This is a genomic window from Pseudomonas sp. NFACC51 (assembly GCF_900103575.1).
GTDB lineage: Bacteria > Pseudomonadota > Gammaproteobacteria > Pseudomonadales > Pseudomonadaceae > Aquipseudomonas > Aquipseudomonas fluorescens_Q.
In genome coordinates this window covers 79,216-136,886 of record NZ_FMXH01000002.1, presented here as the reverse complement: position 1 = coordinate 136,886, position 57,671 = coordinate 79,216, and the positions used below count along the sequence as shown (strand labels likewise).

Sequence of the window (57,671 nt, the reverse complement as noted above, 5' to 3'; positions counted from 1 at the left end):
GGTGAAGTGCCCGAGGGAGACTTTTAGCCATGCCGAGCCGAAAGCCTCGGACCGTTGCAGGGTCAGTGCCAGGGCCGGGTTGGGCCTGGACTGCCCGGCGAGCCACAGCTCCAGTGGTGACGAGAAAACACTTTGCAGCCCCTGGGCGCGAGCGCGAGCGGCCAGCTCGGCGGGCTGTTCGGTGGTGAGCAATTCTTCGCGCCATTCGATGCGCGAGGCGCCGGCGGCGGCCAGCAGATCGATGAAATGGCCTTGGCCTTGTTGCCGTACCAGGTCGGCGCCGTAGCTGGAAAGGCTGATGGAAACGGGTGGTTTGTTCATTGTTATTGCACCTCTGAAACCGGTTTCAGTTTTATTTAAAAAAAGGGGGGTGTGCTTCAGGTCCTCATCGCGAGCAAGCTCGCTCCCACACGGGATCTGTGGCGCACTGAAGATCCCTGTGGGAGCGAGCTTGCTCGCGATAGGGCCCTCACCATCACCGACCATTCCCAAGCGTCGACCCACGCTCAATCAGCCGCGCCGCAAAATCCAGGGTCCGCACCGGCCCGTTGTCACCGCGCAAGCGCTTGAGCAGGCATTCGAAAGCGCTGGCGCCGATCTCGGCGGTGGGTTGGGCCAGGGCGGTGATGCCGCTGCCCACCAACGGGTACCAATCCAGATCGTCGAGGGCGATCAGGCCTACGTCGTCGAACAAATGGCAACCCAGGTCGCGCAAGGCTTGAGTGGCGGCCAACGCAGCAATGCCGTTGGCGCAGAACAGTGCCTTGGGGCCAGCGCCCGGCTGGGCAAGGAAGGCCTCGATGCGGGCGGTCAACCGGTCACAGGTTTCCACCACGGCGCCGGTCAGGGCAGGGCGGCGCTCGATGCCGGCCTTGAAACTGTCGACCCGCTCGATCCGCGAGCTGGTGCCGTCGAAGGGCTCGCTGACCAGGAGCAGATCGCGGTAGCCCCGTTGTTCAAGGTGGTCGAGCGCCATCGCGACGGCGGCCGGGTTATCCAGTCCCACCAGGTCGCTTTCGAGCCGATCAACCTTGCGATCCACCAGCACCAGCGGCATCTCGCTGCGCAGTTCGAGCAGTTCCTCACGGTGATGCCCCAGGGTGTTCACGATCAGCCCTTCGATATTGTAGGCGCGCAACAACGCCAGGTGCTGGCGCTCCTGCTCGTCATCGCGATCGGTGTTACACACCACTAGGCTGTAGCCATGGCGACGGCAGGCGGTTTCCACGCCATGCATCACGGCAATTGAATAAGGGTTGCGGATATCGGCCACCAGCATGCCGATCAGGCGCGTGCGTCCGCGCTTGAGGCCACGGGCCATCTGGTTGGGACGATAGCCCAACTCATTGATTGCCTGCTCGATGCGCCGGGCGATGGCCTCGGAGAGCAGGGCGCGGTCCTCGCCAATGAAGCGCGAGACACTGGCCTTGGAGACCCCGGCGCGTTCGGCGACGTCAAGCATGGTCACGCGGCTGCGCTGGGCGGCGGAGAAAGAATTCACGGATAGAAACCTGCTTATTGGAATTATTTAGCGGCTCTGAAACCGGTTTCAGGAAACCTCAGAATCCAGTCGGTCGTCAAGGGCGTCTTGATACGAGAGCGACCGACGGTGATTCACCTCGTGGTAAGGAGCCGCAGCGTGGGTAGGATGTGGTGGGAAGGCTCACGCGAACCAGTGTGGCGAGGGAGCTTGCTCCCGCTGGGCTGCGCAGCAGTCGCCATTCGTGCTCGCGCGGTTTGGCTGTCAGATCGTGGTGTGTGGTTTTTGGGGCTGCTGCGCAGCCCAGCGGGAGCAAGCTCCCTCGCCACAAGAGCTGCCCGACTCCTATCCTGAATCCCTGGCGCTGCTGAGCTCAGAGCTGACTTATATAAGTCCCGGTGCCCCGGAGAATGTTCTGCAACGTCAGTTCCACTTCCGCCAGGTCCGCCGTATCGCTGTTATGAATGATTTCCAGCACATCATCGCCATTCAGGGCATCGGCGTCCGCTGCGGCGATTTCGATCTTCAGCAGGGTCGGGCTCAGGGTCACCTTCACGCCATCGAGTGTCGAAGGCTCGCCATCCAGAGTGATTTCCAGTGCGTCTTCGTCGGGGTAGCGGGACATCAGGAACATGTCGCCCTGGGCGCTATGGCAGCAGAGCATGGCCATGTTGTCTTCTTCTTCATCACACGGGTTGGCGATCAGAAGGGCGGTGGTCATTTGCATGGTGATGGCTCCTGGCTCGATGAGCCCTGCGGGGGAGTAAAAGGTGGATTTTGCCAGCCGGGAGGAATTTCTGCTGGATTACCGCTGCCAGACGCAGGATCCAGCGATGATTTCACGCCGCCAGGTGCCGTTTGGCCCTTGGGCTGCTAGGGTTGTTCGATGCGCACGGGCTGTTTAGCTAGCCGATGACCGAATATGTCGCAGCGCTGCAAGCAGGCAGGTTGTCGCACTCGTTAAGCTGCGCAACGGATGTGCACCTGCAAAGGCCATCCCACGGGTGTTTTTTGCAGGTGCCCATGACATGAAATTACATGGAAAAGGATGTGACCTGCGGGTCCTGTCCAGCTTCATCCACCTGTCATCCTGTTTCCTCTGCCCGAGAATCAGGAACGGGATGGCCGATAACCCCGCAAGGGGTTGCACGCGACGCTTTCATCAATAACAAGCCCAAGCGGAGTACCACAGATGGCGTTCTTCACCGCAGCCAGCAAGGCCGACTTCCAGCATCAACTGCAAGCGGCACTGGCGCAGCACATCAGTGAACAGGCACTGCCACAAGTGGCGCTGTTCGCTGAACAATTCTTCGGCATCATTTCCCTCGATGAACTTACCCAGCGCCGGTTGTCCGACCTCGCCGGCTGCACCCTGTCTGCCTGGCGCCTGCTTGAGCGCTTCGATCACGCGCAACCGCAGGTGCGCGTCTACAACCCCGATTACGAACGCCACGGTTGGCAGTCGACCCACACGGCCGTGGAAGTGCTGCACCACGACCTGCCATTCCTGGTGGACTCGGTCCGCACCGAGCTGAACCGTCGCGGCTACAGCATTCATACCCTGCAAACCACCGTGCTGAGCGTGCGTCGCGGCAGCAAGGGCGAGTTGCTGGAAATCCTGCCAAAAGGCACCCAGGGCGACGACATCCTGCAAGAGTCGTTGATGTACCTGGAAATCGACCGTTGCGCCAACGCCGCCGAACTCAACGTCCTGAGCAAGGAACTTGAGCAAGTGCTGGGCGAAGTGCGCGTGGCCGTGGCCGACTTCGAACCGATGAAAGCCAAGGTCCAGGAAATCCTCGACAGCCTGGACAGCAGCGCCTACGCCATCGACGCTGATGAAAAGAGCGAGATCAAGAGCTTCCTGGAATGGCTGGTGGGTAACCACTTCACCTTCCTGGGCTACGAAGAGTTCGTGGTTCGTGACGAGGCCGATGGTGGCCACATCGAGTACAACCCCGATTCGTTCCTGGGCCTGACCAAATTGCTGCGCGCCGGCCTGACCGCCGAAGACCTGCGCATCGAAGACTACGCCGTCAATTACCTGCGCGAACCGACGCCGCTGTCGTTCGCCAAGGCCGCGCACCCGAGCCGCGTACACCGTCCGGCCTATCCTGACTACGTGTCGATCCGTGAAATCGACGCCGACGGCAAGGTCATCAAGGAATGCCGCTTCATGGGCCTGTACACCTCTTCGGTGTATGGCGAGAGCGTGCGGGCCATCCCGTACATCCGCCGCAAGGTCGCGGAAATCGAGCGTCGCTCGGGCTTCCAGGCCAAGGCGCACCTGGGCAAGGAACTGGCCCAGGTGGTCGAAGTGCTGCCCCGTGACGACCTGTTCCAGACCCCGGTGGACGAGCTGTTCAGCACCGTCATGTCCATCGTGCAGATCCAGGAACGCAACAAGATCCGCGTGTTCCTGCGCAAAGACCCGTATGGCCGTTTCTGCTACTGCCTGGCCTACGTGCCACGTGACATCTATTCCACCGAAGTGCGCCAGAAGATCCAGCAAGTGCTGATGGATCGCCTGAAGGCCTCGGACTGCGAGTTCTGGACCTTCTTCTCCGAATCCGTACTGGCCCGTGTACAACTGATCCTGCGGGTGGACCCGAAGAACCGCATCGACATCGACCCGTTGCTGCTGGAAAAAGAAGTCGTGCAGGCCTGCCGCAGCTGGAAGGACGACTACGCCAGCCTGGTCGTCGAGAGCTTCGGTGAAGCCCAGGGCACCAACGTGCTGTCGGATTTCCCGAAAGGTTTCCCGGCCGGCTACCGCGAGCGCTTTGCTGCGCACTCGGCCGTGGTCGACATGCAGCACCTGCTGAGCCTGAGCGAAAAAAATCCGCTGGTCATGAGCTTCTACCAGCCGCTGGGCCAGGTCTCTGGCCAGCGTGAGCTGCACTGCAAGCTGTATCACGCCGATACGCCACTGGCGCTGTCCGACGTGCTGCCGATCCTGGAAAACCTCGGCCTGCGCGTGCTGGGTGAATTCCCGTACCGCCTGCGCCACACCAATGGCCGCGAGTTCTGGATCCATGACTTCGCGTTCACCGCCGCCGAAGGCCTGGACCTGGATATCCAGCAACTCAACGACACCTTGCAGGACGCCTTCGTCCACATCGTGCGTGGCGATGCGGAGAACGATGCGTTCAACCGCCTGGTGCTGACCGCCGGCCTGCCATGGCGCGACGTGGCGCTGCTGCGTGCCTATGCCCGTTACCTGAAGCAGATCCGCCTGGGCTTCGACCTGGGTTACATCGCCAGCACCCTGAACAACCACACCGACATCGCTCGCGAGTTGACCCGGTTGTTCAAGACCCGCTTCTACCTGGCGCGCAAACTCACCGGCGATGACCTGGAAGACAAGCAGTTGCGCCTGGAGCAAGCGATTCTCTCGGCCCTGGACGACGTCCAGGTGCTCAACGAAGACCGCATCCTGCGTCGCTACCTGGACCTGATCAAGGCCACCCTGCGGACCAACTTCTACCAGACCGACGCCAACGGCCAGAACAAGTCCTACTTCAGCTTCAAGTTCAACCCGCACCTGATCCCGGAACTGCCCAAGCCCGTACCGAAGTTCGAGATCTTCGTCTACTCGCCACGGGTCGAAGGCGTGCACCTGCGCTTCGGCAACGTGGCTCGCGGTGGCCTGCGCTGGTCCGACCGTGAAGAAGACTACCGCACCGAAGTGCTCGGCCTGGTAAAAGCCCAGCAAGTGAAGAACTCGGTGATCGTGCCGGTGGGCGCCAAGGGCGGTTTTCTGCCACGTCGCCTGCCGTTGGGCGGCAGCCGGGACGAGATCGCGGCCGAGGGCATCGCCTGCTACCGCATCTTCATCTCGGGCCTGTTGGACATCACCGACAACCTGAAGGACGGCGTGCTGGTACCGCCGGCCAACGTCGTGCGTCATGACGACGATGACCCGTACCTGGTGGTGGCGGCGGACAAGGGCACTGCGACCTTCTCCGACATCGCCAACGGTATCGCCATCGACTATGGCTTCTGGCTCGGCGATGCGTTCGCCTCCGGCGGTTCGGCTGGCTACGACCACAAGAAAATGGGCATCACCGCCAAGGGCGCGTGGGTCGGCGTGCAGCGCCACTTCCGCGAACGCGGCATCAATGTCCAGGAAGACAGCATCACCGTGGTGGGTGTCGGCGACATGGCCGGCGACGTGTTCGGCAACGGCTTGCTGATGTCGGACAAGCTGCAACTGGTCGCGGCCTTCAACCACCTGCACATCTTCATCGACCCGAACCCGGAGCCTGCCAGCAGCTTTGCCGAGCGCCAGCGCCTGTTCGATCTGCCGCGTTCGGCCTGGACCGACTACGACACCAGCATCATGTCCGAAGGCGGCGGTATCTTCTCGCGTAGCGCGAAGAGCATTGCCATCTCGCCACAGATGAAAGAACGCTTCGACATCAAGGCCGACAAACTGACCCCGACCGAACTGCTCAATGCCTTGCTCAAGGCACCGGTGGATCTGTTGTGGAACGGCGGTATCGGCACCTACGTCAAGGCCAGCACTGAAAGCCACGCCGATGTCGGCGACAAGGCCAACGACGCACTGCGCGTGAACGGCAACGAACTGCGCTGCAAGGTCGTGGGCGAGGGCGGCAACCTGGGCATGACCCAACTGGGTCGCGTCGAGTTCGGCCTCAATGGCGGCGGTTCCAACACCGACTTCATCGACAACGCCGGCGGCGTGGACTGCTCCGACCACGAAGTGAACATCAAGATCCTGCTCAACGAAGTGGTGCAGGCTGGCGACATGACCGACAAGCAACGCAACCAGTTGCTGGCGAGCATGACCGACGAAGTCGGTGGCCTGGTGTTGGGCAACAACTACAAGCAGACCCAGGCCCTGTCCCTGGCGGCCCGTCGCGCTTTCGTGCGGATCGCCGAGTACAAGCGCCTGATGAACGACCTGGAAGCCCGTGGCAAGCTGGATCGCGCCATCGAGTTCCTGCCGACCGAAGAACAGCTGGCCGAACGTGTCGCGGCGGGCCATGGCCTGACCCGTGCCGAACTGTCGGTGCTGATCTCCTACAGCAAGATCGACCTCAAGGAAGCGCTGCTCAACTCCCTGGTACCGGACGACGACTACCTGACCCGTGACATGGAGACGGCGTTCCCGCCGACACTGGTGAGCAAGTTCTCCGAGGCCATGCGTCGCCATCGCCTCAAGCGCGAGATCGTCAGCACCCAGATCGCCAACGACCTGGTCAACCACATGGGCATCACCTTCGTGCAACGGCTCAAGGAGTCGACGGGCATGAGCCCGGCGAACGTGGCGGGCGCTTATGTGATCGTGCGCGATATTTTCCATCTCCCGCACTGGTTCCGGCAGATCGAAGCCCTGGACCACCAGGTGTCCGCCGACGTGCAACTGGAGCTGATGGACGAGCTGATGCGCCTGGGTCGTCGCGCCACGCGCTGGTTCCTGCGCAGCCGCCGCAACGAGCAGAACGCTGCCCGTGACGTGGCGCACTTCGGTCCGCACCTGGCGGCGTTGGGCCTCAAGCTCGACGAACTGCTGGAAGGTCCGACCCGCGAAGGTTGGCAGACCCGCTACCAGGCCTACGTGGCCGCTGGTGTGCCGGAGCTGCTGGCGCGCATGGTTGCCGGCACGACGCACCTGTACACCTTGCTGCCGATCATCGAGGCGTCCGACGTCACCGGCCAGAACGCCGCCGATGTGGCCAAGGCCTACTTCGCCGTGGGCAGCGCCCTGGACATCACCTGGTACCTGCAACAGATCAGCGCACTGCCGGTGGAAAACAACTGGCAGGCACTGGCCCGTGAAGCGTTCCGTGATGATGTCGACTGGCAACAGCGGGCGATCACCATCTCGGTCCTGCAAGAGGGCGATGGCGCCCAGGACGTGGAAACTCGCCTGGCACTGTGGCTGGAGCAGCACCACGAAATGGTCGAGCGCTGGCGTGCCATGCTGGTGGACATCCGTGCTGCCAGCGGTACCGACTACGCCATGTACGCGGTCGCCAACCGCGAGCTGTTGGACGTGGCAATGAGCGGTCAGGCGGTCGTGACGGCCAACTGATTCGGCGTTGAATGAAAAAGCCCCGCATTGAGAGATGCGGGGCTTTTTTTGCTTTCAAGATTCACTGTGGACCCCTGTGGGAGCGGGCTTGCTCGCGAATGCGTCGGGTCAGCTTGCACAAGTGTTGGATGTGCCGCCGTCTTCGCGAGCAAGCCCGCTCCCACAGGGGATTGCATTGATCCGTTAGTTCTTCAGCGGTATCAATACCGCTTCATCCTCTCCCATCACCATGAACACCAGCAATTTCGCCGGTTGGCTCGTGCTGGCGTTTTTCGACACCAGGTGCTCGGAACCCGCCGCTTCATACCAGAATTCACCGGCCTTGTAGGTCTTCGCCGGTTCGCCCTTGACCTGGGAGGTGATGGCGCCTTCCAGCACATAGGCCATGGCCGTTCCTTCATGTTTGTGGGCAACGGACGACTGGCCGGGGGCGTAGTCGACCGTCAGCATCATGGTTTTTTTACCCGGCAGGTTCTTCAGCATCTTCTCCTGCAGTACGTTGACCTTTTCCGAAGGCGCGGTTTCGTGGGCATAGACCGGGGCCAGGGGCAGCAGACTGAGGGTGGCGATCAGGCAGAGGGTTTTCATTGCAATGACCTTCGTGGGTTTGAGTGAGTTCGCGCTGGCGCGGCGATGGATTCACCCTAAGCCCCACGGTGGTGCAAACAAACGTCCAATCTTTAAGAAGGCGGGTAGACCAATACCGTGATCCACCAAACTTGAAAGGTAACCCCCCCTGTAGGAGCTGCCGAAGGCTGCGATCTTTTGATCTTTCGATTGAGATCAATTGGATTGGACAAGATCGCAGCCTGGTTGCACTCGGCAGCTCCTACAGGCTCAGCGGGAGCAAGCGCCCTCGTCACAGGAGAAGTGTTCTATATGCCCCACGCATTTTGCCAGCCGTCAACTGTCAGGACTGACAGTTGACGGGGCCGGATTCATGGAGCAAAACGAAATCGCCCTTGCATCAGCAGTAGAGCATTGAATTTTCAACCCCGGTATTTGGCACAAGGGCTCTCAACCCATACAGGAGTTATCCAATGTCTACTGACTTGTCTCGTAACGCCGGAAGCCTTGATCCTACCTTTGGCTCTGGCGGAAAAGTGTTCCCTTCCAACTCCGCCGACCCTCTCATGCCCGGGAGCGTTTCGGGGCTTACCATCGCTCCCGACCACAAGGTGCTCATCGCCGGGAGATTCGGCCAGAACTACAGCATTATCCGCCTGAACCCAGACGGATCCGCCGACAGGGACTTTGGCGAATACGGTGTGATCACGGGCAGCTTCGCAGAGGGCTACGCCTCTGGCGGAGAGTCCATTTCACTGTTGGACAATGGTCAGATACTACTGACTGGCCTCTTTAAGGAAGATGATCAATATAGCCCCAGCCTGTCTGCGGCAGCACGTTTTTACAGCGATGGGCGTCTGGACACCAGGTTCGGTTTTAAAGGCCATGTCGTCATCCGGCTACCACTGGATCAATCCAATCCAGCCATTGCGGATAATGCAACCCGTGACGGTAGCGGACGCAGCAGTGTCAGTGCCACAGTCCTCCCTGATGGAAAAATCTGGATGACCAGCGTACACCGCTACAGTTTTATCGATAGTGTCGGCGTGCTGATGCGGCTTGAGTCGAACGGCAATCTGGATCTCAGCCTGAACAACGGTAAGGGCTTCGTCATCGTGCGATACCCTGAGTGTTCGACTGCAATCACCACACACCTGATCCAGCCAGATGGAAAAATCGTCGTCGCCGGGATAGCCATCGTTGGCGGACGCGAAGCTGCATTCACTGCACGTTATATGTCTGACGGAACGGCTGACCCAAGTTTTGGCAGTGCGGGATTTGTTCTCACTGAGATTGAAAGGCCGACTCAAATTCTGTCATTGGCGTTGCAAAAGAACGGGAATCTCGTCGCTGCAGGTTCGACAACCGTCGCTCCAACAGCTGGCTTTCTGCTAAGCCTCCGCCCAGATGGCAGGAATGATCCGCTGTTCAACCGAGGGGTGCCGTTGTTGACATTGATTGACGACAATCCGTACGGATCGCAATGGATCGGTGTTGCCACTGATGACAGCGGAAAAATTGTCGTAACGGGCGCTACTCTGGGGGGCGAAGAGGCCGACATCCTGCTTGCGCGATACCTGAGCGATGCCAGCTTGGACGGCAGTTTTGGCGATGGCACGGGAATTGTGCGAACCAAAATCGGCAGCAGTGTCGATCATCCTCAAGCCATTGCACTACAGGAGGACGGTCGTATTGTGGTCATCGGGATGTTCTTCTCGGAGAGCGGCTTCAGACCGGTCGTTCTTCGTTTCAAAAATTGAGTGCTGGCGTCCGGCTACGTAAAGGCAGGGGTGCCACAGTGCGTTTCAGACAATCGGGAAACTGTTGAAATCCACGCTGCGGGCCAGGCGACTATCGATCAGGCCGATGAAGCCCTGCACCTCGGGGCAGTTGAAATGGGCTTGCATCGCCGCTTCCGATTGCCAGCGAGCGCTGACGGTCCAGCGGTCACCGTCGTCCGGGCAACGGTCAACCATGTAGGCATCGCACCCAGGCTGCGCGCGCAGGGTTTCGACGATTTTCTGCAACTGGCGGCCCAGTTCTTCCGAGCGACCAGCGGCGGCTTGGACCTGTACGGTATTGATCACCTGGCGAGTCATGGTTCTGGCTCCTGAATCAAGTCGGACGGGATTTGGCTCGACATCAACGAGACCCCAGCAGGATAGGCCTGTAATGGCGAGGCTAAAACAGCCAATGAGCGGATAAATGCCCAGTCCAATGGCTCAAGTGACCTGCTGCAAAATGTCTCGCAAGCGGTCCAGGGCGATGTCAATGTCCAGGGTGTCAATGGCGCCGAAACCCAGGAACAGGCCGGGACGCACCGCAGCCTCATTGAAAAAGCCGTCAAGGCTGTACAGCCCGACTTCGGCTTTTCTCGCCAGCTCGATCACCAGCGCCAGGTCGATGGGCACCTTGCACAGCACTGCCAGGTGGAAGCCTGCGGTTGTGGGAACCGCCTCGAACCAGGGCGACAAATCCCCGCCCATGCGTGCCAGGATTCGCTCGCGGCGCCCGGCATACAGCGTGTGGCAACGGCGGATGTGCTTGAGCAGGCAGCCCTCGGCGATGAACTTCGCCAACGCCCACTGGGGCAGGGTGGAGGTGTGCTGGTCGGTGAGGCGCTTGGCCAGGATCACTGCTTCAAGAATCGCTGGCGGCAGGATCGCATAGCCGAGCCGCAGTTCCGGCAACAAGGTCTTGGAGAAGGTGCCCACGTACGCGACGATCCCGCGCTCATCCAGGCTCTGCAACGAATCGGCGGGCCGGCCTTCGTAGCGGAATTCGCTGTCGTAGTCGTCTTCGATGATGATCGCCCCCAGCTCATAGGCCCGCGCCAGCAGGGCGTTGCGGCGGGCCTGGCTCATGGGCATGCCCAAGGGAAACTGGTGGGAGGGCGTCACATAAATCAGCCGCGTGCCGTCGGGGATCAGGTCGACCCGCATGCCTTGCTCGTCCACCGGCACCCCGGCCACCGTGGCGCCCTGGGAGCCGAACAGCAAGCGCGCCGGTGGATAGCCCGGATCTTCCATGGCCACCAGGCTGCCGGGACGGGTCAGCACCCGCGAGATCAGGTCCAGGGCCTGTTGCGCGCCGTTGCAGACCACGACGTCTTCATCCTGGCAATTGACCCCGCGGGAAAACGCGATGTGCCGGGCAATGGCATTGCGCAGCGCCGGCAAGCCCTCGGGCTGGCTGTAGAAGCCCTTGGCACTGGCAATCTGACGCAGCGCGTGGGCGGTGCAACGCCGCCAGTCGTCCAGCGGAAACTGACCCTTGCCCGTGGCGCCGCCGATGAAGTCGTAGCGCAACGCACCTTCGAGGGTGGGATGGCGCATCAGGTCGGGCATGGTGCGCCAGGCTTCGACGACGTCGGCACCGGCCAGCTCGCGGTGGCTCTGCTTGCGCACGATCCTGGCCGGCCGTGCGTTGACGTAGGTGCCTTTGCCGATGATGCCGGTGAGCAGGTTTTCGTAGGTCAGTTGGGCGTAGGTGTCGGAGACGGTCTTGCGCGAGACGCCCAGTTGCTCGGCCAGCAGGCGGCTGGGCGGTAGCTGCGTGCCGGCCGCCAGGCGACCGCTTTCGATGGCGCTGCGCAATTGTTGATACAACTGGCCCGACAGGTCCTTGCGGCCGTTGATGACAACATGAAGTTCCATACCCGCAAGCTCCTGGGCGGTTGTTCGGTGGCCGGCGTCAAAGGCGCAAGATTACCCGCATTGTGCGACTGCATAGAAGTTGCGTGGGGAAAATCCTGTGCATTGGACTTGTCCCCGGTTTTTTCGCCGAATTGGACCTGTCATTGACCGGTCCCTGAGCTTACCGTGAAGGTCTCGAATGCCACGGAGCCCGCCATGAGCCCGCGTCTGGATTACTACACCGCATCCCCCGGGGCGATGCGAGCCATGATCGGCCTGGAAGCCCTGGCCAGCCGCCTGAGTATCGAACCGGCGCTGTTGCACTTGATCAAGATCCGCGCTTCACAACTCAATGGCTGTGCCTTCTGCACCGACATGCATTCGGTGGAGGCCCGACGCCAGGGCGAGACCGAGCGCCGGCTCTACGCGGTGGCGGTGTGGCGCGACAGCGGTTTTTTCACGGCCCGCGAACGCGCCGCCCTGGCCTGGACCGAGACGGTGACGCTGTTGGCTGAAAGCCAGGTGCCGGACGAAATCTATGCCCAGGCCCGGGCCTGTTTCAGCGAGGAGGAATTGGTGGACCTGACCCTGGCGATCAGCACCATCAACAGCTGGAACCGGCTGGCGGTGAGTTTTCGCCAGAGTCCCAGTGCTTGATTGCCAATCCTGAAGGAGACTGTGGCGAGCTGCTTTTGTGGCGAGGGGATTTATCCCCGTTGGGCTGCGTAGCGGCCCAAAAAACAAAGAACTCAATCTATCTGACATACCGAGCTGTCAGGCTTTAGGGCCGCTCGCGCCCCAACGGGGATAAATCCCCTCGCCACAAAAGCGGCGTCGTTACTTGAGCAGCGGCGAGGTCCCCGAGGTAGCCGGCGGCCGTTGGGGCTTGACCGAAGTGCCGAATGTATTGCCCATGCGCACCCCCGTGGCCGCCGGGGTAGCCAGGCCAATGCTGTTCGGAGCGCGCTCGTTGACCGGCACATTCATGGCGTCCTGGGCCTGTTGCGCCGCCTTCGCGGCCTGGGGGTCGTTGCCCATCTGCCGACTCAGGCAGTTGTAGTCTGGGGTCTTGTAACCGCCAACGGTTACCTCGATACAGGCCGGGGCTTCTTCACCCTGGGCCCCGGGCAGGGCCATGAACAGCCCGAGGCCTGCCATCATGTTCATCCACGGTTTCATCTGCGACCTCCTGGCCCGCCGCAGCGGACGGTGCGTTGTCAGGGCACCAGTCTAGTGCGGCCTGGAGGATTTGTATCGGTTGTCATACGACATTCATAAACACCCCTCAGGATGACGATTTTCAACGGATACGTCAGTCGTGCAGCAGGGCAGAGCCGGGGGCGGACGCGGACGTGGATTGACCAGGGCGCCCTTGGGGTGGCTGATGGTGTTGCTGTGTCTGCTGGCCGGGCCGATCCAGGCGGTCGGCCTGGTGGACCTGGACATCGCGCCCCAGGAACTGACCACGGCGCTGGAGCAGTTCAGCCGGGCGACGGGCATGGCGGTGCTGGTGGACCGTCAGTTGTCGAGCCAGCGTCATACGCTGGGTGTCCAGGGGCAGTTCACACCTTCCGAAGGGTTGAGGGTGTTGCTCAGCGGCACCGGACTGGCGGCGCACTATGCCCGGGCGGATGCGTTCACATTGCAGCCGGTGCGGGTCCGAGAGGTGCCGTTGCCTCCCGGCGTCACCCCAGGCTTGAGTGACAGCAACTACGCGGCAGCGATCCAGGCGGTCATCCAGCGCAATTTGTGTCGTTCACCGTTGACCCGCCCAGGCAGTTTCCGGGCGGTGCTGCAAGTGTGGATCGGCCGGGACGGCGTGGTCCAGCACAGTCGCCTGGTCAGTTCCACGGGCGACCTGATGCGGGACAAGGCCTTGGTCAACAGTTTGCAGAACCTCAGGATCGACCGCCCGGCGCCCAGCTCGTTGCGCCAGCCGGTGACCCTGCTTTTGTTACCCGACTTATCAGGAAGAAGCATGGAATGCATAGCAGGGGAAGGGGTGTCCGGGCGATGAAAGACTCCGGTCGCAGCCCGTTGGTGAGGTTGTTCCTCACCTCTTATGAGGATTTCAAGGTGCGCCTGCGCAGACGCCTGGGCTCCGAGGAACTGGCCAACGATGTGTTGCATGAAACCTACCTGCGGGTCGATCGCATGGTCGATACCCAGGAGATTGCCCAGCCCAACGCTTATTTGTATCGCATGGCCCTGAATATCGCCGCCGACCGCCGGCAGGCCGATGCGCGTTTGCTCACGGGCGATGAAATCGAGGAATTGCTGCAGGTCTCGGATGAAGCGCTGGATCCGGCCCGTGTGGTGGGTGGGCAGAAGGAGCTGCAGACCCTGCTCAAGGCCTTGTACGAACTGCCGGCGCGCCGCCGCAGGATCTTCATCGCCGCACGCCTGGAGGAAGCACCGCACCTGGAAATATCCCAGCGCTTCGGTATTTCCACGCGCATGGTGGAGAAGGAGATCAAGGCTGCGTTGGGGCACTGCGCCCAGCGCCTGGAAAGAAAAGTCATTCAGCGGTTCGGTCCCGGCGCGGGAAAACCGTCTTGAGAGTAGAGACCCGACCCTTTCGTGAGTGTGTGTGCGCTTGAACATCTTCAGCATCGCTTCCCCTGACGCCACGCCCCAGGCCCGATTGGCCGGCGAGGCCCGAGACTGGCTGATCCTGCTGACCTCGGGGCGCGCCACCGTGGCCGATGCCCGGGCCTTGCGCCTGTGGTGCGGGCAGAGCCCCGAACATGCCCAGGCCTTCGAACAGGCCAAGGCGTTGTGGCAGGGGCTGCAACCGGCCGCCGCAGCGTTGCAGGCGCCGCGGCATTTCGGCCGCCGGGCGTTGCTGGGTGGCGCCATCGCGGCATCGGCGGCCTTCCTGTTGATCCGCGCCACGGTGCCAGGCGGTGTTTCCGGGCTGGGAGCCGACTACGTCACCGACGTCGGCGAACAGCGCCGCGTGGAACTGGCCGAAGGCGTCAGCCTGGAGCTCAACACCCAGACCCGTCTCAGTCGCCGCGCGCTGGCCGATGGCGGACAAGGACTGGAATTGCTCAGCGGCGAGATTGAAGTGCAGGGACGCAGTGCCCAGGTGGTCAGCGTCCAGGCCGGCGCCGGTTGGATCAGCGCCGCCCAGGCACGCTTCAACATCCGCTACACCGACCAGAGCGTCTGCGCGACCTGCCTGGAGGGCGTGGTGCAGGTCGAGGTGCAAGGCCGGCGGTTCCGTCTGGAGCCGGGCATGCAGATGACTTACGAGCCTCACCAGGTGGGCGCGCCCAAGCGTGCCGATGTGTCGGCCGCCGTTGCCTGGCGTGAGCAGGTGCTGGTGTTCAACGACGCGACCCTGGCCAGCGTCATCGACGAAATCAACCGCTACCGTCCCGGCATGTTGCTGCTGCTCAACCGCGAACTGGGCCAGCGCAAGGTCCAGGCGCGGTTTCGCCTCGACCAGTTGGCGGGCGTGGCGCTGTTGATCCGCGATGCCTACGGCGCCAAATGCACCGAGTTGCCGGGTGGCGTGGTGGTGCTGAGCTGAGGCCTGCGGCGCCTGGCGGGCCTCATCGCGAGCAAGCTCGCTCCCACAAGGGTGTGCCCAAATCTTGAGGTCACCCGTTAACGCTGTGGGAGCGAGCTTGCTCGCGATGAGGCCGGTACATTCGACATCATCCTTGACAGACCCACCGCTATCGCGAGCTAATCCAGCGGCCCCAACACCTGTCGATACGTTTCGGCCCCCTGGGGTGTCTGGCGGGTCAGGCTGATTTCGATGCCCATTGGGTTTTCCTGGCGGTTGCCGCTGAGCTTGCGCCAGCCTTTTTCCTTGTCCCAGAACCGCAGTCCGGCATCGCTGACGTCACTGAGCACGGCCACGCCCGAGCCGGGTGCGGGCAGGGGGTAGCGACTGCGGGCCTGGCCTTGGGCGCGGTAAAGCGTGTCACCCTTGAGCCACCAGCGCACCCGTTGCAACTCGCCTTCCTGGGTCGCCGCCACGCGGATCACATCCAGGCGAAAGCCCCGACCTTCGGTGCTGCGCACGGTGAGGGCGGGCGGGGCGGTCGAGGGCTGGTCGTCGACGCCGGGTTTGACCGGTTCACTCAGCTCGATGCTGGCGCGCAGGGCCACGTCGCGCTCCAGTTGGTTCAACACCCGCAGCAGCGCTTCGGTCTGCTCGGTACTGGCCTGCAAATGGCTGTCGGCACGAGTCACGCTGTCCAGCCCGCGCCAGGCGATCAGGCTGACCACCGCCATCAGCAGGATCGCCACCATCACTTCCAGCAAGGTGAAGCCTGTCTGCCGGACACTCATTGGAGTTGCACCCGCCCCGCGGCACTGCGTTGCACCGTGAGGCTGTTCACGCCGTCCGACAAGCGGATCTGCAAGGGCTCGCCGAGCCACTCGGCATTCAGCACCACCCGTTGCCTGGGGTCCACGCGCACCTCCATCGACGGGCTCTGCCAGCGACGCGGATGCAGTTGCGGATCATCCTTGAAACGATCCAACCCGGTGCCTTGATCGGCGCGACGACTGAAACCAAACCCCTTGGCGTCCCAGCGCCAGGTAATCGGTCGCCCGTCGGTGCGGGCTTCGGTCTGGGCCAGTTGCAGCAGTTGCACCAGCCGCTCGCCGTCCTGGCGCAGCAACTTCAACGGATCCGGCTTGATGCTCAGGCTCACGGCGGCGCTGGCAATGCCGATGATCACCAGCACCACCATCAGTTCGATCAGGGTGAAACCGCGTTGCTTGCCGAGGTTCATGCGCGCTCCTTTGCGTGAAACCATCCTGCACGGTGAAGATGATAAGGATGTGAAATAAAACGGAGAGAATTGACGCGTAGGCTGGACGCTGGAACCCAAGAAAGGAGATTCAGGCCATGGCGTTCATCGAGCGTGTGTCCCCGGCGCAAATCGTCCAGGCCGTGGGTCTGTTGGCGGCGTTGGCCGGGGTGGCGGCCTGGTCTTCGCTGCTGCTCACGTCGGCCGAGTCGCGCACGCCGGATGTCGCCCCGCAACGCATGGCCGAACGTTCCGATAACCCGGCGCTGCAATGGTTCTCCAACCAGCCGGCAGCGGTGGACATCAAGGTCAGCGGTGTGATGGCCGGCACGCACACGCCCGTGGCGATCCTCAGTCTCAACGACGGACCGCCGCGCAGTTTCCTGGTCGGTGAAAGGGTGGCCCAAGGCGTACGGTTGGTGGCGATCGAGGCGCAGGCGGTGGTCATCGAACGTGGCAATGAGCAGACCCGGTTGGTCCTGGCTCGGTTGCCGGATCCGGTGAGTTTGCCGTCCCTGATACGCTCCGAAAACCAGCGCTGAACCTCTGTGGCGAGGGAGCTTGCTCCCGCTCGGTTGCGCAGCAACCGCAAGATTTTGGGGCCGCTTCGCGACCCAGCGGGAGCAAGCTCCCTCGCCACAGGGGGGGCTGCCTTTATTTTTCCCGGCTGACCAACGTCTCCAGCCGAGCCAACGGCGGTGCTTCGCGACTGCGATCCGACACGCTCAGTTCAACCCGCAGCAGCCGGCCGTTTTCCGCCGGGCGCAGGTTCTGTTCGCAACGCAACAGCAATCGCCCCTGGTCGCATTCGAACACTTTCGAGCCCTGGGCAAAACGACCTTCCAGACGCAACTGCGCCAGCTGGCTGCGGGCGGCCAGCAGGGCGATGGATTTGTCGCGCAGCAGGCCGTTGCTCTGGGTCATCACCGCCGCCACGCGCACAGCGGCCGACATGGCCACGGCGATGATCGCCAGGGCCACCAGCACTTCGATCAGGGTGAAGCCGGCTTGCGGAGCGAGGCGTGGCATGGCGCGGGCTCGGGGTGAGGGCAGCCTTGAAGATTAGCCGGCGTTCGTGACCAATTGACGACGCAAGCTCCTGAGCAATTTCAATATCACTGACATATTTTCTTGCAACACTGCGCCTCGAATCGAATCCAGCGAAGGACCGTCGAGATGCAGATCGCCCGTTACAACGCCCGTCCCCAAGGCCCTCGCGGGCAGCGGGGTTTCACCCTGATCGAAATCATGGTCGTGGTGGTAATCCTCGGCATCCTGGCGGCGATGGTGGTGCCCAAGGTGCTCGACCGTCCCGACCAGGCGCGGGCAACGGCGGCGAAACAGGACATTGGCGGCCTGATGCAAGCCCTGAAGCTGTATCGCCTGGACCACGGCAGTTACCCGAGCATGAACCAGGGCCTCAAAGTGCTGGTGGAGAAGCCGGCCGATGCGAAAAACAGCACCTGGCGCTCTTACCTGGAGCGCCTGCCCAACGACCCATGGGGCCGTCCTTATAACTACCTCAACCCGGGTGCCAACGGCGAAGTCGATATCTTCTCCCTTGGCGCCGACGGTCAGCCTGACGGCGACGGCGTGAATGCCGACATTGGCTCCTGGCAGTTGTAAGGGCCGTGATGCGAACGGATTCGCCCCTCGCGGCGAAGCAGCGCGGCATGGCGCTGATCAGTGCCTTGCTGATTGCTGCCGTGGTGGCGGTCATTGCCGGTGGCATGCTGACCCGCCAGACCCTGTTCACCCGCAGCCTGGAGGCCGAGCAGTTGCGTGTCCAGGGCTCGGCGCGGTTGCAGGGTGGCCTGCAACTGAGTCGCCAGTTGCTCTGGGATGCCAGGCAGCGCGATCCACTGACGCGCTTCGGCCAACCTTGGGCCAAACCTATCGTGATACCGGGTTCAGGCCAGATCGACACACCCTTCGAAGGCCAGTTGGAAGATGAGCAAGGCAAGTTCAACCTGCGCAACCTCGTCGCCAATGAGCGGGTGGACGAGGAACAAGTGCGCGCCTTCGAACGCCTGTGCCAGCAATTGGGCGTGGCCGCGACTGTCCGCACGCGTATCGTCGACAGGGTGGTCGAGGCCTATCCGCGCCTGTTGAGTCCGCAGCGGGTGGACCAGGCGCCAAAGGCCAATACCTTCAACAGCGGCCGCGAAACCTCGCCCCAGGCCGACAACACGCCGCTGGCCCCGACGCGCCCGATGCTGCGCACCTTGCAAGACTTGCGCAGCGTCAAAGGCGTCACCACACGGTTGCTGGACACACTGGCGCCGTACGTGACGATCCTGCCCACCAACACCTGGCTCAATGGCAACACCGCCAGCGCCCCGGTGCTGGCCGCCTACGTACCGGGGCTGTCGCTGCAACGGGCCGAGGCTCTGGTCAGGGAGCGCGATGGCGGCCACTGGTTTATCAATCGCGGGGATTTCGTCAATCGCCTGCGCATGCCGGAGTTGGACACGGCCAGCGTCAAGGTCGGCATCACCAGTGATTGGTTCCGCCTGCGGGGCCAGGCACGCAGTGGTCAGCGGCGGGTCGAGCTGGAGGCGTTGCTGCAACGTACCGAGGACCGCTTGCCCCAGGTGATCTGGTCGAGGGTGGGGGTATGACGCGCTTGCGCATCGCCCTGGCGCCGCTGGACAGCCTGGACCTCGACAGCCCGGTGGCGTTTGCCTGGCTTGATCGCCAAGGCCAGGTCCGTGAGCAAGGCCGCAGCAGCCTTCGGGCGCTGGGCCAGAGTGGTAAAAACCTTTCGGTGGAGTGTTTTCTTCATCCCCGCGACAGCGTATTGACCCGCCTGGAGTTGCCGCTGTTACCGGCGGCCAGGATCACCGCAGCGGTGACGTGCGCGGCCCAGGCCCTGATGCTCGGAGCCAGCGAACAGATGCAGGTGGCCCATGGCCCGCGTGGGGTCGGTGGGCAGGTGCAGATCGCCTGGCTGGACCGTGAATCCCTCGCCAATCTCGGGCGGCTTGTGCACCAGGCCGGCATGAAACTGCGTGGCCTCTACCCGGCGGCCTACGCCTTGCCGGTGCTGTCGGGGCCGGTGGCCTGTATCGAGGACGACCATCTGCTGGTGCGCCATGACCTGCAGCACGCCGTGGTGCAACCGTTGCAACAAGAGGCGTTGGACGAGTGGCTACTGGAAACGGGGCCCGGGGTGCATTGGGTGGGCGAGGCGCCGCCGCAACCTTCGATCGATGCCTTGGCCGAAACCCAACGCTGGATGGGCCCTGCGCCAGGCTGGGGGTTGCATGCCGGCCTTGCACGCAACGCCGTCGAGCGCGGTGGCTGGGGCCGGGCGGCGGCGATCTGCGCGACAGCACTGGCGGTGTGGGTGATTGGGCTGAACCTCTACGCCGCCCGTGAAGCAGCCCAGGGTCAACGGCTCAAGGCGCAGATGAGCCAGCGGGTGAAGCAGGCGTTTCCCGAGTTGCCGGTGATTCTCAACCCGCTGCAACAGGCGCGTCAGCAAATCGCTGCGCGCCAGAACGGTGCGGCGACCGACCCGGCCCAACGCTTTGCCAGCCTGGTGCAACAGGCGGGCAGTGCCATGCCGTTCATGAGCGGCAATGTCCAGGCGCTGGTGTTCGAGAACGGTGAGTTGCGCCTGAATGTCGTGGCCGAGGCGCAGAAAACCGCCGCCGAAGAGGATTGGAAAATCCCCCTGGTCCAGGCCGGCATCGACGTCGCCGCCATCGATCAGGGTTGGACCCTGCGTGTGGCACCGGCCGGCCAGGGCAGCCCCGACGAAAACCCGGACGCCGATGATGAATAAGCATTCTCTGGCATTGGTGTGGGGGCACTGGGCAACCTATCGCACGCGTTTGCGCACGTTCTGGCAGGGGCTGGCGGTGCGTGAGCAAGCCGCCGTGGCCCTGGCTGCGCTGGTGTTGGGCGGCTGTCTGGTCTGGCTCGCACTGATCCAGCCGCCGCTCAAGACTATCGCCTATTGGCAAGCCGAAACCCCGAAGCTGCGTTCACAGACCGAAGCCCTCGAAGTGCTGTTGCGCGACGTCGCGGGGCCCGCACCCGAGCAACCTCTTGAAACCGCCTTGCGCCAGAGCCTGGACGCCAGTGGCTTGAGCCAGCATTACCAATTGCAAGCGCCAGGCGCCGAGCGCCCCAACACCTGGCAGCTCACGTTCGACCAGGCCCCAGCGGAGGCGGTGATCAGTTGGTTGCTGGGCAACCCACGGCAATTCTCCCTGGAAGTGATCGAGGCCCGTTTGCAGCGCACCGCCCTTGCCAATCGCGACAACCACGACACCGACAATACCGCCGGCACACTGTCCGGAACCGTTCGCATGGATCAGGCGCAAGGCGCTAAGGAAGCTTCATGAAAGGGGCCAGATACCCACGTCATTGGCGCAAGGCTGCACCGCTGTTGTTGCTCGCGTTGAGTGCGTGCAACAGCACGCCGCCCGCGTCGCAGCCACCGTTGCTGGTGGACAGCGAGTTGGGCATTCCGTTGGGGAGTACCCAGCGCAGTGGTGATGCAGTGCTCGATCGTCAGCGGGCCCAGGACCTGCGTGAACATAAGCCCGCGGTGCGGCATCAGGTCGACCTCACCACCCGTGCTCGCGAGCCGCGCAACAATGCGCCGGCGCGTACGCCCTTGGGCGATCAACCGGTGACGCTGAATTTCGTCGAGGCGGATATCCAGGCGGTGGTGCGAGCCTTGTCCCGTTCCACCGGTCAACAGTTTATGGTGGACCCGCGGGTCAAGGGCAACCTGACGCTGGTGTCCGAAGGCCAGGTCCCGGCCCACCAAGCCTACGACATGCTGCTGGCCGCGCTGCGCATGCAAGGCTTCAGCGTGGTCGACGTCGGTGGCGTGGCCCAGGTGGTGCCGGAGGCCGATGCAAAACTGCTGGGTGGGCCGATCTACAGTGCCGACAAACCGGCCGGCAACGGCATGCTCACCCGCACCTTCCGCCTGCAATATGAGAACGCGGTGAATCTGATCCCGGTGCTGCGCCCGATCGTGTCGCCGAACAACCCGATCAATGCCTACCCGGGCAACAACACCATTGTCGTCACCGATTACGCCGAGAACCTGTCGCGGGTGGCGCAACTCATCGAAGGCATCGACACCCCGAGTGCCATCGACACCGACGTGGTGCCGATCCACAACGGCATCGCGGTCGACATCGCGCAAATGGTCTCTGATCTGCTGGAAACCCAGGGCGGCGACCAGACCCAGAAGATCAACGTGATCGGCGACCCGCGCTCCAATTCCATCATCATCCGCGCCGGCAGCCCCGAGCGCACGGAGCTGGCGCGCAACTTGATCTACAAGCTCGATAACACCCAGAACAACCCGAGCAACCTGCATGTGGTGTACCTGCGCAATGCCCAGGCCGGCAAACTGGCCCAGGCCCTGCGCGGCTTGCTCACCGGGGAGAGTGAAGGCGAGAGCAGCGACAACTCGCGCTCGGTGCTCAGTGGCATGGGCGCCAGTACCAACGGACAGAGTGGGCAGGGCAGCAGTGGCGATGGCACCAGCGGCACCACCAGCGGCAATGCTTCGACCAGCGGCAACGGCTACGGCCAAGGCAGCAACGGCACGACTTCCGCTTCGACGAAAAACGAACAGAACACCGCTTTCAGCGCCGGCGGCGTGACCATCCAGGCCGACGCCACCACCAACACCTTGCTGATCTCCGCGCCGGACCCGCTGTACCGCAACCTGCGGGAAGTCATCGACCTGTTGGACCAGCGGCGCGCCCAAGTGGTGATCGAGAGCCTGATCGTCGAAGTCGGCGAGGACGACGCCAGCGAATTCGGCGTGCAATGGCAGACCGGCAACCTCGGTGGCAGTGGGGTGATCGGCGGGGTCAACCTCGGCGGCACCGGGCTCAACCTCAACGGCAAGACCAGCATCGATGTCTTGCCCCAGGGCCTGAACCTGGGGGTGGTGAACGGCACGGTGGACATTCCGGGTATCGGCAAGATTCTCGATCTCAAGGTCCTGGCCCGGGCCTTGAAGAGCAAGGGTGGCACCAATGTGCTGTCGACGCCGAACCTGCTGACCCTGGACAACGAAGCGGCGAGCATTTTCGTCGGCCAGACCATTCCCTTCGTCAGCGGCAGCTATGTCACCGGCGGCGGTGGTACCAGCAACAACCCGTTCCAGACCGTGACCCGCGAGGAGGTGGGTTTGAAGCTCAATGTCCGGCCGCAGATTTCCGAAGGCGGGACGGTCAAGCTCGACATCTATCAGGAAGTCAGCAGCGTCGACAATCGTGCTTCGAGCACCACCGGCATCGTCACCAACAAGCGCGCCATCGACACCAGCATCCTGCTGGACGATGGGCAGATCATGGTCCTCGGCGGGTTGCTGCAGGATGGCTACAGCCAGAGCAATGACGCGGTACCGTGGTTGTCGACCATTCCGGGGATCGGTGCGCTGTTTCGCAACGAACGGCGGCAGATCACCAAGACCAACCTGATGGTGTTCCTGCGGCCCTACATCATCCGCGACACGGCGGCGGGACGCGGCATTACCCTCAACCGCTACGACTTCATGCGTCGCGCCCAAGGCCTGCTGCAACCAGACCGTAGCTGGGCAATGCCGGACATGCAGGCCCCGCAGTTGCCGGCCTCGGCGAGGGCGATTCCGGGGACGGCGCCTGCCGGGGTGCAGATGCCCAGGGCGGTGATCAAGGCGGTGCCTGTGATGGAGCCGATTGGACAATGAATTCCGTGGCGAGGGAGCTTGCTCCCGCTGGGTTGCGAAGCGACCCCAAAAAGATTGCATGCTATTTGCCTGCCACACCGAGGTGCCTGGTTTTGGGGCTGCTGCGCAGCCCAGCGGGAGCAAGCTCCCTCGCCACAGTGGTGGGTGGGTCAGTCGTAGAGGAAGTGTGCCCATGAACACCCTCCCATACGCCTGGGCCAAGGCCCAGCGCCTGGTACTGCGTCAGTCCGCAGAGGGGGCGGTGCTGATGGTGTGCCCGTCCACGCCGGGTTGGTCCATCAGCGAGGTGCGCCGTCAGTTCGGCGACGTGCGGCTGGAGCGGGTGCGCGACGAGGAGCTCGATGGGCTGCTCAACAGTGCTTATGCCGACACGGGCAGTGCTGCCGCCGTCGTGGGCGCGGCGGAAAACGAAGTGGACCTCGACCGGTTGATGCAGGACATCCCCGAGATCACCGACCTGCTGGACACCCAGGACGGCGCGCCGGTGATCCGCATGATCAACGCCTTGCTGACCCAGGCCGCACGAGACGAGGCCAGCGACATCCACATCGAACCCTACGAGAGCCATTCGGTGGTGCGCTACCGCGTCGACGGCACCCTGCGCGATGTGGTTTCGCCGCGCAAGGCCCTGCACGGCGCGTTGGTGTCGCGGATCAAGATCATGGCCCAGCTCGACATCGCCGAAAAACGCCTGCCCCAGGACGGACGCATCGCCCTGCGCGTGGCTGGGCGCCCGATCGATATCCGCGTCTCGACGGTGCCCACCGGCCACGGCGAACGGGTGGTGATGCGGCTGTTGGACAAGCAGGCCGGACGCCTGCAACTGGAAACGTTAGGCATGGACCCGGACGTGCTGGGCAAGCTCGATCACCTGATCCGTCAGCCCCACGGCATCGTCCTGGTCACCGGTCCCACCGGTAGCGGCAAGACCACCAGCCTCTATGCCGCCCTGGCCCGGCTGGACGCCAGCGTCCACAACATCCTCACGGTGGAAGACCCGGTGGAATACGATCTGCCGGGCATCAGCCAGATCCAGGTCAACGCCAAGATCGACATGACCTTCGCCCTGGCGTTGCGGGCGATCCTGCGCCAGGACCCGGACATCATCATGATCGGCGAAATCCGCGACCTGGAAACCGCGCAAATCGCCGTGCAGGCCTCCCTCACCGGTCACCTGGTGTTGGCGACGCTGCACACCAACGACGCGGTGTCGGCCATCAACCGCTTGATCGACATGGGCGTCGAGCCGTTCCTGCTGGCCTCGTCGATGCTCGGCGTGCTGGCCCAGCGACTGGTGCGCAGGCTCTGCCCGCAGTGCAAGCAACCGGATCCGGCCACGCCCGGCACCTGGCGCCCGGTGGGTTGCCCGAGCTGCAACCAGACCGGCTACAGCGGGCGCACCGGGATCCATGAACTGTTCTGCATTGACGATGACATCCGCACGCTGATCCACCAGGGGGCAGGGGAGCAGGCACTGCGCGCCGCTGCCCGCCGAGCCGGGATGTTCAGCATGCGCGAGGATGGCGAGCGCTGGGTGCGCAGTGGCACCACGGCCCCTGAAGAAATCCTGCGCGTGACACGGGACGCCTGATGAATCGCTACCGTTTCGAGGCCGCCGACGCCCAGGGCAAGATCGAATCCGGACATTTGGAAGCCGACAGCCAGGGGGCAGCCTTCAACCTGTTGCGCAGCCGTGGGCTGACGGCATTGCAGGTGCAGGTCGAGCGCAACACGCCACCGGCCAACGGCGGAGGCTTGTTCAGCGCCAAGCTCTCGGACAACGACCTGGCCTGGGCCACCCGCCAACTGGCGAGCCTGCTGGGCGCCAGCCTGCCGTTGGAGGCCGCATTGAGCGCTACGGTGGAGCAGGCCGAGCGCAAGCACATCGCCCAGACCTTAAGCGCGGTGCGCGCCGATGTGCGCAGCGGCATGCGCCTGGCCGAAGCCCTGGCGGCACGCCCCCGGGATTTTCCGGAAATCTATCGGGCGTTGATTGCCGCCGGTGAAGAGTCCGGCGACCTGGCCCAGGTGATGGAGCGATTGGCGGACTACATCGAAGAGCGTAACAACTTGCGGGGCAAGATCCTCACGGCGTTCATCTACCCTGGGGTGGTGGGGCTGGTGTCGATCGCCATCGTGATTTTCCTCCTCAGCTACGTGGTGCCCCAGGTGGTCAGCGCGTTCTCCCAGGCCCGGCAAGACCTGCCCGCGCTGACCGTGGCGATGCTCACTGCCAGTGATTTCATTCGTGCCTGGGGCTGGTTGTGTTTTGGCGTGCTGGCCGGTGGCTTCTGGAGTTGGCGTATGTACTTGCGCAAACCGGCGGCGCGGCTGAGTTGGCACGCGCGGGTGTTGCGCCTGCCGCTGATCGGGCGTTTTGTACTGGGCCTCAACACTGCGCGGTTTGCCTCGACCCTGGCAATTCTCGGCGGAGCAGGGGTGCCGTTGCTGCGAGCCCTCGAGGCCGCGCGCCAGACGCTGTCCAACGACCGTCTGAGCCTGAGCGTCAGCGAGGCCACGGCCAAGGTTCGCGAAGGCGTCAACCTGGCGGCGGCGCTGCGGGTGGAAAAGGTCTTCCCGCCGGTGCTGATCCACCTGATCGCCAGCGGCGAGAAAACCGGCTGCCTGCCGCCGATGCTCGAACGCGCCGCACAAACCCTGTCCCGCGACATCGAACGCCGGGCCATGGGCATGACCGCGCTGCTGGAGCCGCTGATGATCGTGGTCATGGGCGCGGTGGTGCTGGTGATCGTCATGGCGGTGTTGCTGCCGATTATCGAGATCAATCAGTTGGTTCAATAGCCCACCGCGCACAAAACCGTGGCGAGGGAGCTTGCTCCCGCTGGGCTGCGCAGCAGACCCAAAACCTGACTTTCCAGTACAACAGACAGATCGCAGTCAGCCGGTTTGGGGTCGCTTCGCAACCCAGCGGGAGCAAGCTCCCTCGCCACAAAAGCAGCCCGTTGTTTGGCAGTGACGCGACACCTCCCGAGCCTCACCCTCGCCAAACTCGGGTTCCTCGTTCTGTCATCTTCCGTCGCCCGGCAACCGTCCACCGCCCCCTCCACGGCCAACCCTCGCCATCCCCCTGGAAAATCCGCCTGAACCCACGGCGCAGAGCCCTCGAACACCCGAGGAAAAAACCTGAAAAACAGCCCTCGGCTCCCGAGGTTTTTTCCTTTATCTGTCACCGGAAACTGCGAATTTCTAACCCATGGCCTCACCCCATCGCCACCGGCACAGGACCGAGCGCCATGACGGCAAGCACGCGTCACCCAACCTTCGTACGAACACGATGAAAGGAGATTCTTCATGTTTAAGCGCAACGTTCTCGCGGTATCCCTGACCCTCGCCGGCCTCTGCGTCGCTCAGGCCGCCATGGCTGATGTCAACGGCGGTGGTGCTACCTTGCCTCAGCCGCTCTATCAGACTTCCGGCGTACTGCCTGCCGGTTTTGCCCCCTACATCGGCGTGGGCAGCGGTGCTGGCAAGGCTGCTTTCCTGACCAACGACTACACCAAGTTCGTGCCTGGCGACACCAGCGGCAAGAAAGTGCACTGGGCTGGTAGCGACTCCAAGCTCAGCGCCACTGAACTGAGCACCTACGTCAGTGCCCACGGTGCCGCCTGGGGTCCATTGATCCAGGTGCCTTCGGTCGCCACTTCGGTTGCCATTCCGTTCAACAAGACTGGCACCGCCAACGTCGACCTGAGCGTCAACCAACTGTGCGGCGTGTTCTCCGGCCGTCTGACCGACTGGAGCCAGATCACTGGTTCGGGCCGTACTGGCGCAATCACCGTGGTTTACCGTTCAGAAAGCAGCGGCACCACCGAGCTGTTCACCCGCTTCCTGAATGCCAAGTGCGCTGAAACCGGCACCTTCAGTGTCACCACCACCTTCGCCTCCAGCTACAGCGGTGGCCTGCCAGCTGGTGCCGTTTCCGCCTCCGGCAGTGCTAACGTGATGACTGCACTGAACGCTGCGCAGGGTCGTATCACCTATATGAGCCCGGATTACGCCGCTACTACCCTGGCCGGTCTGGACGACGCCACCAAGGTCGCTCGTGTTGGCGGTCTTTCCCCTGCACCAGCCAACGTGTCGGCAGCTATCAATGCCGTTACGGTTCCTGCTGTTGCCGACCGGTCAAAACCAAACGCCTGGGTGCCTATTTTCACTTCCCAAAAAGTGATCGATGAAACCATTCCGGCTGACCCTAGCTTGCGCCTCTACCCAACCACCGGCTACCCAATCCTGGGTTTCACCAACGTGATCTTCAGCCAGTGCTACGCCGATGCGACCCAGACCACTCAGGTTCGCAACTTCTTCAGCCGTCACTACGGTTCGTTGACCAACAACGACTCGGCCATCACCGCCAACCGTTTCGTGCCACTGCCTTCGGCTTGGAAAACTGCCATTCGTGATTCCTTCGTCACGGCTTCCAGCGGTCTGAGCATCGGCAACACCAGTGTCTGCAACGCCATCGGTCGTCCGTTGTAAGCCCAGGCTTGAACGACCTGCAACAGCCGGTCAGCAACGGTGAAAGCCGTTGCTGACTTTTTGCGTCATACCCGCGCCAACACAGCCACATGAAATTTTCATGACATCCGTTCGGTCCCGAGCGGCTGTAACCGCCTATCCCCTATAACCAACGCTGGCAGCTTGATAGCACTGCGTTACGCCCCCTTAGAGCGAACCCGAAAGGATGAGTAGGATGCTGCGCTGCAAACCCCAGACGAACCTGAATGCTCCACGTCGCGATGGCGAGTTGTCGATGTTGCGGCTCAAGCCGCTGGCCCAGGCCATTGCCCTGCTGATGGTGGCTGGCAATGCCCAGGCGGCGACCGCGTTCAGTTCGGCCTGGTTTGCCGCCAAGGGCGCGTCCCCTGCCGGTGGCGCGGCACGGCCCACGACGGCGTTGCCAGGCATGCCGCCGCCCTTGGCCCAACAGCAACGGGCCAATGCGCAGTTGCAGCGTTCGTTGACCAACCTCAACAACACCGTGGCCGCCATCGCGGCCCAGCAGGCGGCGCAAGCGGCAGGAAGGCAGGCCGCGTTCGGGCAAATCCAGACCGTGCCCGACGGCTTGGGCGAGGGCGGGCTCAAGGTCGATAACAGCCTGACCCAGGGCTGGCTCAACGCCAAGGGACCGCAGCAGACCCAGGCCGGCGGCAAGACCACGGTGAAGATCGAGCAGACCGCCGACAAGGCGATTCTCAACTGGGAAACCTTCAACGTCGGGCGCAACACCACCGTGGATTTCCAGCAGCAGTCGGACTGGGCCGTGCTCAACCGGGTCAACGATCCGCAGGCGCGACCGAGCCAGATCCAGGGCCAGATCAAGGGCAACGGCACGGTGATGCTGGTGAACCGCAATGGCATCATTTTCAGCGGCAGCAGCCAGGTCAACGTGCGCAACCTGGCGGCGGTGGCGGCCAACATCAGCGATGAGCAATTCAGCAAGCGCGGCTTGTACGTCGATGCCACTGGCACCCAGCCGACCTTCACCGACGCGGCGGGCAAGGTCGAAGTGCAGCAGGGCGCACTGATCGAAACCCATCGTGCCGCCACCTCCACGGCGGGGGGCGGCTATGCCTTGCTGCTGGGTAGCGAAGTGGAGAACGCCGGCTCCATCATCACCGCCAAGGGCCAGACCACCCTGGCGGCAGGCGACAGCTTCTACATCCGGCGCGGCCAGGGCACCAGCGGCAACCTGCGTTCCACCACCCGTGGCAACGAGGTCGCGACATCCCTCAAACCGGGCAGCAGCGCCGGCACGGTGATCAACAGCGGCCTGATCCAGGCCAGCACCGGCGACATCACCTTCACCGGACACCGGGTCGAGCAGAACGGCGTGGCCGTCGCCACCAGTTCAGTGGACACCCGCGGCACCGTGCACCTGCTCAACGCCTTCAGCGACAGCACTGGCAGCGTGACCCTGGGGCTGGGCAGCGCCACGGCGGTGTTGCTCGACGCCGCCGGCGGCAGTGCCCTGGACAGTCAGCGCAATGCCGGACCGGCCGGCCTGGATGGCACGCCGAACAACCTGATCACCGGCCAGTTCAACAACCTCAGCAGCGTGGTCGACCGCACCGATCAGTCGCGGGTCGAGATCGTCAGTGGCGGTAGCGTTGACTTCCAGAACGGCTCCATCACCCTGGCCACCGGCGGCCAGGTCGCGGTCAGCGCCGCCGGGCGCAGCCTGGTGCGCGATGGCGCGGTGATCGACGTATCCGGCGCCATTGGCGTCAAGGTGGCGATGGAGTCCAACTCCATCAAGGTCAACGTGCAGGGCAATGAACAGCGCGACGCACCGGTCAACCGCGAGGACGGCAAGCTGACCAACAACGATGTCTGGGTGGATGTGCGCGACTTGATCTACGTGCCGGCGGGCACCAATGGTTACGCCACCGACCGTTGGTACACGGCGGGTGGGCTGTTGGAAGTCGGCGGTTACTTGGGGACCCGGGGCCACAGCGCCGGTGAATGGGCTGCTCAAGGCGGCACCCTGACGTTCACTGGCAACGACGTGGTGACCCAGCAGGCAGCGCAACTGAACCTGTCTGGCGGTACCCTGGATGTGCAGAGCGGCTACTTGCGGCAGTCCTGGCTCAAGGGCGCTGATGGGCGTTTGCATGAATTGTCCAAGGCGCCGGGGGACATTCTCTACACCGGTATCTACAAGGGCTACGAAGACCACAGCCAGCGTTGGGGCCAGACCGATTACTACTACAACCCGCTGATTGCCCCACGCGAGCGTTTTGAAGCCGGCTACACCGTCGGCCGCGATGCCGGCAAGCTGGTGGTGTCGACCCGCAACGCGGTGCTGGAAGGCCAAATCGTTGGTGAGGTCTACCAGGGTGAACGCCAGACTCAGGCGCCGAATCTCAACCTCGACGGTTACCAGCAATCGCAAAATGCCGTGGCCCGACGGGCGCAGTTGTGGGTGGGCAGCTACACGCCGATCTATGACAAGACTGCAGGCGTGATCAACAGCGGTTTGAACCCCACCTTCGATCAGGTCACCGTCGGCAAGGTGACCGACAAGATTGCCGCGGGCCAGGACCTGACCTCGGTGGTCGACACCGATCGGCAAGGCAAGCTGGTGCTGGATAACGAACTGCTCAATGGCTTTCAGCTCGGCGCGGTCAAGGTGGCGGCGGCAGAAGGTATCAAAGTCGATGGCACGCTTAAAGTGGCCGATGGCGGCGACATCACGCTTTATGCACCACAGGTGGAAGTCAACGCCAACCTGACGGCTCGCAGCGGTCGCATTGCCTTGGGTAACGTTCTTAAGCAGGTCAGAACCGATAACTTCCAGATGGGAGACGTCGTGCTTTCGCCCGCCACCGGTCAGCGTGCCGGGGTCACGTTGGGCGAGGGCGTGATGCTGAACACCGCTGGGCGGTGGAGCAATTTGCTGCTTGACGGCAACGACCGCCAAGGCCTGCCGTTCCTCAACGGCGGCACGGTGTCCGTGCGCAGCAGTGGCGACATTGACGTTCGTCAGGGCAGTCGGATTGACGTCAGTTCCGGTGCTGCGGTCATGGCCGATGGCAAGACCCGCGGCGGCAAGGGCGGTGACCTGACCCTGACCGCCAGTACCGGCGCATCGTCCGATAACGGCGCCTTGAACCTTGACGGTGAACTGCGCGGCACCGGCGTGAATGGCGGCGGGACCTTGACGCTGGCGGCCCATAAAGTGCTGATCGGCGACAGCGGCTCGCCGCTTGAACCGGGCACCCTGCAACTGGGCGGAGACTTTTTTGACAAAGGCTTCTCGGCCTATGACATCACCGGTAACGAAGGTCTGACCGTGGCCGACGGGGCCCAGGTCGATGTGACGATGCCGGTGTACCGCTTTGGCGAGCAGGCGTTGAACACCGGCAGCGGCGCGGAGCCGGCCGATGCGTTGCAGCGCTGGACGCCGGAGCTGTACCAGGAAGATGCGATCAAAGGTGTCATGACCCAGCGTCGCGGCGCGAGCCTGAGTCTCACTGCCGGTACCGCGAACTCCAGCGCCGCCGACATGGCCAGCACGGTGTTGAACCTGGGCAAGGGCAGCGTGGTCAGCGTCGATCCGGGCCAGGGCATCGATGTGCGCAGCATCGGTCAACTGACCGCCAACGGTACCCTTAATGCGTGGGGTGGGCGGGTCAGCCTCACCGGGTTGAGTGTCATCGGTGCGGAGGGTGAAGCCGTCAACGCTCAGGGCCACGGTCGCTCCATCTGGCTGGGCGAGCAGGCTCTGATCGATGTCTCCAGCCGGGCCGTGACCGCCCAGGATATGCGCGGTCAGACCTATGGCCTGGTACGTGATGGCGGGCAGATTGTCATCGGCGGCCAGATCGACGCCGAGAAAGGTTCGGCTTCCGCATCCGAACTGTTTGTGGTGGTGCGCGAGGGCGCGCGTCTGCAAGCGGATGGCAGCCAGGCCGTGCTGGATATTCCCGGACAGGGGCGCACCTCGGTGGCGAGCAATGGCGGCAGCATTTCCCTGGCGTCGGCCAATGGTTTGTACCTGGATGGCGCATTCAGCGCCCATTCGGGCGGGACAGGGGCGGCGGGCGGCAAGTTGTCGGTGGCATTGGAAACGCCTTACTACGTGAAGAACGCCGCCAGCGACCGAGCGATGAAGGTGCGTGAGTTGGTGTTGGGACAGACCGCGCCTGCGAGCTTGCTGGAGGGTAATGCCGAGACAGCGGCGGACTCGTTGGTTTACGGCCACGGGCGCTTGGGTGTTGATCAGGTCCAGTCGGGAGGTTTCGACAGCCTGGCGCTGTTGAGCAATGGACTGTTGAGCATCGATGGTGACGTGTCGCTGTCCCTTGGCCAAAGCCTGAGCCTGTATGCCCGCAACTTTGTCACGAGTGCAGCCGCGCCAAATACCCGGGCTCAACTCAATGCTTCCCATGTACTGCTGTCGGGCCCCGCGGCCAACCTTCCAAACAAGGATAACTACGTCCGACCGGTGGTCGACGGCGGCGTATCATTGCAGACGAACAAGGCCGTGTTTTCTGTCAACGCAGACCTGTTGGATGTGCAGGGTAACGTGACGTTCAGCAGCAAGGGGACCGTGCGGCAGGCCGACGGCAGCACCGTCGAGTTGGAGCGCACAGGTTTTGACCGGGTTCAGTTAAGCAGTCGGGGAGATGTGCGATTCCTGGCCGGGTTCTCGAACGAAGGGTTGCCTTTAGGTTTCACAACTCAACTGGTGACGCCTGCGGACATGGTCCTGCAGGCCGCCCAACTGTATCCAGCGACCGGCGTAGGCGCTCGTGTTTTGGCAGGGTATGGCTGGGGGCGCGATCCCGTTAACAACATCCCTCTCTACGATCCGACGCGCAGTCTGGTTATCGGCCGTACCACCCAGGTCGTCCCCCAGGTGCCTTATTCGGTGTTCGGTCGCTTGCAATTGGGCAGTGCGAAGATCGAACAAGGGGGTGTCGTACGGGCTCCGCTTGGGCTGCTTGAAGTCGGTACAAATGATAGCTCGGCGGGCATATCTGCCCGGCTGGACTTGTTGCCGGACAGTTTGACCTCCGTCAGCGGCCTAGGGCTGATCCTGCCTTATGGCGGTACTGTCGATGGGCAGAGTTACCAGTACGCAGGCAAAAAAGTCGTTCTGCTGGGGCAAGGCGCAGTGCCCTCCGACAATGGTGACCTCAATGTCGGCGTGATTCTGGGGGGGCAGTCGGTGGTTGCTCAGGAAGGCTCGGTACTCGACCTCTCGGGGGGGGGTGACTTGCTCGGCGCCGGGTTTATCTCTGGCCGAGGGGGTTCCACCGACGCGCGTTTCAATCCGCTGGTACAAATCGGCGCGAACGGCGGTTTTACCTTGCCGGGCCTATCCAGCAACCCGGTCTATGCCATCGTGCCGGGCAACCAGAGCCAATATGCACCAGTCGCCCCCGAAGGCGGCGCAGTGGACCCCAGGGTAGGCCAGCAAATTACCATTGGTGCTGGCGTTCCGGGATTGGCCGCGGGCACCTATACCTTGATGCCCTCCACCTACGCCTTGTTGCCGGGGGCGTTCCGGGTCGAAGTCAATGGCCTGGCGGGGCAGGGGGTGGCAACGGCTGCGCAACAGATGCGCAACGGCTCCTGGACCACCGCTGGGGTACTGTCGGTGGCTAATACCGGGCAGCGCAACAGTTTGTCCAGTCAGGTCATTCTGACGTCGGGAAATGTGCTTCGCCGCTACTCGCAATACAACGAAACCAGCTACGCCCAGTTTGCCGTGGCCGACGCCGGACGCCTGGGTGTCCCCAGGGCTTTATTGCCAGTGGATGCCAAGACTTTGAAGCTGAACCTGGCCAGGGGCGCTGGGGATCAGGCGTTCTCCTTCAAGGGTATTGGCAAGTTCGCGCCTCAGACGGGTGGATACGGCGGTACCGTTGCAGTGGTGGGTGGCACCGGTAGCGCACTGGAGGTAGTTGCCGACGGGCGCGGGGCCACGGCCGGTTTCGAAGGTGTGACCCTCAATGCCGCAAGCCTCAATGCATTGAACGCCTCGCGCCAAGTGATCGGCGGCCAGTTTTCAATTCTTTATGGCCAAGGAGGTAACTACGTCACGCCACAAAGGGTCTCCCGCAGTGTGACTTTGCGTGAAGGCGCGACTCTGGCGGCACCGGAGGTTTTCCTGCTGGCCGACGGGGGCGAGCTGTTGGTGGAACAAGGCGCCGCCATCAACACCCTCGGGCAAGGCAAGGCGGCGTACGATGCCCGTGATGGCTTTATCTATAACCTCAATGTGAGGAACCAGAATTACAATTTGCTGGCGGCTTCCAACGGCTTGCTCAACGTGCTGGCTCCGCAATCGGGCTCCACGGGTTCGGTCAGTATCGGCGGTTGCAGCCTGACACCGTGCACAGGCGTGACGAAGATTCACTCTGAAGGCAGTATCGTCGCCGCCTCGGGCAGCAGCCTGGAACTGGACGACCAAGTGCGCTATGGCACCCGTCACCTGACGCTGGCCCTGAGCAACATCAACGTTGGCACCGCCCAGGCCCTGAGCGCTGCGGCAACGCACCAGGTCTTGCCGGCGGGGCTGACCCTGAGCCAGACCGTGCTCGATCGCCTGTTGCGCGGGGACACCGAGTACGGTGCTCCGGCCCTGGAAACCCTCGAACTGTCGGCCAGTCAGGCGCTGAATTTTTACGGTACCGTCAGTCTCGACACCTATGACCCGACAACAGGCAAGTCGCGCCTGAATAATCTGATGCTCAGCACCCCTGCCATCTATGGTGCCGGTAGCGCCAACGATGTGGCGACCATTCGCACCACCAACCTGATCTGGAACGGCGCTGTCGGCGCGCCGGGTCCGGTGATTGCCGGTGGGGCCGGTACCGGTGCCGGTCGCCTGGACATCCAGGCCCAGCGCATCGAATTCGGCTACGGTGACTTCGCCCAGCCCAGCTCGGTCACCACCCTGGACCGCCTGGCCCTGGGATTCGCCAACGTCAACCTCAGCGCCAGCGAACGCCTGACCGCCAATCACAAGGGCAGCCTGGCGGTGTATCAAAGCCAGGGCGCCTATGACGCAAAAACAGGCTACGTCTACAGCGGCGGCAACCTGAATATCCTCACGCCGTTGCTCACGGGTGAAGCCGGATCGGTCAACCGCATTACTGCAGGCGGCGTGGTCAATGTAACGGGCACAACCGCTAAGCCTGGCGCTGTCTCCGGGCTAGGGGGCGAGCTGTCCCTCAAGGGCGCGAGCCTCAACCTCGCCAGCGCAGTGGTGCTGCCCAGCGGCAAGCTCACCCTCAGCGCGACGGATGACCTGACCCTGACGGATGCGGCGCAGATCGACCTGGCTGGGCGCGCAGTCACTTTCAACGATGTGACGCGTTACAGCGCCGGTGGTGAGGTGATCCTGCAAAGCCGCAACGGCAACATCCGCCAGGCGGATGGTTCAAGCATCGACCTCTCGGCCCGTAACAACCAGGCTGGCCGGCTCAGTGCCGTGGCCCTGGACGAGGCCGCCGGGATCGTTGATTTGCAGGGTCGGATTCTCGGCAGCAGCACGGGCGAATATGACGCCGGCGGCACCGCCATGCCGTACCTGGCCGGCGGTGTAGAAGTCCAGGCTCAGCGCCTGGGCGGCAACGGCAGCCTCAGCGAGCAGTTCGCGGCCTTGAACCAACGATTGGATGATGGACAGGTGTTCGGTTCCCGTGGCTTCCAGCTCAAACAGGGCGACCTGGTGATCGGCAACGAACTCAAGGCCTCGACCATCAGCGTGTCGGTCGACAATGGAAACCTGTTGGTCAATGGCAAGGTAGACGCCAGCGGCGAACGGGTCGGCAGCATCCGGCTCGCCGCCGGGCGGTCCCTGACCCTGGGCAGCAGCGCGGTGCTCGATGCCCACGGCAATCGCCTGCGTGTAGACAGCTACGGCAAGATCATCGACTCACCGAACCGCGCCATGGTCGACCTCACCTCCCGGGGCGGCGTGCTGACATTGGCCGACGGCGCGCGCATCGATTTGCGCCATGGCACCGCGGCGCCTGCGGGGCAGCATGATGGCCGCGCTCGCGGCACCCTGGAACTCAATGCCCGGCGCGCCGGCCCGGATGCCACCCACGGTGACATCGCCATCGACGCCAGCGGCAACCTGGATATCCAGGGCGCGCGGTCCATCGCCGTCAATGGTATGTGGCAATACAACGACGCAGCTTTTGGCAGCGATCCGGCGGCCAGTGGCCGTCCTTATCAGGTCATCGACCAGGCCTACCTGGATGGCAAGCATCAGGACAGCCTCGCCTTCATCAACGCGGCGCTGGCCAACAGCGATTTGATGCAACGTAGACTCGCCGGCCTGAACAACGCCCGTTACGCCGATGCGTTCCACCTGCGGCCCGGCGTCGAGATCGTCAGTGCGACGGCCGACGGTGACCTGGTGGTGCAGGGCGACCTGGACCTGTCCGGTTATCGCTACGCCAGTGTCAACCCGCACACTCGGCAAACCGCCGTGTACGGCTCCGGTGAGGCCGGCGCGCTGACCCTGCGCGCCGGGGGCGACCTGAGCATCTACGGCAGCATCAACGACGGATTCTCTCCGCCGCCCGCCACTCAGGATGACAAAGGCTGGGTGTTGCTGCCCGGCATCGATTTCACCGGTGGCGACATCGTCGTCCCCGGTGCCGGCGTGACCCTGGCCGACGGTACGGCGTTCCCTGCGGGAACCACGCTCAACTACGACTTACCCATCAAAAACGTGACCCTGGCGGCCGGCACCCGGTTGCCAGTGGCGGCGATCCTGGAACAACCCTTGGAACTGCCGGCCGGCACGGTATTGGCGGCTGCGGTGCACGACGCCTCCGGCAACCTGCTGTTTGCCGCCGGCACTTTGCTGAGCCGGGCCCAGACCCTCGAAGCCGGCTCGCAGTTGGGCGCTGGCAGCGTGTTGAGCGGCGCCACCGCTTTGCTCGGTTTCACCTGGCCCAAGGGCGTGGCGCTGCCCAACGTGGCCGACGCGGGCAATGTCCAGAGCAATATTCTCAAGCTGGACGGCAGCCTGGCGCTGAACCGTGGTTCGCTGATCCCCTCGGGCACCGATGTGAAGTTGCCGGATGGCGTCGAGTCGATCCAGCTACGTCCGGAAATCGCCGGCAGCAATGGCCGCATATGGGCTATCGCCCCGATGCTCGCCGAGGGTTCGCAATCCTGGTCGCTGCGGCTGGTGGCCGGGGCCGATACGACGGCGGCGGACAGCAGGATCGTCCAGCCCGATCCGGTACAAGGCGACTTGCGTCTTGCCGATAGTCACTACGGCATGTTTGGCAAATCCGTGCCGGCCAAGGGCACCTATCAGTGGACTCAACTAGGGGTCGATGAGCTGGCGGGCGCGGGGTTCACGGTAGAGCTTGGCCAAACCGTTGACCTGGACATCGTGAGCAATTTTGGCTACGACTCGGTTGACGCCTTCTGTGCGGATTTCGCCGGTATTTGCGCGCTTCAAGCTTCTTACAGATGGACCAAGGCCGCGGAGGAGGAATTGGCAGGTTCCGGCTTTGAGGTCAAGGCCGGCGAGCTGATCAGCCAGGCCGCTGCGCAGTTTTTCCAGTTTGATTCGGTTCAGTCACTCTGCGACGCGGCGCCGAGTGTCTGTGCTCCCGCAGATGTGGAGTATCAAGCGGTTGCCGGCAGTGTCCGTCCGAGCGTCATCCGCACCGGCACCGGCGACCTGGAGCTGCTCAGCGGTGGCAACCTGCGCATGGATTCGTTGTTCGGCATTTACACCGCCGGCACCTCGTCGGCACCGACGTTCCCAGGCGATCCCTACAACCAGCCCAAGGCCCTGGGTGCCAACGGCAAGGTGCTCACCGACGAGGATGGCAGTAACGAAAAGCTGGTCGATGGCGGCGCTGAAAGTCTCTATCGCGCCTGGTATCCGGACGCGGGCGGTAACCTGTTGCTTAAGGTCGGCGGTGACCTCAGTGGCAACCTGACGGCGCCTGTCAACTCTAGCGGGCGACCGAACCCTACCGACATGGGCCAGGATTCGGCCAATGTAGGCAATTGGCTCTGGCGCCAAGGCAATGGTGATTCAGCGAGCAGCCAGCCGACCGCCTGGTGGATCAACTTCGGTAGTCATACCGCGTCGACGGTGTCGGGTGGCGCTGATCAAATGGCCGCTTTCACCGGGTTCGGGACTTTGGGTGGCGGTGATCTGGATGTACAGGTGAAGGGTGACGCGGGGGTGTTGAACCGGCTCGCCGGTAACGACTTCAACTCAAACATCAACCCTCGTAGCCAGGGGCTGCTGTTGGCGGTGGGCAGCACCGGACGTGTGGGCTCTGATGGCAGCCTGCAATTGACCGGCGGTGGCGATCTCAACCTGCGTGTGGGTGGTGTTTTGAATCCCGAGAGCTCGTTCACCATGGGGCATCTCAACGGCGCGGTCATCAATTTGCGAGGACACGCCCAAATCGATGGTGGTGCCATTGGTCGTATCGACCTGCTCTACGGCAACAGTGCCCCAGTGCAATCCCCTGGAGAAACACGGGCCTACGACTCCTTCAAGTCCACACGAGGAGCTGCAACCGGTGGACTGACCCTCATGCCTGGTGATGCTACCTTCGATCTGCGTACGTTGGGCGACTTGGTCGTGATGGACGTTGCCGACCCAGGCCGGGCGCCGATGATGAGCGTGTCGCCCTTCAAAAATGGTGCGACTAACGGCTCGGGCGTGAGCTGGTTTTCGTTGTGGACGGCTAATACTGCGATTGATCTCTGGTCATCGGGGGGCAATCTGACGCCGCTGATGTCTGGGGGCGAGACGGACTTGGCGGTAGTCTACCCATCGATTCTGCGGGCCGTTGCGGCCAGTGGCAGTCTTTACTACGGCCAGGCCAAGGTCGCAGGCTCCGGTAACTCCAGTAACGGCTATCGCTCAGCCTTGCTGCTTGCCCCCGGCATCAACAGCGAGTTGCAGTTCCTCGCGGGTGACTCCATCTATGGCGGTGACCTGACGGTCAGTCGCTCTGGTGCCTCGTCCACGGCCATGGCCACACCATTTCGGCCGGCCTTCATGGGGCTTGTCGGTAACACTGTGGTGGTCAGTAATCTCTCCGTCGATGCCAATCGTGTCTCTATAGGCGCAAATACATTGCCGTTGTTTGCTTTTGACAGCAGCAGCGCGTCCGACGAATGGGCGAGCAACACCGATCCTGCCCGTTTCTATGCGCTCAAGGGCGACTTGCTGGCCGTCAATAGCGGGCGGACGATGACGTTCACCACCCCGAATGACAGCCGATTCGGCCAGACTTATTACGAAGGAACCGGGTCGGTGTGGATGATGGCCGGGCGGGACATCGTCAGTAGCGGAACACCGCTGAGTGGCGGCCAGGGTGGTGAGTTTGTCACGGGGCAGTACACCAGCGCCGGCAACCTCTTCATCCACAACAACCCCACCGACATCTCCATCGTGTCAGCCGGGCGCGACATCCTCTACAGCAACTTCAACGTCGCCGGTCCCGGCCTGCTGGAAATCACCGCCGGGCGCAATATCCTGATGGACGACAAGGTCAGCATCACCAGCCTCGGCGCCGTGGTGCCGGGAGATTCGCGCCCTGGCGCGAGCCTGGTGCTGCAAGCTGGCGCGGGCCTCAACGGCGCGGATTACGAGCGCTTCGTCAAGGCCTACCTGGACCCGGCGAACCAGGCCCTGGCCGGTGTGCCGCTGGCGAACCAGGACGGCAAGGTCGCCAAGACCTATGAAACCGAATTGGTGGATTGGCTGGAGAAGCGCTTCGGTTTCAGCGGCGACACCGAGCAGGCCCGCAGCTACTTCGCGGCACTGCCGGCCGAGCAGCAGCGGGTGTTTGCCCGCGACGTGTACTTCGCCGAGCTCAAGGCCGGCGGGCGTGAGTACAACGAAGTGGGCGGCGTGCGCCAGGGCAGCTATCTGCGGGGCCGTGAGGCTATCGACTTGTTGTTCCCGACCAAGGACGTGGCGGGCAATCCGATCACCTACAAGGGCGACATCACGATGTTCGGCGGGGCGGGGGTGCACACCGATTTCGGCGGCAGTATCCAGATGCTGACCCCGGGCGGCGGCCAGACTTTCGGCATCGAGGGCAACGCGCCGCCGTCCACCGCAGGCGTCATCACCCAGGGTGAGGGCGATATCCAGTTGTATGCGCAGAACAGCATTCTGCTGGGGCAGAGCCGGATCATGACCACCTTTGGCGGCTCGATCCTTGGCTGGTCGGCCAAGGGCGATATCAACGCCGGTCGCGGTTCGAAGACCACCGTGGTGTATACGCCGCCCAAGCGCCTGTACGACACCTGGGGTAACGTGACGCTGTCGCCGGCGGTGCCGAGTACCGGTGCTGGTATTGCCACGCTCAACCCGATTGCCGAAGTGGCGCCGGGGGATATCGACCTGATTGCGCCGCTGGGCACCATCGATGCGGGCGAGGCGGGAATCCGGGTGTCGGGTAACGTCAACATCGCGGCGTTGACCGTGGTGAACGCGGCCAACATCCAGACCCAGGGCAAATCCACCGGCGTGCCGCTGGCGGCCTCGGTGAACACCGGGGCCATCACCTCGGCCAGTTCGGCGGCGTCTTCGGCGACGCAGGCGGCGGAAGACGTGGCCCGTCAGCAACAGAATGCGGCGCGGCAGAACCAGGCGTCGGTGTTTACCGTCCAGGTGGTGAGTTTTGGCTCCGAGCAACTGGCCCCGTCCCGCGACGGCGCCAGCCGCGAAGCGCCTCGGGCCTACGACCCGGCCAGCCCGGTGCAGGTCCTGGGTGCGGGGCCTTTGGACGAACAGAACCGCCAGCGGCTGACTGAGGAAGAGCGGGGGCGGTTGAGTTTGTAAGGGGGGCAGGGAGGTTGGCTGTGCCGGCGTCATCGCGAGCAAGCTCGCTCCCACAGGTGATCTTGGGTGTTCATGAGTCTTGTGTTCACCACGGGCCCACTATTGTGGGAGTGGGCTTGCTCGCGATAGCGGTGGGAAGTGGGTTACAGCCACCGCGGGGTGGTGAAGAACGAGGCCATTTCCGAGCGGGCCAGGGCGGCGCCGAAGTAGGGGCCTTGGACATGGTCGCAGGCCACGTTGCGCAGTTGGCTGAATTGCCGGGCGTTTTCGATGCCTTCGGCGGTGACCATGAGCCCTACGCTGCGGCTCAATCGGATCATCGCCAGGACGCCCTCCTTGTCATCCTCCAGGCCCAGCTGCGTCAGGATGTTGCGATCGAAGCGGATGCCATCGAACGGCTGGTCCAGTACCTCGCGCAGGGAGGCAATGCTGGTGCCGAATTTGTCGATGTTGATCCGCACGCCGAGGTCCTTGAGCGCATGGAGGGTGCTGGCGACGGTCTTGTGGTCGGCCAGCAGAACCCCTTCGGCCACTTCCAGGGTCAGCCGGTGAGGCGCCAGGCCGCTTGCTTGGAGGGCCTCTTGTACCTGGTCGAGCAGGAAGCTGCTGTTGAACCAGCGGGGTGAAACCGCGATGGAGACGTTGACGGCGCTCGGCCAGGTGGCGGCCTCTTCACAGACGTTGATCAGCATCCAGGTACCCAGCTCTTCCAGTTGGCCCGAGGTTTCGGCCACCGGTATGAAGTCGGCCCCACCCAGTTCACCTTTCTCGGGGTGGTGCCAGAAGGTCTGGGCTTCGAAACCGTGCAATTGCTCGGCGCTCACGTCGAAGCGAGGCAAGTAGCGCAGTTCCAGTTGATCCCGTTGCATGGCGTCGCGCAGTTGCTGTTCGTATTGCCGCCGGTCGCGGGCCAGGTTGCCCATGGCTTCCACATACACGCGCCAGGTGTTGCGGCCGGCGGCCTTGGCCGCATACAAGGCGATGTCGGCGTGGCGCAACAGTTCATCGGCACGTTCGTCTCCGGGTTGCGACCAGGCAACGCCGATGCTGACCCCCAGGTACAGGGTATTGCCGTCCAGGTGCATGGGCCGTTGCATGCAATCGATCAGCCGTTCACAGAGTTGATCGAGATCGTCGGCATCGCCCGGGTCGGGCATGACAATGACAAACTCATCACCGCCCAGACGTGCCACCAGATCAGTTCCGCGCACGTTTTGCTGGAGGATATGCGCCACCTCCTTGAGCACTTTATCGCCCACGGCATGCCCCAGGGAGTCGTTGACCGGCTTGAATCGGTCCATGTCCAGGTTCAGCAGCACCAGGGGCGGACGATCGGCTCGGTCCAGGTGCTCGCGCAGGCAATCGAACAAGCGGTTGCGGTTGGCCAGCCCGGTCAGTGGATCATGCAGGGACAGGTGCTTGATCTGGGCCAGAGCCCGCAATTCGTCGGTGATATCGGTGGCGGTGCCGCGAAAACCCAGGGTGCCCGCTTCGATGGCCCGCACCGAGAGTTTGCAGGTACGGATGCGCTGGTTGCGCGCGGTGTACTCGCACAGCAGCGGCGCCGAGGAGTCGCTGTTGGCACCGCCGAGCAGCCATTGGGCAATCGAGATCGAGCCGCCATGGGGGTGAAGCAGACGGTGCAGGGGTTTGCCCAGCCACTGCGTGGGACTGAAGCCGGTCACTTGTTCGAAGCGTTCCGACAGATAGGTCAGGGTCCCGGTCGAATCGACCTCCCACAACCAATCGGATGACACTTCGGCAATGTCGCGGAAACGTTCTTCACTGCGTTCCAGCGCCTTGCGATGGGCCAGCAGGCTGGCGTACTGGCGTTCCTGGGCGCGGAGCATGGCCAAGGCATGGCGCAGAACGGCCAGGGCCAGAATCCCCAGCACGAATAACGCCACGGCCAGCAACGGCAGGAGGATTTTGCGCAGATCCTGGCCCGGGGTCTGCGGCCGCCAGGCCAAGGCTTCCAGGGTCAGGTTGTCGAGCAGCAGCTGGGCGGTATCGGCGGGGCCCGGTGTCCTGGCGATATGGGCATCGGGCAGGGCGAAGTCCCGCGCCAGGTTTTCCAGGGCGCCGGGATCAAGGACCTTGACGAAAAGCATCAGGCTGGGCGGGCCGGGGATTTCGGGCACGCTGCTGTCCGTGCCGATGGTGATGGCGGACGCGGCGACAAACGCAGGGGCGTCCTCGTGATGGAGCATCTCGACGACCACTTCGTCGTGATTTTGCGCAGCGGCGGCTTTTTTCAACAGCGCTCGCAAGTCGCCGGTCAGCCAGGTGTCGGCATTGACCTCACTCATCTGGCCGTCGATCACCGAATAGACGGTCTGGCCGGTCGGCGAAATGACAAACACGGCCTGGTAGCCATAGAGCGAATACACGCTGCTGCCGACGTTTTCCTGGTCGTAGGCCCATTCCTTGTCGACGCTGACATGCAGGTGCCGGTAGGCATCGCTCCACTTGGAATAATCGCTCAGGTCCCGTCCGATACCTTTGCGGATCCCCTCGACGGCCTGCTGGGCGAAAAACAGGCTCTGTTCACGGGCGCGGCGGTCCTGGACGCCGGTGATGTTGAGCAGCACGGCGATCGCCAGTGCGGACATGACAAACAGCAGGAGCATGATGGCCGGAAAAGTGCGACGGGTGAAACTTCGGGTTGGCGAACCCGGGGAAAGGACAGTTGAGTCATTGCCAGCAATTTCAATCATAAAAATAAGTCATCAGCCAAAAAGCGATTTCACCCGCACCTGTCTTATATCGGCTGGTGAGCTGATTTACTTAGTCGTGATCACACAGGAACCGGCGGATATGGGGGCTTGCGTCAGGTGCGGGCCTTGAAGCGCAACGTCCATTCGAGGGCGAAGTCCCGCTGGCGCAGGTAACTGACCCCGGCGGCGGCCAGCAGGGTCATGAATGCGGCCAGCGCCGCCAGGGCCATGTCTTTTTGTGAGTCCCATGGGTCCTGTTGGGCGCCGACAAAGGCCTTGGCGGTATCGCCCCCGATGTAGGCGCCGCCCAGCCATTCGATGATTTCGTAAATCGCCGACGACGCAAGAATCAGGCTCCAGGCCAGGAAGTACCCCCTGAACCCCGTTGCTGGCGTAACCCGTAGCAAGGCCTCGCGCAGCGGATAGGCCAGCAGCAGGCCGTAGCTGAAATGCACCAGCCGGTCGAACTGGTTGCGCTGGAAACCCATGAATTGATCAAGCGACTGGCCTCCCGTCAGGGTCTGCCACCACTGGTTGTAAGGCACCTTGGCATAGGTGTAATGGGCGCCGATTTCATGGATGCAAAGGAAGACGAACAACAGCGTGGCGGACAGTCGGGAAAAGCTGAATCGCCGATGAACGGTCACCAGGACCACCAATAAGGCTATGACCAGCAGGTTCTCCGCCAGCCAGTCGCTGCGTTTTATCGGCGCAATGGCCAGCCACCCCCACACCACGCAGAACGCCAGGAGCAGGGACCGTTCATAGCGACGATGCAGCGCAACGGTTGGCATCGCGTCGTGCCTCACTCTTTATCCGTGCGCTGGCCCGGCAGCAGGGCGCCCAAGACCTGCTTGGCGGTCTCCACCACGATGCCTCGCTCGTTCGGGTCGCCCTGGAGCAGGGTCGAGGCAAACTTTTTCGCCTGTTCCAGCTTGATGTGCGGCGGCAGCGGTGGCACATCGGGGTCGGTGCGAAACTCGATCAGCACCGGACGACCCGCCGCCAGCGCGGTTTCCCAGGCCGTGGCCACGTCGTCCTCGTGCAGCACCAGGATGCCCTTCAAGCCAATGGATTCGGCGAACAGGTGATAGGGCACGTCGGGGATGTCCTGGGAGGCGGCGAATTTCGGATCGCCCTCCATGACCCGCTGTTCCCAGGTGACCTGGTTCAAATCCCGATTATTGAACACCGCGCAGATCCAGGTGCCATTGGCCCAGGTACGCCAGTATTTGGCGACGGTGATCAGCTCGGCCATGTTGTTCATCTGCATGGCGCCATCGCCCACCAGGGCGATCACCGGCCGCTCCGGATGGCAGAACTTCGCCGCGATGGCGTAGGGCACGGCCGCGCCCATTGACGCCAGGCCACCGGACAGCGAACACATCATGCCGCGCCGGATCTTGAGGTCCCGGGCGTACCAGTTGGCGCAGGAGCCGGAATCGCAGGTGATGATGGCGCGCTCCGGCAGCCGGGGCGACAGTTCGAAGGTGACTCGCTGCGGATTGATCGGCTTGGCAGAGACCAGGGCGCGTTTTTCCAGGGTCCGCTCCCAGCGTTCGCGCCAATGCTCGATCTTCTTGCGCCAGGCGCGGTCGGGTTTTTCTTCGATCAGCGGCAGCAGGGCGCGCAGGGTGTCGACGCTGTCGCCGTGCAGGCTGATCTCCATGGGATAGCGCAGGCTTAGCATGTCCGCCTGAATGTCGATCTGCACGCCCCGGGCCTGGCCTTCAGGGGGCAGGAACTCGGCGTAGGGAAAGCCGGAGCCGATCATCAGCAACGTGTCGCAGCCGGCCATCAGGTTGTCGCTGGGCTCAGTGCCGAGCAGGCCGATGGTGCCCGTGACCCAGGGCAGATCATCCGGTACGGCGGCCTTGCCCAACAGCGCCTTGGCCACGCCGGCGCCGAGTTTCTCGGCAATGGCGATCACTTCGTCGGTGGCGTGCAGCGCTCCGGCACCGACCAGGATGGCGACTTTCTTGCCGGCATTGAGGACCTCGGCGGCCTTGCGCAGGTCCTCTTCGTAGGGGACGACGCTGGGCTTGCGGTAACCGACGCCGGAGTGAACCGTACCGTGCTCGTGGCGTGGCGCGGTGTATTCCATGTCCTGGAGATCGTTTGGCAGGATCAATGCCGTGACCCGGCGCTCGCCCACTGCCGTACGTACGGCGCGGTCCAGCAGGTGGCGCACCTGGGCGGGCACACTGGCTTGCTGCACGAATGCTCCGGCCACGTCCTTGAACAGGCTGACCAGGTCCAGTTCCTGCTGGTAATGCCCGCCCAGTGCGGCGCGCGCCTGCTGGCCGCTGATGGCGAGCACTGGCATGTGGTCCATCCGGGCGTCGTAGAGGCCGGTCACCAAGTGGGATGCACCGGGCCCGGAAGTGGCGATGCAGACGCCCAGTTCACCGGTGAACTTGGCGTGGGCGCAGGCCATGAATGCGGCCATTTCCTCGTGGCGGGCCTGGATGAAGCGGATTTTTCCCTGGGCGCGGTTCAAGGCGCCAAAGACGCCGTTGATGCCATCGCCCGGATAGCCATAGATACGGCGAACCCCCCATTCGTAAAGACGTTCCACCAGAAAATCACCGACGGTCATGCTCATGCCTGTCCCTCGTTTCAGGCTGCGGTCGCTTGGCGCGACGTACAGCGGTTGACGTTCATACAGGACTTGACCGGCGTATGCCGTCCAAGGTTTCGATTTTTTCAAGGGCGCGGACCTGTGGTCAGGGGCGGCTTGTATAGGATCGACTTCCCTGGGCTCAAGCCGCGTGTCGCGGCCGTTGGCGTCGCTGGGTGGCCTGAGCCAGCTTGCCCACCAGGCGGATGGCGGTGGCGGAGCAGATCAGGCCGAAGGGCAGCGCATACCAGGCGCTCATGGGGACCACTATCGCGAGCAAGCTCGCTCCCACAGGGGCTGTGTCAGCTTGCGAATGCCAGGCGCAACTCGGCGCACAAGCCGCCGCCGTCGCGGTTGCTCAGGGTCAGTGAGCCGCCCATGGCGATCGCCAATTGCTGGGCGATGGCCAAGCCCAGGCCGGTGCCGCCGGTTTCCCGGTTGCGTGAACTTTCCACCCGATAGAACGGCTTGAGCACTTCGGCCAGTTCCTGCTCGTTGATCCCGGGGCCGCGGTCCAGAACCTGAATCGCCAATTGTCCGTTGTCGGCGAGCTGCACATGGATCTGCGCCGAGCCACCGAACTTCAGGGCGTTGTCCACCAGATTGACCAGCACCCGCCGCAGGGCATGGGGACGGGTGTCGATGACGGCGGCGTTTTTCCCGGTCAATTGCACGTCCTTGCCCGTGTCCTGGTAGTCGAACGCCAGGCTGTCGAGGAACGCATCCAGGCTGATCCGGCAACTGGCTTCGGTGGCGCCGTGGATGCTGCGGGCATAGGCCACACCTTCACGCACCAGGTGCTCCATTTCGTTCAAGTCGCTCCACAGCTTGTCTTTCTCGATCCCCTCGTCCATGAATTCAGCGCGCAGCTTCATACGCGTGATGGGGGTCTGCAAGTCGTGGGAAATCGCCGCCAGCAACTGCATGCGCTCCTTGAGGTAGGCAGCGATGCGGTCCTGCATGGCGTTGAACGCTTTGGCGGCATGCACCACTTCGGTCGGGCCTTTCTCGTCCAGGCGCACGCTGTGGGCGTTAGGATCGAGGGTTTCCACCGCCTCGGCCAGTCGGGTCAATGGGCCGACGGCGAGGCGCACGGCCAGCCAGGTGCAGCCGATCAAAAGCGCCAACTGCCCCAGCAACACCATCGGCAGCCAGGGGGAGAGGGGCGTCATTGCCGGGCGTACGTCGATGGTCAGCGGATTTCCGTCCCCCAGGCGCAGGTGCGCCTGATAGTGCATTTTCGGTCCGGGAATCTGTTTGAAGGTCAGGCCATAGGCCTGGCCGATGGCTTCCTGGATCGAACTGACCGAGATCGGCGCGTCGGCAAGGTCCATCGGTTGCCCGGGCTGGCCTTCGTCGAGCAGGTAGCCATAGTTGCGCCGGGCGAGTTTCGGCAGCCAGGCCGGGCGTTCGGCGGCAGGCAGACGGTCAAGAATGGCGACGGAGGTCGAGACGTCGGTTTCCAGGTTGCCGAGCATGGTCGACTTGGCGCTCTGGTAGCGCTCGTAATACTGGACGCCGAAGGACAGCCCCTGGGCCAGGATCAGGCCGACCAGGAAGATCAGCGACAGCCTCGAGGCCAGCGTACGCGGCCAGCGCAACGACAGGCTCATACCGAGGCCTCGAGGATCTCCACCGGCAGCGAGAACACGTAGCCTTCGCTGCGCACGGTCTTGATGTAGGCCGGCTCTCGCGCGTCGTCCAGCAGGCGCTGGCGCAGGCGACTCACCAGCAAATCGATGGAGCGATCGAACAGGTCGGCGTCCCGGCCCTGGGTGAGGTTAAGCAACTGGTCGCGGTTGAGCACCCGTTGCGGATGATCGAGGAAGACTCGCAACAAACGATATTCGGCGCCGCTCAAGGCAACCATGGTGCCGTCGGTGTCCAGCAGGTGGCGGGCGGTGGTGTCCAGGCGCCAGCGCCCGAACGCCAGCAGGCGACCGCTTTCGGTGACCACCAGGTTGGGCGGCAGCATGCGGGTGCGGCGCAGCACGGCATTGATGCGGGCCAGCAGCTCACGGGCGGCGAAGGGCTTGACCAAGTAATCGTCGGCGCCCATTTCCAGGCCGATGATGCGGTCGGTTTCGTCGTTGCGCGCGGTGAGCATCAGTACCGGCGTGGCCTTGTGCTTGCCGGCACGCAGCTCCCGGCACAGCACGAGGCCGTCGTCACCGGGCATCATGATGTCCAGCACGATCAGGTCCACCGGGGTCGTTTCCAGGAAGGCGCGCATTTGCCGGCCATCGGCAACGACAGTGGTGCGCAGACCGTTCTTTTTCAGGTAGTTGCCAACCAGCTCTCTGATCTCGCGATCGTCATCCACTATCAACACGTGATCGACATGATCCATGGTGTCCAGCTCCTCGGCGTTTCGTTGTGAGCAGTCTACAGGCACCGGCTGGCCTGGCTCGCGGCGGTTTGTATTGCAGTGTATCTGGCGCGCGACGGATACACAGCGATGCAAAAAGCCACCTGGCTCGATACAGGCGCGATACCTGCGCGGCATTCAATGGCGTCCATCGAGGCACACAACAGGCCTCGGCAGGTAAACCCATTGAATCGAGGAATCGCCATGAACAGCAAAGCCATCTACGCCGCCTGCCTATTCGCTGCACTGAACATTTGCACACTGTCGGCCCGGGCCGAAAGCAACGTGCAGGCGCAAACCTACGCCTACGGCACCCACCTGGACATCCAGAAAGTGCTGTCCCTCAGCGAAGACACCGAGCCGACCTGCGGCGTGGTCAACGCCCACATGACCTACCTGGATTCGGCAGGCCACAAGCAGGCGTTGGACTACCGCAAGTTTTCCGACAACTGCAGCAACCAGAACTGACCTGCTTTTGTGGCGAGGGAGCTTGCTCCCGCTGGGGCGCGAAGCGGCCCCTTTATTTTCCTGACGTACCCAGTTGTCAGGTCGATTTCGGGGGCTGCTGCGCAGCCCAGCGGGAGCAAGCTCCCTCGCCACAGGGTCTATGTCAGCTTATTATTTTGAGGTGTTGCCATGCTTCTGATCGCTTTTCTCGGCGGGATCCTGACGATCCTCAGCCCCTGCATTCTTCCGGTGGTGCCGTTTCTGTTTGCCCGGGCCGATCGCTCCCGTGGCTCGGTGCTGCTGACCCTTGGCGGCATGGTGCTGACGTTTGCCCTGGTCTCCAGCCTGGCGGTGGTCAGCAGCGAGTGGGTGCTGCGTGCCAGCAGCGTTGGCCGGCAAGTCGCCTTGGTGGTGATGGTGGTGTTTGCCTTGTCGCTGATCTTCAGTCGGGTCGGCACCTGGCTGGCGCGACCGCTGGTCAGCCTGGGCAATCGCCTGGACGCCGGCGCCGGGCGGATGGCCGGGCCTGTGGCTTCAGTGCTGATCGGGGTCGCCACCGGGTTGCTCTGGGCACCGTGCGCCGGACCGATCCTCGGGGTGATCCTGACCGGGGCCATGCTGCAAGGCGCCAGCGCACAAACCAGTCTGCTGCTGCTCGCCTACGGCCTGGGCAGTGCCTTGTCCCTGGGGACGCTGATCCTGGCCGGGCGCGGGCTGGTCGGACGCCTGAAACTCTCGCTGCCGATCACCACCTGGCTGCGCCGGGGAACGGGAGCGGTGGTGTTGCTGGCGGCCGTGGCGATTGGCACCGGGGCGGATGACCGATTGTTGGCGGCGACTTCCTCCCAACAATCGGTCACCTTGGAAAAAAGCCTGCTGGAAAACGTGCCCAAGGCCATCGACTATGTGGTGAGCAAGGCTGGCGCAAGTTCCATGCCGGCCCTCGAATCCCAGGGCACCATGCCTGCGCTGGACGGCGCGGTGCAATGGCTGAACTCACCCCCGCTGAGCAGCGAATCACTCAAGGGCAAGGTGGTGCTGGTGGACTTCTGGACCTACGACTGCATCAACTGCCAGCACACCTTGCCCTATGTGAACGGTTGGGCGAAGAAGTATGAAAAGGACGGGCTGGTGGTGATCGGTGTCCACACCCCGGAATACGGCTACGAGAAGATCATCGACAACGTCCGTGAGCAGGTACGCAAACTGGACATCCACTACCCGGTGGCGATCGACAATCAGTATGCGATCTGGCGCGCCTTCAACAATCAGTATTGGCCGGCCCATTACTTCATCGATGCCAAGGGGCAGGTGCGCTACAGCCATTTTGGCGAAGGGCGCTACGGCGAGCAGGAGCAGGTGATCCAGCAGTTGTTGCAGGAGGCCAAGGCAGGCCAGTGATACCTGTGGCGAGGGAGCTTGCTCCCGCTGGGGCGCGAAGCGGCCCCTTTATTTTCCTGACGCACCCAGTTGTCAGGTCGATTTCGGGGGGCTGCTGCGCAGCCCAGCGGGAGCAAGCTCCCTCGCCACAAAAGCTCACATAGGCACATATCGGGGTAGCCGTGCTGGCCCCTTGCTCATTTGCGTAAGGTCAAACTTCTTTTCTTTCAGAAAGTTGGGCGACAAACCTATGCGTATTTCTATGTGGGTCGTGGCGACGTTTCTCTTGGCCGCCGTTTCGCTTGAGGTCCAGGCCAGGGCGCTGACGCAACACCAGCAGTCGGTGTGCCGCTGGGGTTCGGACATCGCGGCAGGGGCGCAGGCGTCGAAGCTTTCCGGCGTCAGCCTGTACGGCGCGCGCAAGAAGCTGCAAGTGCGCAAGTTTCCCCGGCCCTGGATGCGCATGACCGCCCTGGGCATTACCGAGCAGACCTACAACAGCGCCTCGCGTCTCAAGCCGGCCGCAGTCAAGCAGACCTACTACGAACAATGTGTCCGTCATGAACTGGCGCGACGATAGGCCCTCAGGCCGGGCTGCGGCCCGGCATTTCGATGCCATGCAGGTTTACCCGTCGATACAGGGTCGCCCGGGAAATGCCCAGGGCCCGGGCAGCAGCGGTGGGTTTCCAGCGGTGGCGCACCAAGGCATCGAGCAGTGCCTGGCGTTCCGGGCTGGCGCTCGGCTCCGGCCCGTGATCGGCGGCGTCCGTGTGGTGCATTGACTCGGGCAGGTGGCTGAGTTGGACCACGCTGGCTTCGCACACCGCGCACGCATAGCGCAGCACATGGCGCAACTGGCGCACATTGCCCGGCCAGTGATAACCGAGCAAGCATTCCAGCGCCGCACCGCTCAATTGCACCGTCCCCCCGCAGAGCGCCGACTCCTCGGCAAGAATTCGATTGATCAACGCCAGCCGGTCGCTGCGTTCGCGCAACGGTGGTAGCTGGAAACGCGCACCACCGAGGCGGAAATACAAATCCTCGCGAAATTCGCCAGCGGCCACCAGGGTCTCCAGGTTGCGGTGGGTGGCGCAGATCACCTGGATGTCCACGGCTTTGCGGCGGGATGCGCCCAGTGGCGCCACTTCACCCTCGGCCAATACGCGTAGCAGGCGGGTCTGCAAGGCCAGGGGCATGTCGCCGATTTCATCCAGGAACAAGGTGCCGCCATCGGCCTGTTGCAGCAGGCCCTGCATGCCTTTGGCCGAGGCGCCGGTGAAGGCGCCGGCGACGTAGCCGAACAATTCGCTTTCGATCAGGCTTTCGGGAATAGCGGCGCAATTCAACGCCACGAAAGGGCGATCACGGCGCTGGCTGGCCTGGTGCAACTGCCGGGCGAATACTTCCTTGCCGGAACCGGTTTCGCCCTGGATCAGCACCGGCAGGTTGCGATCCTTGACCCGCACCGCCAGGCGCAGGCTGTCGGCCAGGCGTGGATCGATTTCCAACGGGGTCATCGCCACCCGCGAACGTGAACTGGCCCGCTGGCGTGGTGCGCTCAAGCGCCCGTGCATGGCGTGATCGAGCGAGCAGAGGCTTTCGTCCCGGGCACGGTGCAGCAACTGCTGGTCGAACACCTGGCCGATGTGTTGCGGCAACTGCCCGTAATGTTGCAGCAGGTACTGGCGGGCGGCCGGGTTCAAGGCTTGCAGGCAACCGTCGTCGTCCCAGGCGAACAGGAAGTCCGGCTGGCTGTCGACGTAGCCGGCGTTGCGATGGGCCCGCAGCACCCAGTAACCCTGGGCGCTGCTCATGAAAAACGCCTGTTCGATCTCCCGGGCGCTCTGCACCACCATTTGCCGGATCAGGTGCTGCGAGCGCCGATCATCCGGCGAGCGCACCGCCGAGACGTCCAGCACCCCGAGCAATTCTCCCTGGGGGTCGAAGACCGGTGCGGCGGAGCAGGTCAGGCCAATGAACGCCGCCCGGAAATGGTCGCGCTTGTGCACCGTCACCGGGGCCTTGGCCGTGAGCACCGCCGCCACGCCGCAGGTGCCTTCCTCGCCCTCCGACCAACAGGTGCCCAGGTACAGCCCGGCCTTGCGGCAGTCATTGCGAATCGTGGTTTCCACCCGATAGTCGATGGTCTGGCCCTGGGCATCGGTCAACAGCACGCAGTAGTCGGCATCGCGGACCCGGCCATGGAGGCGGGCCACTTCTTCGCTGGCGATATTGAGGAACAGCTCGGAGCGCTCGCGGCATTGCTTGAGCACGTCCTGGGAGAGGATTCGCGGACCCTGCAGCGAACCGGGGTCCAGGTGATGTTGCTCCAGGGAGCGACGCCAGGAGTCGAGGATCAGGTCCGGGACCGGCAGTTGTGGCAATTGGTTCGCGTTTTTCACCACGCGGCTGACGCAATCCACGTGCGCCCGGGAGTGAGCGGAAAGCATAGGGGCCTCCGATTCAGCTTCTTATCGTTGTGCGCACATTAAGCGCCGTTCGCCGGGTACAGACAAGCTCGACGGGTTCTTCGGGTGGTGTGAGACGCCACGTCTCAGGGTCTCGCCGCAACCTCGTGCAGGCTGACATGGTGCGTCTCACCGGGGCTCGGTTCGCTGCATCGAAAATCCCATGGGGGCCGCTCTGGCCCGGGCTTTGAGCAGGTTTTTTTCACAACTGGCACCGCCCTTGCTCTACCTCTGGAGCCCGCTCGACGGGTCATCCAATAATAACAACGAGGTGTCTATGGTTTCCTGCCCAGGCCGTGTACCTGCTCTCTCCACGGTGGCGTCATGAGTCGCCGGCCATTGACCGTGGGCATCATCGCCAACCCCGCATCGGGCCGTGACGTGCGGCGCCTGACCGCCAATGCCGGGCTGTTTTCCAGCACTGACAAGGTCTCGGTGATCCAGCGCTTGCTGGCCGCTTTCGGCGCCACTGGCGTCGAACAGGTGTTGATGCCCACCGACATGATTGGCATGGCCGCCGCCGTGCTGAAGAACAGCCACAGCCGCCAGGCCCGCAGCAGCCACTGGCCGGCCCTGGAGTTCCTCGACCTGACCTTGCGCCAGACCGTCGAAGACACCCGTCGGGCCGCACGCCTGATGGCCGAGCGCGAGGTGGCGTTGATCGCCGTACTTGGCGGCGACGGCACCCACAAGGCGGTGGCCGCCGAAGTGGGGGACATCCCATTGCTGACCCTGTCCACCGGCACTAACAACGCCTTTCCCGAACTGCGCGAGGCCACCAGTGCCGGCCTGGCCGGAGGGTTGTACGCCAGTGGCCGAATCCCGGACTCGATCGGCTTGCGCCGCAACAAGCGCTTGTTGGTCTGTGATGCCGGACGTGGCCTGCGCGAAGTCGCCCTGGTGGACGTCGCCGTGTCGTCGCTGCGGTTTGTCGGCGCCCGGGCCATCAGTCGGGCACAGGACCTGGCCGAAGTCTTTGTGACCTTCGCCGAACCGCAATCCATTGGCCTGTCGGCGCTGTGCGGCTTGTGGTTTCCGGTTTCACGCCAAGCCCCGGGTGGCGCCTGGATGCGCCTGGACCCGCAATCCCCCGAAGCGCTGCTGGTGCCGCTCGCGCCGGGGCTGTTGCAGGGCTGTGGCGTGCTCGCCGCCGGCCCCCTGGAACCCGGTGTCGCCCATGGCCTGTCGCTCTCCAGCGGCACCCTGGCCTTGGACGGCGAGCGGGAAATCGAATTCAACGCGCAGGACCGGCCCACGGTCACCCTCGATGCCGGCGGTCCACTGAGCATCGACGTCAACGCGGTGCTGGCCTACGCCGCGCAACACCGTTTGCTGGCCATCGGCCGCGAACACCCGCAACACCCTCTGAATCTTCAAGAAGACACCCCAGGAGAATAAAAATGTCGACACCGCTCACCCACGATCAACTGCTGCACGCCTACCAGGTGATGCGCACCATCCGCGCCTTCGAAGAGCGCCTGCACGTGGAGTTCGCTACCGGCGAAATTCCCGGTTTCGTCCACCTCTATGCCGGCGAAGAAGCCTCGGCCGCCGGCGTCATGGCCCACCTGGGTGATGACGATTGCATCGCCTCCAACCACCGTGGTCACGGCCATTGCATCGCCAAGGGCGTGGACGTCTACGGGATGATGGCCGAGATCTACGGCAAGAAAACCGGCGTCTGCCAAGGCAAGGGCGGCTCGATGCACATCGCCGATTTCGAGAAGGGCATGCTCGGCGCCAATGGCATTGTCGGAGCCGGCGCGCCCCTGGTGGTCGGCGCGGCTTTGGCGGCCCGGCTCAAGGGCACCGACAGCGTCGCCGTGGTGTTTTTCGGCGACGGTGGCTCCAACGAGGGCGCGGTGTTCGAAGCCATGAACATGGCCTCGGTGTGGAACCTGCCGTGCCTGTTCATCGCCGAAAACAATGGCTACGCCGAAGCCACCGCCTCCAATTGGTCAGTGGCCTGCGATCACATCGCCGACCGCGCCGCCGGGTTCGGCATGCCCGGAGTGACGGTGGATGGCTTTGACTTCTTTGCCGTGCATGAAGCCGCCGGGGCCGCCGTCGAACGCGCCCGTGCCGGGGAAGGGCCGTCGCTGATCGAGGTCAAGCTGACCCGCTACTACGGCCACTTCGAGGGCGACGCTCAAACCTATCGGGCGCCCGACGAGGTCAAGCATTTTCGCGAGAACCAGGACTGCCTGATGCAGTTCCGCGAGCGCACCACTCGGGCCGGCTTGCTCACCGTCGAGCAGTTGGACCAGATCGACAAGGAGGTGGACATGCTGATTGAAAACGCCGTGTACAAGGCCAAGTCCGATCCCAAGCCCTCCGCGGCGGACCTGCTGACCGACGTCTACGTCAGCTATCCCTGAACGCCCCCCTGAATAACAACAATAGAGAATCCCATCATGGCGAGAAAAATCAGTTATCAGCAGGCAATCAACGAGGCCCTGGCCCAGGAAATGCGCCGCGACTCCAGCGTCTTCATCATGGGTGAGGACGTGGCCGGTGGCGCCGGCGCACCCGGTGAAAACGACGCCTGGGGCGGCGTGCTCGGCGTTACCAAGGGGCTTTACGACCAGTTCCCCGGACGCGTGCTGGACACGCCGCTGTCGGAAATCGGTTACGTCGGCGCGGCGGTCGGGGCCGCCACCTGCGGCGTGCGCCCGGTGTGCGAACTGATGTTCGTCGACTTTGCCGGGTGCTGCCTGGACCAGATCCTCAACCAGGCGGCGAAGTTTCGCTACATGTTCGGCGGCAAGGCCTCCACGCCCCTGGTGATCCGCACCATGGTCGGCGCCGGCCTGCGCGCCGCCGCCCAGCATTCGCAGATGCTCACGTCCTTGTGGACGCACATTCCGGGACTGAAAGTAGTGTGCCCATCGTCGCCTTACGACGCCAAGGGCCTGCTGATCCAGGCGATCCGCGACAACGACCCGGTGATCTTCTGCGAGCACAAATTGCTCTACAGCATGCAGGGCGAGGTGCCGGAAGAGCTCTACACCATCCCCTTTGGCGAGGCCAATTTCCTGCGCGACGGCAAGGACGTGACCCTCGTGTCCTACGGGCGCACCGTCAACACCGCCATGGACGCGGCGCGGAGCCTGGCCGGGCGTGGCATCGACTGCGAAGTCATCGATCTGCGCACCACCAGCCCGCTGGACGAGGACAGCATCCTCGAAAGTGTCGAGAAGACCGGGCGCCTGGTGGTGATCGATGAGGCCAACCCACGCTGTTCCATGGCCACCGATATTTCGGCGCTGGTGGCGCAGAAAGCCTTTGGCGCGCTCAAGGCGCCGATTGAAATGGTCACCGCGCCGCACACCCCGGTGCCGTTCTCCGATTCGCTGGAAGACCTGTACATCCCTGACGCGGCGAAGATCGAACAAGCCGTGCTCAACGTGATCGAGTGGAGCAAGCGCTGATGAGCCAGATTCATACCTTGACCATGCCCAAGTGGGGCCTGTCGATGACCGAGGGCCGGGTCGATGCCTGGCTCAAGGAGGAGGGCCAGGCCATCACCAAGGGCGATGAAGTGATGGACGTCGAGACCGACAAGATCTCCAGCAGTGTCGAAGCGCCGTTTTCCGGAGTCCTGCGCCGCCAGATCGCCCGGCAGGACGAAACCCTGGCGGTCGGCGCCTTGCTCGGCATCGTGGTCGACGGCGAAGCCAGCGATGCCGAGATCGACGCGGTCATCGAACAGTTCCAATCGACCTTTGTGCCCGGCGATGCGGCCGACGAAGACAGTGGGCCGAAACCGCAGAAAGTCGAATTGGATGGCCGCTTGATCCGCTATTTCGAGCGCGGCGAGGGCGGTACGCCGTTGTTGCTGGTGCATGGTTTCGGCGGCGACTTGAACAACTGGTTGTTCAACCATGAAGCACTGGCGGCCGGGCGCCGGGTCATTGCCCTGGACCTGCCGGGCCATGGTGAGTCCGGCAAGGTCTTGCAACGGGGCGATCTGGATGAGTTGAGCGGCGTGGTGCTGGCCTTGCTCGATCACCTGGACATCAACGCTGTGCACCTCGTCGGGCATTCCATGGGCGGCGCCGTGTCGCTGAACACGGCACGGCTGGCGCCCCGGCGGGTGCGTTCCCTGACCTTGATCGGCAGCGCCGGGCTGGGCGCGGAGATCAACGGCAGCTACCTGCAAGGTTTTGTCGAAGCGGCCAACCGCAACGCCCTCAAGCCGCAACTGGTGCAACTGTTTTCCAATGCCGAACTGGTCAACCGGCAAATGCTTGACGACATGCTCAAGTACAAGCGCCTGGAGGGTGTGGACGCCGCGTTGCAACAGCTGTCCTCGAGGTTATTCGCCGATGGCCGCCAGCAAACCGACCTGCGCGAAGTGGTACAGGCCGGCCAGGTGCCGACCCTGGTGGTCTGGGGCAGCGACGACGCCATCATTCCAGTGACCCACAGCGAAGGATTGAGCGCACAGGTCGAGGTGCTGCCCGGTCAGGGTCACATGGTGCAGATGGAAGCGGCCGAACAGGTCAACTCGTTGATCCTGGCATTCATTCAGCAGCACTGATCAAGCGGGCGGCGAGGTGATTCGTCGCCCCAACAAAACTTCTGGAGGCAACGTCATGAACGTTTCAATCAAGCCGACCCACAGCATGCGCGCCGCTGTCTGGCATGGCCGCAACGACATCCGCGTCGAAGACGTGCCACTGCCGGTTTCGCCGCCCGCCGGTTGGGTGCAGATCCGCGTGCAATGGTGCGGCATCTGCGGTTCCGACCTGCATGAATACGTGGCCGGGCCGGTGTTCATCCCGGTGGACGCGCCACACCCGCTGACCGGGATCAAGGGCCAGTGCATCCTTGGCCATGAGTTCTGCGGCGAGATCGTCGAACTGGGCGCCGGTGTCGAAGGCTTCAGTGTCGGTGAACCGGTGGCGGCGGACGCCTGCCAGCACTGCGGCACCTGCTATTACTGCACCCACGGCCTCTACAACATTTGCGAGAACCTGGCCTTCACCGGGCTGATGAACAACGGTGCGTTCGCGGAACTGGTCAACGTGCCAGCCAACCTGCTTTACAAACTGCCCGCCGATTTCCCGGCCGAGGCCGGCGCGCTGATCGAGCCGTTGGCGG

Annotated in this window: 40 protein-coding genes (2 of these 40 only partly in view); 24 read left to right on the top strand and 16 right to left on the bottom strand. The window is 63.4% G+C overall.

All coding sequences use genetic code 11. From position 1 onward, the window contains the following. The 3 genes from BLT00_RS04675 to BLT00_RS04665 all read right to left on the bottom strand — a co-directional run. Positions 1-321, bottom strand: partial view of a sugar phosphate isomerase/epimerase family protein gene (locus BLT00_RS04675; RefSeq protein WP_092145899.1) — the beginning only. Its footprint begins 462 nt before the window's first position; only the first 321 of its 783 coding nucleotides appear in the window; it begins with the start codon at positions 319-321; the stop codon falls past the left edge of the window. 154 nt (positions 322-475) lie between these two features. Then, positions 476-1,501 carry a LacI family DNA-binding transcriptional regulator gene (locus BLT00_RS04670; RefSeq protein WP_092145897.1) on the bottom strand — a complete coding sequence of 342 codons (1,026 nt, stop codon included), beginning with the start codon at positions 1,499-1,501 and terminating at the stop codon, positions 476-478. A 352-nt stretch (positions 1,502-1,853) separates the two neighbouring features. Next, on the bottom strand, positions 1,854-2,207 hold the full coding sequence (locus tag BLT00_RS04665; RefSeq protein ID WP_092145895.1) for a hypothetical protein: 354 nt from the start codon (positions 2,205-2,207) through the stop codon (positions 1,854-1,856). A gap of 465 nt (positions 2,208-2,672) precedes the next feature. Between BLT00_RS04665 and BLT00_RS04660 the strand changes: the two genes are divergently transcribed. Beyond that, positions 2,673-7,541, top strand: coding sequence for an NAD-glutamate dehydrogenase (locus BLT00_RS04660; RefSeq protein ID WP_092145893.1), 4,869 nt, complete (start codon positions 2,673-2,675; stop codon positions 7,539-7,541). 183 nt (positions 7,542-7,724) lie between these two features. On the opposite strand, the gene BLT00_RS04655 is transcribed toward BLT00_RS04660, so the two are convergent. Continuing rightward, positions 7,725-8,129, bottom strand: a complete 405-nt coding sequence (locus BLT00_RS04655; RefSeq protein ID WP_092145891.1) for a cupin domain-containing protein — start codon at positions 8,127-8,129, stop codon at positions 7,725-7,727. Positions 8,130-8,581: 452 nt separating this feature from the next. On the opposite strand from BLT00_RS04655, the gene BLT00_RS04650 reads away from it, so the two are divergent. Then, complete coding sequence (locus tag BLT00_RS04650; RefSeq protein WP_092145889.1) at positions 8,582-9,868, top strand: delta-60 repeat domain-containing protein; 1,287 nt, start codon at positions 8,582-8,584, stop codon at positions 9,866-9,868. Positions 9,869-9,913: 45 nt separating this feature from the next. On the opposite strand, the gene BLT00_RS04645 is transcribed toward BLT00_RS04650, so the two are convergent. Both BLT00_RS04645 and BLT00_RS04640 read right to left on the bottom strand, forming a co-directional pair. Further along, positions 9,914-10,207, bottom strand: a complete 294-nt coding sequence (locus BLT00_RS04645; protein WP_092145887.1) for an antibiotic biosynthesis monooxygenase family protein — start codon at positions 10,205-10,207, stop codon at positions 9,914-9,916. 123 nt (positions 10,208-10,330) lie between these two features. Next, on the bottom strand, positions 10,331-11,764 hold the full coding sequence (locus BLT00_RS04640) for a MocR-like pyridoxine biosynthesis transcription factor PdxR (RefSeq protein ID WP_092145885.1): 1,434 nt from the start codon (positions 11,762-11,764) through the stop codon (positions 10,331-10,333). Positions 11,765-11,959: 195 nt separating this feature from the next. Here BLT00_RS04640 and BLT00_RS04635 point away from each other — a divergent pair, with 195 nt between their 5' ends. Continuing rightward, the gene (locus tag BLT00_RS04635; RefSeq protein WP_092145883.1) at positions 11,960-12,400 is read left to right on the top strand and encodes a carboxymuconolactone decarboxylase family protein; all 441 of its coding nucleotides are present in this window, start codon (positions 11,960-11,962) and stop codon (positions 12,398-12,400) included. 180 nt (positions 12,401-12,580) lie between these two features. Here the strand turns inward: BLT00_RS04635 and BLT00_RS04630 are convergent, their stop codons facing one another. Next, positions 12,581-12,922 (bottom strand): hypothetical protein, encoded by a 342-nt coding sequence (locus BLT00_RS04630; protein WP_092145881.1) that lies wholly within the window; start codon positions 12,920-12,922, stop codon positions 12,581-12,583. A gap of 205 nt (positions 12,923-13,127) precedes the next feature. Between BLT00_RS04630 and BLT00_RS04625 the strand changes: the two genes are divergently transcribed. From BLT00_RS04625 to BLT00_RS04615, 3 genes are read left to right on the top strand one after another with little or no spacing between them, the layout of a single operon-like run. Continuing rightward, positions 13,128-13,760 carry a secretin and TonB N-terminal domain-containing protein gene (locus BLT00_RS04625; protein ID WP_092145879.1) on the top strand — a complete coding sequence of 211 codons (633 nt, stop codon included), beginning with the start codon at positions 13,128-13,130 and terminating at the stop codon, positions 13,758-13,760. Then, complete coding sequence (locus tag BLT00_RS04620) at positions 13,757-14,302, top strand: sigma-70 family RNA polymerase sigma factor (RefSeq protein ID WP_072347363.1); 546 nt, start codon at positions 13,757-13,759, stop codon at positions 14,300-14,302. The genes BLT00_RS04625 and BLT00_RS04620 overlap by 4 nt, the downstream gene beginning before the upstream one ends. Positions 14,303-14,339: 37 nt before the next feature. Then, positions 14,340-15,281, top strand: a complete 942-nt coding sequence (locus BLT00_RS04615) for a FecR family protein (protein ID WP_092146057.1) — start codon at positions 14,340-14,342, stop codon at positions 15,279-15,281. A gap of 158 nt (positions 15,282-15,439) precedes the next feature. On the opposite strand, the gene BLT00_RS04610 is transcribed toward BLT00_RS04615, so the two are convergent. Next, on the bottom strand, positions 15,440-16,051 hold the full coding sequence (locus BLT00_RS04610; protein WP_092145877.1) for a PulJ/GspJ family protein: 612 nt from the start codon (positions 16,049-16,051) through the stop codon (positions 15,440-15,442). Continuing rightward, a complete protein-coding gene (gene gspH / locus BLT00_RS04605) occupies positions 16,048-16,500 on the bottom strand; it encodes a type II secretion system minor pseudopilin GspH (protein ID WP_092145875.1) in 453 nt (150 codons plus the stop codon). The genes BLT00_RS04610 and gspH overlap by 4 nt, the downstream gene beginning before the upstream one ends. Before the next feature lie 116 nt (positions 16,501-16,616). Between gspH and BLT00_RS04600 the strand changes: the two genes are divergently transcribed. Continuing rightward, positions 16,617-17,060, top strand: a complete 444-nt coding sequence (locus BLT00_RS04600) for a type II secretion system protein N (protein ID WP_092145873.1) — start codon at positions 16,617-16,619, stop codon at positions 17,058-17,060. A 112-nt stretch (positions 17,061-17,172) separates the two neighbouring features. Here the strand turns inward: BLT00_RS04600 and gspI are convergent, their stop codons facing one another. Continuing rightward, positions 17,173-17,547 carry a type II secretion system minor pseudopilin GspI gene (gene gspI / locus BLT00_RS04595; RefSeq protein WP_063320785.1) on the bottom strand — a complete coding sequence of 125 codons (375 nt, stop codon included), beginning with the start codon at positions 17,545-17,547 and terminating at the stop codon, positions 17,173-17,175. Positions 17,548-17,694: 147 nt separating this feature from the next. On the opposite strand from gspI, the gene gspG reads away from it, so the two are divergent. From gspG to BLT00_RS04550, 9 genes are all read left to right on the top strand, one after another. Then, a complete protein-coding gene (gspG, locus tag BLT00_RS04590) occupies positions 17,695-18,144 on the top strand; it encodes a type II secretion system major pseudopilin GspG (RefSeq protein WP_018614378.1) in 450 nt (149 codons plus the stop codon). An 8-nt stretch (positions 18,145-18,152) separates the two neighbouring features. Beyond that, on the top strand, positions 18,153-19,139 hold the full coding sequence (gene gspK / locus BLT00_RS04585) for a type II secretion system minor pseudopilin GspK (RefSeq protein ID WP_092145871.1): 987 nt from the start codon (positions 18,153-18,155) through the stop codon (positions 19,137-19,139). After that, positions 19,136-20,308: a type II secretion system protein GspL gene (gene gspL / locus BLT00_RS04580; protein ID WP_092145869.1), complete on the top strand. Its 1,173-nt coding sequence runs from the start codon at positions 19,136-19,138 to the stop codon at positions 20,306-20,308. The genes gspK and gspL overlap by 4 nt, the downstream gene beginning before the upstream one ends. After that, a complete protein-coding gene (gene gspM / locus BLT00_RS04575) occupies positions 20,301-20,873 on the top strand; it encodes a type II secretion system protein GspM (protein ID WP_092145867.1) in 573 nt (190 codons plus the stop codon). The genes gspL and gspM overlap by 8 nt, the downstream gene beginning before the upstream one ends. After that, positions 20,870-23,233 (top strand): type II secretion system secretin GspD, encoded by a 2,364-nt coding sequence (gene gspD, locus BLT00_RS04570; protein ID WP_092145865.1) that lies wholly within the window; start codon positions 20,870-20,872, stop codon positions 23,231-23,233. The genes gspM and gspD overlap by 4 nt, the downstream gene beginning before the upstream one ends. A gap of 172 nt (positions 23,234-23,405) precedes the next feature. After that, on the top strand, positions 23,406-24,824 hold the full coding sequence (gene gspE, locus BLT00_RS04565; RefSeq protein WP_092145863.1) for a type II secretion system ATPase GspE: 1,419 nt from the start codon (positions 23,406-23,408) through the stop codon (positions 24,822-24,824). Beyond that, positions 24,824-26,035, top strand: a complete 1,212-nt coding sequence (gene gspF / locus BLT00_RS04560; protein WP_092145861.1) for a type II secretion system inner membrane protein GspF — start codon at positions 24,824-24,826, stop codon at positions 26,033-26,035. Before gspE ends, gspF begins: the two co-directional genes overlap by 1 nt. A 510-nt stretch (positions 26,036-26,545) precedes the next feature. Beyond that, positions 26,546-27,730 (top strand): substrate-binding domain-containing protein, encoded by a 1,185-nt coding sequence (locus BLT00_RS04555; protein WP_092145859.1) that lies wholly within the window; start codon positions 26,546-26,548, stop codon positions 27,728-27,730. A 214-nt stretch (positions 27,731-27,944) separates the two neighbouring features. Beyond that, complete coding sequence (locus BLT00_RS04550) at positions 27,945-40,565, top strand: filamentous hemagglutinin family protein (RefSeq protein ID WP_092145857.1); 12,621 nt, start codon at positions 27,945-27,947, stop codon at positions 40,563-40,565. A gap of 143 nt (positions 40,566-40,708) precedes the next feature. Here the strand turns inward: BLT00_RS04550 and BLT00_RS04545 are convergent, their stop codons facing one another. From BLT00_RS04545 to BLT00_RS04520, 5 genes are all read right to left on the bottom strand, one after another. Then, positions 40,709-43,282: a bifunctional diguanylate cyclase/phosphodiesterase gene (locus tag BLT00_RS04545; RefSeq protein WP_092145855.1), complete on the bottom strand. Its 2,574-nt coding sequence runs from the start codon at positions 43,280-43,282 to the stop codon at positions 40,709-40,711. A 113-nt stretch (positions 43,283-43,395) separates the two neighbouring features. Beyond that, positions 43,396-44,076 carry a DUF2238 domain-containing protein gene (locus BLT00_RS04540; RefSeq protein WP_092145854.1) on the bottom strand — a complete coding sequence of 227 codons (681 nt, stop codon included), beginning with the start codon at positions 44,074-44,076 and terminating at the stop codon, positions 43,396-43,398. 11 nt (positions 44,077-44,087) lie between these two features. Continuing rightward, positions 44,088-45,887 carry a thiamine pyrophosphate-requiring protein gene (locus BLT00_RS04535; RefSeq protein ID WP_092145852.1) on the bottom strand — a complete coding sequence of 600 codons (1,800 nt, stop codon included), beginning with the start codon at positions 45,885-45,887 and terminating at the stop codon, positions 44,088-44,090. A gap of 317 nt (positions 45,888-46,204) precedes the next feature. Next, positions 46,205-47,515 carry an ATP-binding protein gene (locus tag BLT00_RS04525; RefSeq protein ID WP_092145850.1) on the bottom strand — a complete coding sequence of 437 codons (1,311 nt, stop codon included), beginning with the start codon at positions 47,513-47,515 and terminating at the stop codon, positions 46,205-46,207. After that, positions 47,512-48,252, bottom strand: a complete 741-nt coding sequence (locus BLT00_RS04520; protein WP_003202589.1) for a response regulator — start codon at positions 48,250-48,252, stop codon at positions 47,512-47,514. Before BLT00_RS04520 ends, BLT00_RS04525 begins: the two co-directional genes overlap by 4 nt. Positions 48,253-48,474: 222 nt before the next feature. Between BLT00_RS04520 and BLT00_RS04515 the strand changes: the two genes are divergently transcribed. The 3 genes from BLT00_RS04515 to BLT00_RS04505 all read left to right on the top strand — a co-directional run bounded on the left by BLT00_RS04515 (position 48,475) and on the right by BLT00_RS04505 (position 50,677). Beyond that, entirely contained in the window at positions 48,475-48,738 is a 264-nt protein-coding gene (locus BLT00_RS04515; RefSeq protein ID WP_092145848.1) for a DUF2790 domain-containing protein, read from the top strand. Positions 48,739-48,906: 168 nt separating this feature from the next. After that, positions 48,907-50,118 (top strand): cytochrome c biogenesis protein DipZ, encoded by a 1,212-nt coding sequence (locus BLT00_RS04510; protein WP_092145846.1) that lies wholly within the window; start codon positions 48,907-48,909, stop codon positions 50,116-50,118. 229 nt (positions 50,119-50,347) lie between these two features. Further along, a complete protein-coding gene (locus tag BLT00_RS04505; protein ID WP_092145844.1) occupies positions 50,348-50,677 on the top strand; it encodes a hypothetical protein in 330 nt (109 codons plus the stop codon). Between the two features lie 4 nt (positions 50,678-50,681). On the opposite strand, the gene BLT00_RS04500 is transcribed toward BLT00_RS04505, so the two are convergent. Continuing rightward, a complete protein-coding gene (locus BLT00_RS04500) occupies positions 50,682-52,547 on the bottom strand; it encodes a sigma-54-dependent Fis family transcriptional regulator (protein WP_092145842.1) in 1,866 nt (621 codons plus the stop codon). A gap of 342 nt (positions 52,548-52,889) precedes the next feature. Between BLT00_RS04500 and BLT00_RS04495 the strand changes: the two genes are divergently transcribed. The 5 genes from BLT00_RS04495 to BLT00_RS04475 all read left to right on the top strand — a co-directional run. Continuing rightward, entirely contained in the window at positions 52,890-53,963 is a 1,074-nt protein-coding gene (locus BLT00_RS04495; protein ID WP_092145840.1) for an ATP-NAD kinase family protein, read from the top strand. 2 nt (positions 53,964-53,965) lie between these two features. Then, complete coding sequence (locus BLT00_RS04490; RefSeq protein WP_063320801.1) at positions 53,966-54,943, top strand: thiamine pyrophosphate-dependent dehydrogenase E1 component subunit alpha; 978 nt, start codon at positions 53,966-53,968, stop codon at positions 54,941-54,943. Between the two features lie 36 nt (positions 54,944-54,979). Next, entirely contained in the window at positions 54,980-55,996 is a 1,017-nt protein-coding gene (locus tag BLT00_RS04485; RefSeq protein ID WP_014339122.1) for an alpha-ketoacid dehydrogenase subunit beta, read from the top strand. Beyond that, positions 55,996-57,108: an acetoin dehydrogenase dihydrolipoyllysine-residue acetyltransferase subunit gene (locus tag BLT00_RS04480; RefSeq protein WP_092145838.1), complete on the top strand. Its 1,113-nt coding sequence runs from the start codon at positions 55,996-55,998 to the stop codon at positions 57,106-57,108. The genes BLT00_RS04485 and BLT00_RS04480 overlap by 1 nt, the downstream gene beginning before the upstream one ends. An 85-nt stretch (positions 57,109-57,193) precedes the next feature. After that, positions 57,194-57,671: the 5' end (the start) of a 2,3-butanediol dehydrogenase gene (locus tag BLT00_RS04475; RefSeq protein WP_256572761.1), read on the top strand. Its footprint extends 587 nt past the window's final position; 478 of the gene's 1,065 nt are visible here — the first part of the coding sequence; the start codon lies at positions 57,194-57,196; its stop codon lies off the right edge, out of view.

Coding starts and splice junctions, on each gene's coding strand:
- BLT00_RS04660 (WP_092145893.1), top strand. CDS start 2,673: ATGGCGTTCTTCACCGCAGCCAGCAAGGCCGACTTCCAGCATCAACTG.
- gspG (WP_018614378.1), top strand. CDS start 17,695: ATGCAGATCGCCCGTTACAACGCCCGTCCCCAAGGCCCTCGCGGGCAG.
- BLT00_RS04610 (WP_092145877.1), bottom strand. CDS start 16,051: ATGAGTGTCCGGCAGACAGGCTTCACCTTGCTGGAAGTGATGGTGGCG.
- BLT00_RS04545 (WP_092145855.1), bottom strand. CDS start 43,282: ATGATTGAAATTGCTGGCAATGACTCAACTGTCCTTTCCCCGGGTTCG.
- gspE (WP_092145863.1), top strand. CDS start 23,406: ATGAACACCCTCCCATACGCCTGGGCCAAGGCCCAGCGCCTGGTACTG.
- BLT00_RS04655 (WP_092145891.1), bottom strand. CDS start 8,129: ATGAAAACCCTCTGCCTGATCGCCACCCTCAGTCTGCTGCCCCTGGCC.
- BLT00_RS04490 (WP_063320801.1), top strand. CDS start 53,966: ATGTCGACACCGCTCACCCACGATCAACTGCTGCACGCCTACCAGGTG.
- BLT00_RS04645 (WP_092145887.1), bottom strand. CDS start 10,207: ATGACTCGCCAGGTGATCAATACCGTACAGGTCCAAGCCGCCGCTGGT.
- gspI (WP_063320785.1), bottom strand. CDS start 17,547: ATGCCACGCCTCGCTCCGCAAGCCGGCTTCACCCTGATCGAAGTGCTG.
- BLT00_RS04500 (WP_092145842.1), bottom strand. CDS start 52,547: ATGCTTTCCGCTCACTCCCGGGCGCACGTGGATTGCGTCAGCCGCGTG.
- BLT00_RS04515 (WP_092145848.1), top strand. CDS start 48,475: ATGAACAGCAAAGCCATCTACGCCGCCTGCCTATTCGCTGCACTGAAC.
- BLT00_RS04525 (WP_092145850.1), bottom strand. CDS start 47,515: ATGAGCCTGTCGTTGCGCTGGCCGCGTACGCTGGCCTCGAGGCTGTCG.
- BLT00_RS04520 (WP_003202589.1), bottom strand. CDS start 48,252: ATGGATCATGTCGATCACGTGTTGATAGTGGATGACGATCGCGAGATC.
- BLT00_RS04495 (WP_092145840.1), top strand. CDS start 52,890: ATGAGTCGCCGGCCATTGACCGTGGGCATCATCGCCAACCCCGCATCG.
- BLT00_RS04510 (WP_092145846.1), top strand. CDS start 48,907: ATGCTTCTGATCGCTTTTCTCGGCGGGATCCTGACGATCCTCAGCCCC.
- BLT00_RS04540 (WP_092145854.1), bottom strand. CDS start 44,076: ATGCCAACCGTTGCGCTGCATCGTCGCTATGAACGGTCCCTGCTCCTG.
- BLT00_RS04480 (WP_092145838.1), top strand. CDS start 55,996: ATGAGCCAGATTCATACCTTGACCATGCCCAAGTGGGGCCTGTCGATG.
- BLT00_RS04635 (WP_092145883.1), top strand. CDS start 11,960: ATGAGCCCGCGTCTGGATTACTACACCGCATCCCCCGGGGCGATGCGA.
- BLT00_RS04550 (WP_092145857.1), top strand. CDS start 27,945: ATGCTGCGCTGCAAACCCCAGACGAACCTGAATGCTCCACGTCGCGAT.
- BLT00_RS04485 (WP_014339122.1), top strand. CDS start 54,980: ATGGCGAGAAAAATCAGTTATCAGCAGGCAATCAACGAGGCCCTGGCC.
- BLT00_RS04620 (WP_072347363.1), top strand. CDS start 13,757: ATGAAAGACTCCGGTCGCAGCCCGTTGGTGAGGTTGTTCCTCACCTCT.
- BLT00_RS04555 (WP_092145859.1), top strand. CDS start 26,546: ATGTTTAAGCGCAACGTTCTCGCGGTATCCCTGACCCTCGCCGGCCTC.
- gspM (WP_092145867.1), top strand. CDS start 20,301: ATGAATAAGCATTCTCTGGCATTGGTGTGGGGGCACTGGGCAACCTAT.
- gspK (WP_092145871.1), top strand. CDS start 18,153: ATGCGAACGGATTCGCCCCTCGCGGCGAAGCAGCGCGGCATGGCGCTG.
- BLT00_RS04650 (WP_092145889.1), top strand. CDS start 8,582: ATGTCTACTGACTTGTCTCGTAACGCCGGAAGCCTTGATCCTACCTTT.
- gspF (WP_092145861.1), top strand. CDS start 24,824: ATGAATCGCTACCGTTTCGAGGCCGCCGACGCCCAGGGCAAGATCGAA.
- BLT00_RS04640 (WP_092145885.1), bottom strand. CDS start 11,764: ATGGAACTTCATGTTGTCATCAACGGCCGCAAGGACCTGTCGGGCCAG.
- BLT00_RS04625 (WP_092145879.1), top strand. CDS start 13,128: ATGGTGTTGCTGTGTCTGCTGGCCGGGCCGATCCAGGCGGTCGGCCTG.
- BLT00_RS04535 (WP_092145852.1), bottom strand. CDS start 45,887: ATGAGCATGACCGTCGGTGATTTTCTGGTGGAACGTCTTTACGAATGG.
- gspH (WP_092145875.1), bottom strand. CDS start 16,500: ATGAACCTCGGCAAGCAACGCGGTTTCACCCTGATCGAACTGATGGTG.
- BLT00_RS04505 (WP_092145844.1), top strand. CDS start 50,348: ATGCGTATTTCTATGTGGGTCGTGGCGACGTTTCTCTTGGCCGCCGTT.
- BLT00_RS04630 (WP_092145881.1), bottom strand. CDS start 12,922: ATGAAACCGTGGATGAACATGATGGCAGGCCTCGGGCTGTTCATGGCC.
- gspD (WP_092145865.1), top strand. CDS start 20,870: ATGAAAGGGGCCAGATACCCACGTCATTGGCGCAAGGCTGCACCGCTG.
- BLT00_RS04600 (WP_092145873.1), top strand. CDS start 16,617: ATGGCGTTCATCGAGCGTGTGTCCCCGGCGCAAATCGTCCAGGCCGTG.
- BLT00_RS04665 (WP_092145895.1), bottom strand. CDS start 2,207: ATGCAAATGACCACCGCCCTTCTGATCGCCAACCCGTGTGATGAAGAA.
- gspL (WP_092145869.1), top strand. CDS start 19,136: ATGACGCGCTTGCGCATCGCCCTGGCGCCGCTGGACAGCCTGGACCTC.